The 55,822-nt window shown below is 66.6% G+C and carries 54 protein-coding genes and 1 pseudogene (2 of these 55 only partly in view); 22 read left to right on the top strand and 33 right to left on the bottom strand.

Annotated elements, in window-relative coordinates:
• Positions 1-65 carry the 5' portion of a transcription regulator VimR gene (gene vimR / locus CL52_RS02020; RefSeq protein WP_043218117.1) on the bottom strand. 859 nt of this gene lie to the left of the window's left edge, so 65 of the gene's 924 nt are visible here — the first part of the coding sequence; its start codon is at positions 63-65; its stop codon lies beyond the left edge, outside the window.
• A gap of 102 nt (positions 66-167) precedes the next feature.
• Between vimR and CL52_RS02015 the strand changes: the two genes are divergently transcribed.
• Positions 168-1,181 (top strand): zinc-binding alcohol dehydrogenase family protein, encoded by a 1,014-nt coding sequence (locus CL52_RS02015; protein ID WP_023444567.1) that lies wholly within the window; start codon positions 168-170, stop codon positions 1,179-1,181.
• A 1-nt stretch (position 1,182) separates the two neighbouring features.
• Here the strand turns inward: CL52_RS02015 and CL52_RS02010 are convergent, their stop codons facing one another.
• Both CL52_RS02010 and CL52_RS02005 read right to left on the bottom strand, forming a co-directional pair.
• On the bottom strand, positions 1,183-2,406 hold the full coding sequence (locus tag CL52_RS02010; RefSeq protein WP_023444566.1) for a CaiB/BaiF CoA transferase family protein: 1,224 nt from the start codon (positions 2,404-2,406) through the stop codon (positions 1,183-1,185).
• Positions 2,407-2,537: 131 nt separating this feature from the next.
• A complete protein-coding gene (locus CL52_RS02005) occupies positions 2,538-3,719 on the bottom strand; it encodes an acyl-CoA dehydrogenase (RefSeq protein ID WP_043218113.1) in 1,182 nt (393 codons plus the stop codon).
• A 173-nt stretch (positions 3,720-3,892) separates the two neighbouring features.
• Here CL52_RS02005 and CL52_RS02000 point away from each other — a divergent pair, with 173 nt between their 5' ends.
• On the top strand, positions 3,893-4,795 hold the full coding sequence (locus tag CL52_RS02000; protein ID WP_043218111.1) for a LysR family transcriptional regulator: 903 nt from the start codon (positions 3,893-3,895) through the stop codon (positions 4,793-4,795).
• 141 nt (positions 4,796-4,936) lie between these two features.
• Here the strand turns inward: CL52_RS02000 and CL52_RS01995 are convergent, their stop codons facing one another.
• From CL52_RS01995 to glcD, 10 genes are all read right to left on the bottom strand, one after another.
• Entirely contained in the window at positions 4,937-5,311 is a 375-nt protein-coding gene (locus tag CL52_RS01995) for an SCP2 sterol-binding domain-containing protein (RefSeq protein WP_043218108.1), read from the bottom strand.
• A 140-nt stretch (positions 5,312-5,451) separates the two neighbouring features.
• Positions 5,452-5,724 (bottom strand): HU family DNA-binding protein, encoded by a 273-nt coding sequence (locus CL52_RS01990; protein WP_043218106.1) that lies wholly within the window; start codon positions 5,722-5,724, stop codon positions 5,452-5,454.
• Between the two features lie 149 nt (positions 5,725-5,873).
• Positions 5,874-7,058, bottom strand: a complete 1,185-nt coding sequence (locus CL52_RS01985) for an NAD(P)/FAD-dependent oxidoreductase (RefSeq protein ID WP_043218105.1) — start codon at positions 7,056-7,058, stop codon at positions 5,874-5,876.
• Positions 7,059-7,089: 31 nt separating this feature from the next.
• Positions 7,090-7,257, bottom strand: coding sequence for a rubredoxin (locus CL52_RS01980; RefSeq protein ID WP_043218103.1), 168 nt, complete (start codon positions 7,255-7,257; stop codon positions 7,090-7,092).
• Between the two features lie 116 nt (positions 7,258-7,373).
• Positions 7,374-9,077: an L-lactate permease gene (locus CL52_RS01975; protein ID WP_043218102.1), complete on the bottom strand. Its 1,704-nt coding sequence runs from the start codon at positions 9,075-9,077 to the stop codon at positions 7,374-7,376.
• A 231-nt stretch (positions 9,078-9,308) separates the two neighbouring features.
• On the bottom strand, positions 9,309-11,492 hold the full coding sequence (locus tag CL52_RS01970) for a malate synthase G (protein WP_043218101.1): 2,184 nt from the start codon (positions 11,490-11,492) through the stop codon (positions 9,309-9,311).
• 20 nt (positions 11,493-11,512) lie between these two features.
• A complete protein-coding gene (locus tag CL52_RS01965) occupies positions 11,513-11,917 on the bottom strand; it encodes a heme-binding protein (RefSeq protein ID WP_043218100.1) in 405 nt (134 codons plus the stop codon).
• Between the two features lie 142 nt (positions 11,918-12,059).
• Positions 12,060-13,277 (bottom strand): glycolate oxidase subunit GlcF, encoded by a 1,218-nt coding sequence (gene glcF, locus CL52_RS01960; RefSeq protein ID WP_043218099.1) that lies wholly within the window; start codon positions 13,275-13,277, stop codon positions 12,060-12,062.
• Positions 13,278-13,461: 184 nt separating this feature from the next.
• On the bottom strand, positions 13,462-14,520 hold the full coding sequence (gene glcE / locus CL52_RS01955) for a glycolate oxidase subunit GlcE (RefSeq protein WP_043218097.1): 1,059 nt from the start codon (positions 14,518-14,520) through the stop codon (positions 13,462-13,464).
• Positions 14,520-16,019: a glycolate oxidase subunit GlcD gene (gene glcD / locus CL52_RS01950; RefSeq protein WP_043218096.1), complete on the bottom strand. Its 1,500-nt coding sequence runs from the start codon at positions 16,017-16,019 to the stop codon at positions 14,520-14,522. The genes glcE and glcD overlap by 1 nt, the downstream gene beginning before the upstream one ends.
• A 235-nt stretch (positions 16,020-16,254) precedes the next feature.
• Here glcD and glcC point away from each other — a divergent pair, with 235 nt between their 5' ends.
• Positions 16,255-17,028 carry a transcriptional regulator GlcC gene (gene glcC / locus CL52_RS01945; RefSeq protein ID WP_043218095.1) on the top strand — a complete coding sequence of 258 codons (774 nt, stop codon included), beginning with the start codon at positions 16,255-16,257 and terminating at the stop codon, positions 17,026-17,028.
• Between the two features lie 77 nt (positions 17,029-17,105).
• On the opposite strand, the gene CL52_RS01940 is transcribed toward glcC, so the two are convergent.
• Entirely contained in the window at positions 17,106-18,056 is a 951-nt protein-coding gene (locus CL52_RS01940) for a sensor domain-containing diguanylate cyclase (protein WP_369804578.1), read from the bottom strand.
• A gap of 132 nt (positions 18,057-18,188) precedes the next feature.
• On the opposite strand from CL52_RS01940, the gene CL52_RS01935 reads away from it, so the two are divergent.
• The 5 genes from CL52_RS01935 to CL52_RS01915 all read left to right on the top strand — a co-directional run bounded on the left by CL52_RS01935 (position 18,189) and on the right by CL52_RS01915 (position 23,302).
• On the top strand, positions 18,189-18,728 hold the full coding sequence (locus tag CL52_RS01935) for a chorismate--pyruvate lyase family protein (protein WP_043218094.1): 540 nt from the start codon (positions 18,189-18,191) through the stop codon (positions 18,726-18,728).
• A gap of 46 nt (positions 18,729-18,774) precedes the next feature.
• Complete coding sequence (gene ubiA, locus CL52_RS01930; protein WP_043218093.1) at positions 18,775-19,665, top strand: 4-hydroxybenzoate octaprenyltransferase; 891 nt, start codon at positions 18,775-18,777, stop codon at positions 19,663-19,665.
• A gap of 121 nt (positions 19,666-19,786) precedes the next feature.
• Positions 19,787-20,476, top strand: a complete 690-nt coding sequence (gene phoB, locus CL52_RS01925; RefSeq protein ID WP_043222862.1) for a phosphate regulon transcriptional regulator PhoB — start codon at positions 19,787-19,789, stop codon at positions 20,474-20,476.
• 86 nt (positions 20,477-20,562) lie between these two features.
• Entirely contained in the window at positions 20,563-21,864 is a 1,302-nt protein-coding gene (gene phoR / locus CL52_RS01920; protein WP_043218091.1) for a phosphate regulon sensor histidine kinase PhoR, read from the top strand.
• A gap of 97 nt (positions 21,865-21,961) precedes the next feature.
• Entirely contained in the window at positions 21,962-23,302 is a 1,341-nt protein-coding gene (locus CL52_RS01915) for a hemolysin family protein (protein ID WP_043218090.1), read from the top strand.
• Positions 23,303-23,345: 43 nt separating this feature from the next.
• On the opposite strand, the gene CL52_RS01910 is transcribed toward CL52_RS01915, so the two are convergent.
• Both CL52_RS01910 and CL52_RS01905 read right to left on the bottom strand, forming a co-directional pair.
• Positions 23,346-24,242 (bottom strand): peptidoglycan DD-metalloendopeptidase family protein, encoded by an 897-nt coding sequence (locus CL52_RS01910; RefSeq protein ID WP_043218088.1) that lies wholly within the window; start codon positions 24,240-24,242, stop codon positions 23,346-23,348.
• A gap of 130 nt (positions 24,243-24,372) precedes the next feature.
• Entirely contained in the window at positions 24,373-25,278 is a 906-nt protein-coding gene (locus CL52_RS01905) for a response regulator (protein WP_043218086.1), read from the bottom strand.
• 144 nt (positions 25,279-25,422) lie between these two features.
• Here CL52_RS01905 and CL52_RS01900 point away from each other — a divergent pair, with 144 nt between their 5' ends.
• Positions 25,423-26,205: a universal stress protein gene (locus CL52_RS01900; protein ID WP_043222860.1), complete on the top strand. Its 783-nt coding sequence runs from the start codon at positions 25,423-25,425 to the stop codon at positions 26,203-26,205.
• Here CL52_RS01900 and CL52_RS01895 read toward each other — a convergent pair.
• Positions 26,202-26,969 (bottom strand): ParA family protein, encoded by a 768-nt coding sequence (locus CL52_RS01895; RefSeq protein WP_043218085.1) that lies wholly within the window; start codon positions 26,967-26,969, stop codon positions 26,202-26,204. The two genes, CL52_RS01900 and CL52_RS01895, sit on opposite strands and share 4 nt — an antisense overlap.
• Before the next feature lie 404 nt (positions 26,970-27,373).
• Between CL52_RS01895 and CL52_RS01890 the strand changes: the two genes are divergently transcribed.
• The 5 genes from CL52_RS01890 to CL52_RS01870 are packed head-to-tail and all read left to right on the top strand — an operon-like array spanning position 27,374 to position 31,955.
• A complete protein-coding gene (locus CL52_RS01890) occupies positions 27,374-28,582 on the top strand; it encodes an ABC transporter substrate-binding protein (RefSeq protein ID WP_043218083.1) in 1,209 nt (402 codons plus the stop codon).
• Positions 28,583-28,584: 2 nt separating this feature from the next.
• Positions 28,585-29,382 (top strand): ABC transporter ATP-binding protein, encoded by a 798-nt coding sequence (locus CL52_RS01885; RefSeq protein ID WP_043218080.1) that lies wholly within the window; start codon positions 28,585-28,587, stop codon positions 29,380-29,382.
• Entirely contained in the window at positions 29,375-30,079 is a 705-nt protein-coding gene (locus CL52_RS01880; RefSeq protein WP_043218078.1) for an ABC transporter ATP-binding protein, read from the top strand. The genes CL52_RS01885 and CL52_RS01880 overlap by 8 nt, the downstream gene beginning before the upstream one ends.
• Positions 30,079-30,966, top strand: coding sequence for a branched-chain amino acid ABC transporter permease (locus CL52_RS01875; protein ID WP_043218077.1), 888 nt, complete (start codon positions 30,079-30,081; stop codon positions 30,964-30,966). The genes CL52_RS01880 and CL52_RS01875 overlap by 1 nt, the downstream gene beginning before the upstream one ends.
• Positions 30,966-31,955, top strand: coding sequence for a branched-chain amino acid ABC transporter permease (locus CL52_RS01870; protein WP_043218075.1), 990 nt, complete (start codon positions 30,966-30,968; stop codon positions 31,953-31,955). The genes CL52_RS01875 and CL52_RS01870 overlap by 1 nt, the downstream gene beginning before the upstream one ends.
• An 18-nt stretch (positions 31,956-31,973) precedes the next feature.
• Here CL52_RS01870 and CL52_RS01865 read toward each other — a convergent pair whose 3' ends face one another.
• The 3 genes from CL52_RS01865 to CL52_RS01855 all read right to left on the bottom strand — a co-directional run bounded on the left by CL52_RS01865 (position 31,974) and on the right by CL52_RS01855 (position 34,437).
• Positions 31,974-32,768, bottom strand: a complete 795-nt coding sequence (locus tag CL52_RS01865) for a thymidylate synthase (RefSeq protein WP_043218074.1) — start codon at positions 32,766-32,768, stop codon at positions 31,974-31,976.
• Positions 32,769-32,843: 75 nt separating this feature from the next.
• Positions 32,844-33,644: a prolipoprotein diacylglyceryl transferase gene (gene lgt / locus CL52_RS01860; protein ID WP_043218073.1), complete on the bottom strand. Its 801-nt coding sequence runs from the start codon at positions 33,642-33,644 to the stop codon at positions 32,844-32,846.
• A gap of 10 nt (positions 33,645-33,654) precedes the next feature.
• Positions 33,655-34,437: a sulfite exporter TauE/SafE family protein gene (locus tag CL52_RS01855; RefSeq protein ID WP_043222858.1), complete on the bottom strand. Its 783-nt coding sequence runs from the start codon at positions 34,435-34,437 to the stop codon at positions 33,655-33,657.
• A 128-nt stretch (positions 34,438-34,565) separates the two neighbouring features.
• On the opposite strand from CL52_RS01855, the gene CL52_RS01850 reads away from it, so the two are divergent.
• A complete protein-coding gene (locus tag CL52_RS01850) occupies positions 34,566-35,324 on the top strand; it encodes an NRDE family protein (RefSeq protein WP_043218071.1) in 759 nt (252 codons plus the stop codon).
• Positions 35,325-35,333: 9 nt separating this feature from the next.
• Here CL52_RS01850 and ptsP read toward each other — a convergent pair whose 3' ends face one another.
• A complete protein-coding gene (ptsP, locus tag CL52_RS01845) occupies positions 35,334-37,607 on the bottom strand; it encodes a phosphoenolpyruvate--protein phosphotransferase (protein WP_043218070.1) in 2,274 nt (757 codons plus the stop codon).
• Between the two features lie 22 nt (positions 37,608-37,629).
• Entirely contained in the window at positions 37,630-38,109 is a 480-nt protein-coding gene (locus tag CL52_RS01840; protein ID WP_043218069.1) for an RNA pyrophosphohydrolase, read from the bottom strand.
• A gap of 210 nt (positions 38,110-38,319) precedes the next feature.
• Here CL52_RS01840 and CL52_RS01835 point away from each other — a divergent pair, with 210 nt between their 5' ends.
• Complete coding sequence (locus tag CL52_RS01835) at positions 38,320-38,973, top strand: histidinol-phosphatase (RefSeq protein ID WP_043218068.1); 654 nt, start codon at positions 38,320-38,322, stop codon at positions 38,971-38,973.
• Between the two features lie 12 nt (positions 38,974-38,985).
• Here CL52_RS01835 and CL52_RS01830 read toward each other — a convergent pair whose 3' ends face one another.
• Together CL52_RS01830 and ilvA are read right to left on the bottom strand one after the other, a co-directional pair.
• A complete protein-coding gene (locus CL52_RS01830) occupies positions 38,986-39,426 on the bottom strand; it encodes a DUF2269 family protein (RefSeq protein WP_043218067.1) in 441 nt (146 codons plus the stop codon).
• Positions 39,427-39,446: 20 nt separating this feature from the next.
• Positions 39,447-41,057 carry a threonine ammonia-lyase, biosynthetic gene (gene ilvA, locus CL52_RS01825; protein ID WP_425288331.1) on the bottom strand — a complete coding sequence of 537 codons (1,611 nt, stop codon included), beginning with the start codon at positions 41,055-41,057 and terminating at the stop codon, positions 39,447-39,449.
• 78 nt (positions 41,058-41,135) lie between these two features.
• On the opposite strand from ilvA, the gene rpiA reads away from it, so the two are divergent.
• Both rpiA and CL52_RS01815 read left to right on the top strand, forming a co-directional pair.
• Positions 41,136-41,807, top strand: a complete 672-nt coding sequence (rpiA, locus tag CL52_RS01820; protein WP_043218063.1) for a ribose-5-phosphate isomerase RpiA — start codon at positions 41,136-41,138, stop codon at positions 41,805-41,807.
• A gap of 82 nt (positions 41,808-41,889) precedes the next feature.
• The gene (locus CL52_RS01815) at positions 41,890-42,237 is read left to right on the top strand and encodes a YegP family protein (protein ID WP_043218061.1); all 348 of its coding nucleotides are present in this window, start codon (positions 41,890-41,892) and stop codon (positions 42,235-42,237) included.
• Between the two features lie 312 nt (positions 42,238-42,549).
• Here CL52_RS01815 and CL52_RS01810 read toward each other — a convergent pair whose 3' ends face one another.
• From CL52_RS01810 to CL52_RS01800, 3 genes are all read right to left on the bottom strand, one after another.
• Complete coding sequence (locus CL52_RS01810; RefSeq protein WP_043218059.1) at positions 42,550-43,470, bottom strand: SdiA-regulated domain-containing protein; 921 nt, start codon at positions 43,468-43,470, stop codon at positions 42,550-42,552.
• A gap of 101 nt (positions 43,471-43,571) precedes the next feature.
• Positions 43,572-44,237, bottom strand: a complete 666-nt coding sequence (locus CL52_RS01805) for a fumarylacetoacetate hydrolase family protein (protein WP_043218057.1) — start codon at positions 44,235-44,237, stop codon at positions 43,572-43,574.
• Positions 44,238-44,324: 87 nt separating this feature from the next.
• A complete protein-coding gene (locus tag CL52_RS01800) occupies positions 44,325-45,719 on the bottom strand; it encodes a D-2-hydroxyglutarate dehydrogenase (RefSeq protein WP_043218053.1) in 1,395 nt (464 codons plus the stop codon).
• A 198-nt stretch (positions 45,720-45,917) separates the two neighbouring features.
• Between CL52_RS01800 and serA the strand changes: the two genes are divergently transcribed.
• A complete protein-coding gene (gene serA / locus CL52_RS01795; protein WP_043218051.1) occupies positions 45,918-47,147 on the top strand; it encodes a phosphoglycerate dehydrogenase in 1,230 nt (409 codons plus the stop codon).
• A gap of 57 nt (positions 47,148-47,204) precedes the next feature.
• Here the strand turns inward: serA and CL52_RS01790 are convergent, their stop codons facing one another.
• A complete protein-coding gene (locus tag CL52_RS01790; protein ID WP_043218049.1) occupies positions 47,205-47,522 on the bottom strand; it encodes a hypothetical protein in 318 nt (105 codons plus the stop codon).
• A 62-nt stretch (positions 47,523-47,584) separates the two neighbouring features.
• Complete coding sequence (locus CL52_RS01785) at positions 47,585-49,294, bottom strand: OPT/YSL family transporter (protein WP_043218046.1); 1,710 nt, start codon at positions 49,292-49,294, stop codon at positions 47,585-47,587.
• Between the two features lie 160 nt (positions 49,295-49,454).
• Here CL52_RS01785 and CL52_RS01780 point away from each other — a divergent pair, with 160 nt between their 5' ends.
• From CL52_RS01780 to CL52_RS01770, 3 genes are all read left to right on the top strand, one after another.
• Positions 49,455-50,120: a helix-turn-helix transcriptional regulator gene (locus CL52_RS01780; protein WP_082041963.1), complete on the top strand. Its 666-nt coding sequence runs from the start codon at positions 49,455-49,457 to the stop codon at positions 50,118-50,120.
• 109 nt (positions 50,121-50,229) lie between these two features.
• Positions 50,230-50,697, top strand: a complete 468-nt coding sequence (locus CL52_RS01775; protein WP_043218043.1) for a hypothetical protein — start codon at positions 50,230-50,232, stop codon at positions 50,695-50,697.
• 46 nt (positions 50,698-50,743) lie between these two features.
• On the top strand, positions 50,744-51,100 hold the full coding sequence (locus CL52_RS01770; protein ID WP_224109307.1) for a hypothetical protein: 357 nt from the start codon (positions 50,744-50,746) through the stop codon (positions 51,098-51,100).
• Positions 51,101-51,104: 4 nt separating this feature from the next.
• On the opposite strand, the gene CL52_RS01765 is transcribed toward CL52_RS01770, so the two are convergent.
• From CL52_RS01765 to CL52_RS01750, 4 genes and pseudogenes are all read right to left on the bottom strand, one after another.
• Positions 51,105-52,256 (bottom strand): acyltransferase family protein, encoded by a 1,152-nt coding sequence (locus CL52_RS01765; protein ID WP_043218041.1) that lies wholly within the window; start codon positions 52,254-52,256, stop codon positions 51,105-51,107.
• 173 nt (positions 52,257-52,429) lie between these two features.
• Positions 52,430-54,092, bottom strand: a pseudogene (locus tag CL52_RS01760) (proton-conducting transporter transmembrane domain-containing protein).
• On the bottom strand, positions 54,089-55,585 hold the full coding sequence (locus CL52_RS01755; RefSeq protein ID WP_043218040.1) for a complex I subunit 5 family protein: 1,497 nt from the start codon (positions 55,583-55,585) through the stop codon (positions 54,089-54,091). The pseudogene CL52_RS01760 and the gene CL52_RS01755 overlap by 4 nt, the downstream one beginning before the upstream one ends.
• Positions 55,585-55,822 carry the 3' portion of a proton-conducting transporter transmembrane domain-containing protein gene (locus CL52_RS01750; RefSeq protein ID WP_043218039.1) on the bottom strand. It continues 1,184 nt past the right edge of the window, so only the last 238 of its 1,422 coding nucleotides appear in the window; its start codon lies off the right edge, out of view; it ends in the stop codon at positions 55,585-55,587. Before CL52_RS01750 ends, CL52_RS01755 begins: the two co-directional genes overlap by 1 nt.

The raw sequence follows: 55,822 nt of genomic DNA, 5'->3' as shown, positions 1-55,822 counted from the left end.
GCCGCGGAAAGGCTACCGCTGTCGGCGGTACGGACGAACAGCTGGAGGTCGTCGATTCGCAGCATTTTCAAAATCCTGTTGAAAGAGCCTCGCTTATCGCCCCGTTTTTCCGCCGAGTCAAATAAACGACCATGCCCGCACTCAACCGAACCCAATGGAGCATCAGCATGAAAGCGGTCGCCTATTTCGAATCCCTCGCCATCGACGATCCCCGTGCCCTGCAGGACGTGGAGCTACCAGAGCCGCTGCCCGGCCCGCGAGACCTGCTGGTGGAGGTGCGCGCCATCTCGGTCAACCCGGTAGACACCAAGGTACGCCGCAACACCCAGCCCGAGGCCGGTCAGCCGAAGGTGCTGGGCTGGGACGTCGCCGGCGTGGTGGTCGGGGTGGGCAGCGAAGTCAGCCTGTTCAAGGTCGGCGACGAGGTGTTCTACGCCGGCTCCATCGCCCGCGCGGGCGGCAACAGTGAACGCCATCTGGTGGACGAGCGCATCGTCGGACGCAAGCCGCAGAGCCTGAGCTTCGCCGAGGCCGCCGCGCTGCCGCTGACCGCCATCACCGCCTGGGAGCTGCTGTTCGAACGCCTGCAACTGGTGGAGGGCCATGGCGCCGGGCAGCAGCTGCTGATCGTCGGAGCCGCCGGCGGCGTCGGTTCGATCATGCTGCAGCTGGCCCGTCAGCTCACCGAGGTCAGCGTGATCGCCACCGCCTCACGTCCGGAAACCCAGGCCTGGGCGCGTGAACTCGGCGCGCACCATGTCATCGACCATAGTCAGCCGTTGTACGCCGAGCTGCAGCGCGCCGGTTTCGCCAGCGTCAGCCATGTCGCCAGCCTGACCCAGACCGATCAGCACTTCGATCAGCTGGTCGAGGCGCTGACGCCGCAGGGCCGCCTGGCACTGATCGACGATCCGGCCCAACCGCTGGACGTGATGAAGCTCAAGCGCAAGAGCCTGTCCCTGCACTGGGAACTGATGTTCACCCGCTCACTGTTCGAGACGCCGGACATGGTCGAGCAGCACCACCTGCTGCAGCGCGTCAGCCAGCTGGTCGATCAGGGCGTGCTGCGCACCACCCTCGGCGAGCACTTCGGCACCATCAACGCGGCCAACCTGCGCCGTGCCCATGCCCTGCTGGAAAGCGGCAAGGCCAAGGGCAAGATCGTGCTGGAAGGTTTCTGAGCTAGATGACGCCGGCCGCGCGCAGGCCAGCAATCTGCTCGTCATTCATGCCCAGCAGGCGCTGCAACAGCGCCTCGCTGTGTTCGCCGAGCAGTGGCGGCGGCATGCGGTAATCCACGGGTGAAGCGGACAGCCGCAGCGGGCTGGCCACCTGCGGCACGTGGCCGGCCAGCGGGTGCGGCATCTCGACGTTCAGCCCGCGGTGCTGCACCTGCGGGTCGCTGAACACCTGGGCCAGGTCGTTGATCGGCCCGCAAGGCACGCCGGCCTGCTCCAGCGCACTGACCCATTCGGCCGTAGTGCGGAACACCGTGACCTGACGAATCAGCGGAATCAGTTCGGCGCGATGGGCGACCCGCGCGCGATTGCTGGCGAAGCGCGGATCGTCCGCCCACTCCGGCCGCCCGGCGACCTCGCAGAACTTGCGGAACTGACCGTCATTGCCGACGGTGAGGATGATATCGCCATCGGCGGTGGGGAAATCCTGATAGGGCACGATGTTCGGATGGGCATTGCCCATGCGCCTAGGCGCCACGCCGGTGGTGAGGTAGTTGAGCGCCTGGTTGCCGAGGCAGGCGACCTGCACGTCGAGTAGCGCCGTGTCGATATGCTGGCCCTCGCCGCTGCGTTCGCGATGTGCCAGCGCAGCGAGCACGCCAACGGTGGCGTACAGGCCGGTGAGGATATCGGTCAGCGCCACGCCGACCTTCACCGGCCCGGCGCCCTCCTCCGCATCGCTGCGGCCGGTCAGGCTCATCAGCCCGCCTAGGCCCTGGATCATGAAGTCGTAGCCAGCACGTGTGGCGTAAGGCCCGTCCTGGCCAAAACCGGTGATCGAGCAATAGACCAGCCGCGGATTGATCGCCTTCAGGCTTTCATAATCCAGCCCGTAGGCGGCGAGCCCGCCGACCTTGAAGTTTTCCAGCAGCACATCGCACTGCGTCACCAGCTCGCGGATGATGCGCTGACCCTCGGGCCGGGTGAAGTCGACGGTCAGCGACTGCTTGTTGCGGTTGGCGGTCAGGTAATAAGCCGCCTCCGAGGTGTTCTCGCCGTGCTGATCCTGGAGATAGGGCGGGCCCCAGTGACGGGTGTCGTCGCCAGTGCCGGGGCGCTCGACCTTGATCACCTCGGCGCCGAGATCACCGAGAATCTGCCCGCACCAGGGTCCGGCGAGCACGCGGGACAGGTCGAGCACGCGGATATGGGACAGGGCGCCGGGCATGGAAAACCTCACAGGCTATTGGAAGGTGAAAGCACCCTCGCCCGGTAGGAGAGGGCCTGGGTGAGGGAACCATTAGCAGTGCCAAGCACCCTCACCCCCAGCCCCTCTCCCAGAGGGAGAGGGGAGCAGTTTCAGAAGAACGCCTGAATGCCGGTCTGCGCGCGACCGAGGATCAGCGCGTGCACATCGTGGGTGCCCTCGTAGGTGTTCACCACCTCCAGGTTGACCAGGTGCCGGGCCACGCCGAACTCGTCGCTGATGCCGTTGCCGCCCATCATGTCGCGCGCCATGCGCGCCACGTCCAGCGCCTTGCCGCAGCTGTTGCGCTTCATGATCGAGGTGATTTCCACCGCGGCGCTGCCCTCGTCCTTCATCCGGCCGAGGCGCAGGCAACCTTGCAACGCCAGGGTGATCTCGGTCTGCATGTCAGCCAGCTTCTTCTGGATCAGCTGGTTGGCGGCCAGCGGCCGGCCGAACTGCTGGCGGTCGAGCACGTACTGACGTGCGGTGTGCCAGCAGAACTCGGCGGCACCCAGCGCGCCCCAGCTGATGCCGTAGCGGGCACTGTTCAGGCAGGTGAACGGGCCCTTCAGCCCACGCACGTCGGGGAAGGCGTTCTCTTCCGGGCAGAACACGTTGTCCATGACGATCTCGCCGGTGATCGACGCGCGCAGGCCGACCTTGCCGTGGATCGTCGGGGCGGACAACCCTTCCCAGCCCTTCTCCAGCACGAAGCCGCGGATTTCGCCGGCGTCATCCTTGGCCCAGACCACGAACACATCGGCGATCGGGCTGTTGGTGATCCACATCTTGCTGCCGGACAGGCAATAGCCGCCGTCGACCTTCTTCGCCCGGGTGACCATGCTGCCCGGGTCTGAGCCATGGTTCGGCTCGGTCAGGCCGAAGCAGCCGATGTATTCGCCACTGGCCAGCTTGGGCAGATACTTCTGTCTGGTCGCCTCGTTGCCGAACTCGTAGATCGGCACCATCACCAGCGACGACTGCACGCTCATCATCGAGCGGTAGCCCGAATCGATGCGCTCGACCTCACGGGCGATCAGCCCGTAGCACACGTAATTCAGGCCACTGCCACCGTAAGCCTCAGGAATGGTCGCGCCGAGCAGCCCTGTTTCGCCCATCTCGCGAAAGATCGCCGGATCGGTCTGCTCATGGCGGAAGGCTTCCAGCACCCGCGGTGCCAGCTTGTCAGCGGCAAATTGCGCGGCGCTGTCGCGCACCATGCGCTCTTCTTCGGTCAGCTGCTGATCGAGCAGCAGCGGGTCGATCCAGTTGAAGCTTGCTTTGCCGGCCATTCGGGGCTCCTCTTGTTGTCTTCGGCGCCGCGGTCACGCGGGCGGGATGAGCTGATCCTAGGCGCCGCGACGGCGCGTCGCAAACGAGGATTTCGCACCAAACTGTGCGTTTTTCTCACTCCGAGATAAGCTCTGCGTCCATTAGCAGGCTTATTCCATGAGGTCTTTGCATAATGCGTCGCAAGATTCCCAGCACCGCCGCGCTGATCGCCTTCGAGGCCGCCGCCCGCCACGAGAGCTTCACCCGCGCGGCCGACGAGCTGGCGCTGACCCAGAGTGCCATCTGCCGGCAGATCGGCGGGCTGGAGGAGTTCCTCGGCCTGGCGCTGTTCCGTCGTTCGCGGCGCGGCGTGAAGCTCACCGCCGCCGGGCAGTCCTACGCCCGCCGCATCGCCGCGCAGCTGGACGCGGTGGAGCGCGACACGCTGTCGGTGATGGGCCAGCAGGGCGCGATGAGCATCGAGCTGGCCGTGGTGCCGACCTTCGGCACCCAGTGGCTGGTGCCGCGCCTCAGGCATTTCCAGGCGCTGCATCCGGAGATCACGGTGAACCTGACCAACCGCACCCGGCCCTTTCTCTTTGCCGATACCGAGTTCGATGCTGCCATCTACTTCGGCGATGCCGACTGGTCCGGTACCGAGGCGCACTACCTGATGCCCGAGGACCTGCAGCCGGTCTGCAGCCCCGCCCTGCTGCGCGACGGTCAGCCGTTCACGACCCAGGCCCTGGCCGAACTGCCGCTGCTGCAGCAGACCACCCGCCCCTACGCCTGGCGCCAGTGGTTCGATTCGCTGGGGCTGAAAGTCGCCCGCGACATGACCGGCCCGCGGCTGGAGCTGTTCTCCATGCTGGCGCAGGCGGCCGAGCATGGCATGGGGGTGGCGCTGATCCCGCCGTTTTTGATCCAGCGCGAACTGGCCGAGGGGCGGCTGCTGCTGGCGCATCCGCACGCCTACCGCAGCGAGACGCGGGCGTACTACCTGATGATTCCCGAGCGCAAGGTGGAGTCGGCGGGGCTGGTGGCGTTTCGGGAGTGGTTGAAGGAGGAAACGAGGGTTTGGCGGGAGGCGCCGTAGGGCCATGAGGGGATGGCCAGCCGTAGGGTGGAAAACCGCGCAGCGTTTTCCACCACAGGTAACGTGCAGCCCTGCGTCTGACGAGCCAGGAGCCCAGGACACCCCGAAATGAGGGCACCGGATCGCGGGCTCAGGGCGAAACTACTTCTTCTTTTTCGGCTTCAGATATTTGGTCAGCCCCTGAAACCACATCACCAGCGCCGGATTGCCCTGGATCTGGATGTCCTTGTTCTGAATTCCCTGCATGAACGCCAGCTGCTTGTTCTTCGCCGTCATGGTGGCGAAGCCATAGGCGGCATCCTTGAAGCCGAGGGAGAACGCCGGCTCAGTCGCCGGGCCGCGCTTGCTGGTGACGCGCTGGTCCTTGACCACGAAATGCCGGGCGACCTTGCCGTCCAGGGTGTGCAGCTGAAAGCTCAGGCTCTTGTCACCCAGCTGCTGCTGGAACTCGGGGTTGGTGCGGCTGGCCTTGGCCATCAGGCGGCCAAGCATCCAGAGCAGGAAGCGAAATTTCATCAGGCGTGCATCCGACGGGAGGATTCGATTTGCGCCTCATTGTAGCGGCTCGTCGGCAGCGAAAAAGCGTGGGTAACGAGGAGTCCGAGCGGGACCGGGCAGTCAGATCGCCCGGAGCCCGGAGGCTCCGGGGCAGCCCATCAGTTGATGGCGTCGCGCAGCATCTTTCCCGGCTTGAAGGCCACAGTGTTGCTGGCCTTGATGGTGACCGGCTCGCCGGTCTGCGGGTTCTTGCCGGCGCGGGCTCCGCGGTGGCGTTGGACGAAGGTGCCGAAACCGACCAGGGTGACGCTGTCCTTGCGGTTCAGCGCATTGGTGATTTCGTCCAGAACGGCGTTGAGGACACGGTTGGCCTGATCCTTGGACAGGTCAGCCTTCTCGGCGATGGCGGCGGCAAGTTCCGGTTTACGCATTGGTAGCCTCTGAGACTTTGTTGTTGTTGTGTCTTGGCCGCTCCCGAGGAACGACCCTGAAAGGCGCTGCGACAGCTCTAGCTGGGCAGACTCAGGGAGAATGGCACGCTGCTAGCACTGGCGCCAGTCTTCTACAACTCAAGGCTTAGTCAGCTCGAAGGCTTTAGCGTCAGAGTTTGCGGCAGTTCCGCCAGCACCGGCGGCAGCTGCCGATTGAGCGCGAGCTTGTCCTGCACCGCCGCGCCGGTCAGTGCATAGCCGAGCAGCTTGCCGTCTGCGCCCAGGTACAGCGCCTTGATGTCTGCGCCCTGCCCTTCGACAACCCAGCGCCCTGCAGCGTCGGCCGCCGGTGGCGAGACCACCAGCGGGCAGGCCGGCGTCTTCACCGTGACCGGCATGGGCCCGTAGCTGACCTCCGTCGGCGTGCCCAGCAGCGTGCGGGCCAGGGCGCGCACGCCACTCATCAGCGGCATCACATAGAGCAGGTTGAGCCCGTCGACCTCGGCGCAGTCGCCCAGCGCATAGACGTGCGGCGCGGAGGTGCGCAGCTGGCGGTCGACGGCAATACCGCGCGCGACGGCCAACCCCGCCTGGGCCGCCAGTTCGGTGCGCGGGCGCAGGCCGACGGCGCTGACCACCAGATCGCAATCCAGCCGGCGGCCGTCGGCCAGTTGCGCGCTCAGCGCGTCGCCGTGGCGATCCAGCCGCTCGACCACGGTGCCCAGGTGAAAGCGCGCACCCAGCGCCTCCAGGCCCTGGCGCACCGCCGCGGCCGGCTGCGGCGGCAACAGGCCGGGCATCAGTTGCTCGGCCGGCGCCACCACATCCACCTCGTAGCCGCCCAGGCGCAGATCGTTGGCGAACTCACAGCCGATCAGCCCGGCGCCCATGATCAGCACCCGCTTGCGCCCCTGGGCGGCGGCACGGAAATGGCCGTAGTCGAGCAGGTCGTTGATCGGATGCACGGCATCGGCGGCATCGCCAGCCAGCGGTACCCGCAGCGTCTGCGCGCCCCAGGCAATCACCAGGTCGCGGTAGACGACCGGCTCGTTGCCCAGCCAGATGCGCTGCGCCGCCGGCTCCAGCCGGGTGACCTCGGTATGGGTGCGAATCTCGGCCTTCAGCTGCGCGGCCATCGCACCGGCGCTGGCCATGCCCAGGCTCTCGGCATCCTTGTTCATGGCAAAGCCGGTGGAGAGCATCGGCTTGGAATACGAGCGCCCATCGTCGCGGGTGATCAGCAGCAACGGTATGTCGCCGTCCAGCTTGCGCAGTTCGCGTGCGAGGTTGTAGCCGGCCAGGCCGGTGCCGATGATGACGATGGGTGCAGTCACGAAGTGTCCTCGCTCGGTTGGTAATCGGAAATCAGGAGATGGCGATCATTTCGAAGTCCATCTTGCCGACGCCACAGTCCGGGCATACCCAGTCCTCGGGCACGTCTTCCCAGCGGGTGCCAGGGGCGATGCCGTCGTCCGGCCAGCCTTCGGCCTCGTCGTAGATGAATCCGCAGACCACGCACTGCCACTTTTTCATGTTTCACCTCGCTCGTTGCGTTGCGTTGCGCCGCAGCCTATACCACAAGCGGCCGGCGGCAGAAGTCGACAAACGAAACGGGCGGCCGAAGCCGCCCGTTCCACCCGTTGCTGCGCTTAGCCAGCAGCGACCGTCAGCGGGTCGCCGATGCCCATCACGTAGAACCCGATCAGGCCGATGCTGCCAGCCAGGATGAGGTAGTACAGCGTCGGCAGCATGGTCTTGCGCAGGGTGACCCCCTCGCGACCGAGCAGGCCGACGGTGGCCGAGGCCGCTACCACGTTGTGGATGGCGATCATGTTGCCCGCCGCGGCGCCCACCGACTGCAGCGCCACCATCAGCGCACCGGAGAGGCCGAGCAGCCCCGCGGTGTTGAACTGGAACTGCGACAGCATCAGGTTCGACACGGTGTTGGAACCGGCGATGAAGGCCCCCAGTGCACCGACCGCCGGGGCGAAGAACGGATAGACCGAGCCCACGCTGTTGGCCACCAGCTGCGCCATGGCCACCGGCATGGACACCAGGTCCGAGCCGTTGACGCCCGAGTTGATGAGGATCCGCACCATGGGGATGGTGAAGATCAGCACGAAGCCCGCGCCGAGCAGCGTCTTGCTCGACTCCGACACCGCTGCCACCAGCTCGCCGGCACGCATGCGGTGCAGGAAGAACGTGACGATCACCACCATGCAGAGAATCCCGCCCGGCAGGTACAGCGGCTCGAGGGTACCGGACACGCCGGTCTCACCGAGGATGTCCTTCCAGCCGAAGCTCAGCGACATCAGCGCTGCCTTGACTTCCGGGAACACGCGCGAGATCACCAGGAACACCGCCAGCAGCAGGTAGGGCGCCCAGGCCATCGGCACGGAGATCGGCGTCTTGCCGGCGACATCGTCGAGCTTCATCTCGATCTTGCCCATCCACTCGGCCGGCCATTCGCTCGCCGGAGCGAAGTCCCAGCTTTCCTTCGGCAGCAGGAAGCCGGCCTTGGCCGCCGGCACCACGATGGCCAGGCCGACCAGCGCGCCGATCATCGAGGGGAATTCCGGGCCGAGGAACACGCCGGCAGCGGCATAGGGGATGACGAAGCACAGACCGGTGAACACCGCGAACGGCGCCATCGCCAGGCCTTCGGCCCAGGATTTGTTGCGGCCGAAGAAGCGGGTCATGATGCTGAGCATGATCAGCGGCATGAGAATGCCGCACAGCGCATGGATGATCGCCACCCGCGAGAAGATCAGGTGGAAGAACACATCCCAGTTGCTGCCCAGGGCGATCAGCTGTTCACCGATCCCGGTCTTGTCCAGACCACCGCCCACACCGACCAGGATCGGCGTCCCCACGGCACCGAAGGATACCGGCGTCGACTGCACCATCATCCCCAGCACCACCGCTGCCAGCGCCGGGAAACCCAGCGCTACCAGCAGCGGCGCGGCGACCGCGGCCGGCGTACCGAAGCCCGAGGCGCCCTCGATGAAGCAGCCGAACAGCCAGGCCACGATCAGCGCCTGGACGCGACGATCCGGGCTGATGTTGGAAAAGCCCCGGCGAATCGCGGCGATGCCCCCGGAGTGCTTGAGCGTGTTGAGCAGCAGGATCGCACCGAAGATGATCCAGAGGATCGCCGCGGTGAGAATGAGCCCCTGCAGCGTCGAGGCCAGGACGCGGTTGAACGTCATGTCCCAGGCGAGCAGCCCGATCAGCGCGGTGAGGACGAAAACCAGCGGCATCGCGTACTTGGCCGGCCAACGAAAGCCGATCAGCAGGACACCCGCCAGCACCAACGGCACGAAGGCCAGTATGGACAGTAGTGTTTGACTCATTGTTGGTTCCTGTTTTTGTTGTGAACCGCTTTTTTGTCCGGGCAAGCCCGGTGCCTTGCATGGATACCCGCCCCACCGTGACCCTGCGGCCGACGTCGTGGCGGTCCCCCGGGTGCCTGCCGTACTGCCTGACAGGTCCCCATGCTCGAAAGCCCCGAGCGCCAAGAGGCGTCCGGGGCTCGTGTTTCAGGCGGGCGGGAGCGCACTCCCGCCTTGCCGCTCACCCAGGCCTCAGGCCGGGTTGGCCGCCTTGAAGCGCTGCCGCCACTGGTGCAGCAACGGTTCGGTGTAGCCGGCGGGCTGTTCACGGCCCTTGAACACCAGATCGCTGGCGGCCTGGAAGGCGATGGACTTGGCATAGTCCGGCGCCATCGGGCGGTACAGCGGGTCACCGGCGTTCTGCTCGTCGACCACCTTGGCCATGCGCTCGAGGGTTTCCTGCACCTGCTCGCGGCTGACCACGCCGTGGTGCAGCCAGTTGGCGATGTGCTGGCTGGAGATGCGCAGGGTGGCGCGGTCTTCCATCAGGCCGACGTTGTGGATGTCCGGCACCTTGGAGCAACCGACGCCCTGCTCGACCCAACGCACCACGTAACCGAGGATGCCCTGGCAGTTGTTGTCCAGCTCCTGCTGCTTTTCCTCGGCGCTCCACTTGTCCTCGGCGACCACCGGGATGGTCAGCAGATCATTGAGCAGCTGCTCGCGCTCGGCGGCCAGGTCGACCTTTTCCAGCTCGCTCTGCACCGCCTGCACATCGACCTGGTGGTAGTGCAGCGCATGCAGGGTGGCACCGGTCGGCGACGGCACCCAGGCGGTGTTGGCGCCGGACTTCGGATGGCCGATCTTCTGCTCGAGCATGGCCGCCATCAGGTCCGGCATGGCCCACATGCCCTTGCCGATCTGCGCCTTGCCGCGCAGGCCGCAGGCCAGGCCGACCAGCACGTTGTTGCGCTCGTAGGACTTGATCCACGGCGTGTTCTTCATGTCGCCCTTGCGCAGCACCGGGCCGGCTTCCATGCAGGTGTGCATCTCGTCACCGGTGCGGTCAAGGAAGCCGGTATTGATGAAGGCCACACGGCTCTTGGCCGCGGCGATGCAGGCCTTGAGGTTGGCGCTGGTGCGGCGCTCCTCGTCCATGATGCCCATCTTCAGGGTGAAGCGCGGTACGCCGATCAGGTCCTCGACGCGGCCGAACAGCTCGTCGGCGAAGGCGACTTCCTTCGGGCCATGCATCTTCGGCTTGACGATGTAGAAGCTGCCGGTGCGCGAGTTGCCCTTGCGCTTCAAGTCATGCTTGGCGATCAGGCTGGTGAACACGCCGTCCATGATGCCTTCGGGGATTTCGCGGCCGTCTTCCAGGAGGATCGCCGGGTTGGTCATCAGATGGCCGACGTTACGGATGAACAGCAGCGAGCGGCCGTGCAGCTTCAGCTCGCCGCCGTCCGGCGCGCTGTATTCTCGGTCCGGGTTGAGGCGGCGGACGAAGCTGGAGTTGCCCTTGGCCACTTCCTCGCTGAGGGTGCCCTGCACGATGCCCAGCCAGTTGCGGTAGGCCAATACCTTGTCGTCGGCATCCACCGCGGCGACCGAGTCTTCGCAGTCGAGGATGGTCGACACGGCGGACTCAATCAGCAGGTCCTTCACGCCGGCGGCGTCGGTCTGGCCGATCGGGCTGTTCGGGTCGATCTGGATCTCGATGTGCAGGCCGTTGTTCTTCAGCAGCACGGCCTTCGGCTCGACGGCCTCGCCCTGGAAGCCGACGAATTTCTCCGGCTGCTCGAGGCCGGTGACGCTGCCGTTCTCCAGGGTGACCTTGAGCTGGCCATCCTGCACGCGGTAGGCGGTGGCGTCGGCATGGCTGCCTTCGGCCAGCGGCGCGGCCTGGTCGAGGAAGTTGCGGGCAAAGGCGATGACCTTGGCGCCACGGACTTCGTTGTAGCCCGGGCCCTTCTGCGCGCCGCCCTCTTCGGAGATGGCGTCGGTGCCGTACAGGGCGTCGTACAGCGAGCCCCAGCGGGCGTTGGCCGCGTTCAGCGCATAGCGCGCGTTCATGATCGGCACCACCAGCTGCGGACCGGCCTGGGTGGCGATCTCGCTGTCGACGTTGGCGGTGTCGATCTTGACCTCGCCCGGCACCGGCAGCAGGTAGCCGATGGATTCGAGGAAGGCGCGGTAGGCCGCCATATCCTTGATCGGGCCCGGATTGGCCTTGTGCCAGGCGTCCAGCTCGAGCTGCAGGCGGTCGCGCTCGGCGAGCAGCTCACGGTTCTTCGGCGCCAGGTCATGGACCAGGGCGTCCAGGCCCTGCCAGAAGGCGGCGGCTTCGATACCGGTGCCCGGCAGGACTTCGTCTTCGATGAAACGCTTGAGGTTGGCCGCGACTTGCAGGCGGCCCAGGGTTACACGCTCGGTCATCTGTCGTTCTCCTTGTCTGTTCAGTTGGCCAGGGCGGCGACGCCGGCCTTGGCGATCTGGGCGTCCTGCGCGGCGGTCACGCCGGACACGCCGACCGAGCCGATGACCTGGCCGTCGACCACCACCGGCACGCCGCCTTCCAGCGAGCAGACCACCGGCGCGGAGAGGAAGGCGCTGCGGCCACCGTTGACCATGTCTTCATAACCCTTGGTTTCGCGGCGACCGAGCGCGGCGCTGCGGGCCTTCTCGCTGGCGATGTAGGAGGCGATCGGCGCACAGCCGTCCAGACGCTCCAGCGCCAGCGGGTGGCCGCCGTCGTCGGCGACGACGATGGTCACGGCCCAGCCGTTGGCCTGCGCTTCGGCGCGGGCGGCGGCGAGGATGGTGGCGACTTCGGTCTGGCTCAGTACGGCTTTGCTTTTCATCTCGATTCTCCTGTCTGCGTATTTCGGTTGTTCGGTTGGCGCGCGGCGGGCGGGCCGGAGGGTTCGATTCGGTGGAAATTCGCTTTGCGAGATTTCCACCCTACGGCGTCGTAGGGTGGAAAACGGCGCAGCCTTTCCACCGTCACCCCATCGATTCCTCGACCACTTCGATCCAGTGCTTGACCGGCGTGCGGCCGGCGCCGTCGAGGTGGGTCTGGCAGCCGATGTTGGCGGTGACGATCACCTCCGGCTTGCCGCTCTCCAGCGCGTTGAGCTTGTTGTCGCGCAGCTGGTGGGAAATCTCCGGCTGGGTGATCGAATAGCTGCCCGCCGAGCCGCAGCACAGATGCGCATCCGGCACCGCGGTGAGCTGGAAGCCCAGGCGGGTGAGCACGTCTTCGACCGCGCCGCCGAGCTTCTGTGCGTGCTGCAGGGTGCACGGGCAATGGAAGGCCATGCGCTTGTCGGCGCGCACGTCGAGCTTTTCCAGCTCGGCGCTGCGCAGCACCTCGACCAGGTCCTTGGCCAGCTCGCTGACCCGTGCGGCCTTGGCCGCGTAGGCCGGGTCGTCCTTGAGCAGATGGCCGTATTCCTTGACGAAGGCGCCGCAGCCGCTGGCGGTCTGCACGATGGCTTCGGCACCCGCCTCGATGGCCGGCCACCAGGCGTCGATGTTGCGTCGTGCGCGCTCGAGGCCGGCGTCCTGGGCGTTGAGGTGGTAGTCCACCGCACCGCAACAGCCGGCCTCACGCGCCGGGCTGACGCTGATGCCCAGGCGGTCGAGCACGCGCGCGGCGGCGGCGTTGGTGTTCGGCGAGAGGCTCGGCTGCACGCAGCCCTCGAGCATCAGCACGCAACGCTGGTGCATGACCTGCGGGCGCGGTTTGGCCGGGCGAATCTCGCGCGGCAGGTGGTCCTTCAGCGAGGCCGGCATCAACGGCTTGAGCGCATTGCCGGTACCGAGCAGCGCCTTGAACAGCCCCGGACGCGGGATCACCGTGCGCAGGCCGCCGCGCACCAGGCGCTCGCCCAGCGGGCGCTGGACCTGGCGTTCGATGAAGTCGCGACCGATATCCAGCAGGTTGTGGTATTTCACCCCGGACGGGCAGGTGGTCTCGCAGTTGCGGCAGGTCAGGCAGCGATCCAGGTGCAGCTGGGTGCTCTCGGTCACCTCGCCGCCCTCGAACATCTGCTTCATCAGGTAGATGCGCCCGCGCGGGCCATCCAGCTCGTCACCGAGCAGCTGGTAGGTCGGGCAGGTGGCATTGCAGAAGCCGCAGTGCACGCAGGAGCGCAGGATGCTTTCGGCTTCCTCGGCGCGCGGCAGTTGCTTGGCGGCTTCGCTCAGATTCGTTTGCATGAGGTCGTTCTCAACACGAATGGCTCTTTGCGTTGGCGCTTCGCGCCAACCCTTCGGGACGCGCTCCAGAAGGCGCAATCCATCGTTGTTCGTCGTTCATTTGGAGCTACCAAACTTCTCTCCTCTCGCCTCGTCTTGCGCCTTCTGGCGCAGCGTCGCAGCGGCCAATCGCGCTGAGCACGACCTAGACCTCGGAATACATGCGGCCGGGGTTGAAGATCCCCTGCGGGTCCAGCGCGGCCTTGAGCTGGCGGTGGTAGCGCAACAGCGGCGCCGACAGCGGCTGGAACGGCTCGGCGGCACCGGCGGTGAAACAGGTGGCATGCCCACCGACTTCCGCCGCGATGGCGCGGATGCTTGCGGCGTCGGCATCGGACTTCAGCCAGCGCTGGGCGCCGGCCCAGTCGACCAGCTGCTCGCCCGGCAAGGCCACGGCCGGCGTGTTGTTCGGCAGCGACAGGCGCCACAGCGGGCGCGAGTCGGCAAAGAAGGCCAGGCGCTGCTCGCGCAGGTCATTCCAGTAGCCGGGGTCGAGGTCCTCGCCACCGATGCGTTCGCGCGCGGCGTTGACCGACCCTTCGCCACCTTCCAGGCGCAGGTAAAGGGCCTTGCCGTCATGGCTGGCGGCGCTGATCGGTACCGGCTGCTGGCCCCATTCGGCGAGCTTGAGCAGGGCGCGCTCGAGGTCGATCTCCAGGCGCAGGCTGGTGCACTGGCGCGGCTTGGGCAGGACCTTGAGCGAGACTTCGGTGAGCACGCCGAGGCAACCGAAGCTGCCGGCCATCAGGCGCGACAGGTCGTAGCCGGCGACGTTCTTCATCACCTCGCCACCGAAGCGCAGGTGCTTGCCCTGGCCGGTGATGATGCGCGAGCCGAGCACGAAGTCGCGCACCGAACCGCTCCACGGCCGCCGTGGGCCGGACAGCCCGGCGGCGATCATGCCGCCAACGGTGGCGCCTTCGCCGAAGTGCGGCGGCTCGCAGGGCAGCATCTGCCCGGCTTCGTCCAGGGTGGCCTCGAGTTCGGCCAGCGGTGTGCCGGCACGCACGCTCACCACCAGTTCGGTGGGGTCGTAGCTGACGATGCCGCGGTGCTCGCGCACGTCGAGCAGCTGGCCCTCGACCGAGCGACCGAGGAATGCCTTGGTCGCGCCACCCTGGATACGCAGCGGGGTCTTGGCGGCGAGCGCCTGGTTGACCTGGTCCAGCAACTGCGCGCTGGCGTCGTTGGCGAATACGGACATCAGAAACGCTCCAGTTCGGGGAAGGGCAGCTGACCGTTGTGGATGTGCATGCGGCCGAATTCGGCGCAACGATGCAGGGTCGGGATGTTCTTGCCGGGGTTGAGCAGGCCGCTCGGGTCGAACGCCGCTTTCACCGCGTGGAACAGGGTCAGCTCGTCGCTGTTGAACTGCGCGCACATCTGGTTGATTTTCTCGCGGCCGACACCGTGCTCGCCGGTGATGCTGCCGCCGACCTCGACGCAGAGTTCGAGGATCTTGCCGCCCAGTTCCTCGGCGCGCTCCAGCTCACCGGGCTGGTTGGCATCGAAGAGGATCAGCGGGTGCATGTTGCCGTCGCCGGCGTGGAACACGTTGGCCACGCGCAGGCCGAACTGCTCGGACAGATCGGAAATGCCCTTGAGCACGCCCGGCAGCTCGCGGCGCGGGATGGTGCCGTCCATGCAGTAGTAGTCCGGCGAAATACGGCCGACCGCCGGGAAGGCATTCTTGCGCCCGGCCCAGAAGCGCACGCGCTCGGCTTCGTCCTTGGCCAGGCGCACTTCGGTGGCGCCGGCCAGCTTGAGCACTTCGCTGACGCGCGCGCAGTCGTCGTGCACGTCGGCTTCCACGCCATCCAGTTCGCAGAGCAGGATCGCTTCGGCATCCACCGGGTAGCCGGCGTGGATGAAGTCCTCGGCGGCGCGGATCGACAGGTTGTCCATCATTTCCAGGCCGCCGGGGATGATGCCGGCGGCGATGATGTCACCCACCGCACGCCCGGCCTTTTCCACCGAGTCGAACGCGGCCAGCAGCACCTTGGCCACCTGCGGCTTGGGCAGCAGCTTGACCGTCACCTCGGTGACGATGCCGAGCATGCCCTCGGAGCCGGTGAACAGCGCCAAGAGGTCGAAGCCCGGTGAATCCAGCGCGTCGGAGCCGAGCGTCATACGTTCGCCTTCGACGGTGAGGATTTCCACCTTGAGCAGGTTGTGCACGGTCAGACCGTATTTCAGGCAGTGCACGCCACCGGCGTTCTCGGCGACGTTGCCGCCGATCGAGCAGGCGATCTGCGACGAGGGGTCCGGCGCGTAGTACAGCTCATGGGGCGCGGCGGCCTGGGAAATCGCCAGGTTGCGCACGCCGGGCTGGACGCGGGCGAAGCGCCCGGCCGGGTCGACCTCGAGAATCTTGTTGAAGCGCGCCATCACCAGCAGGATGCCCTGCTCCAGCGGCAACGCACCGCCGGACAGCCCGGTGCCGGCGCCGCGGGCGACCACCGGCACGCCGCGCTGGTGACAGAGCTTGAGCAGGGTTTCGACCTGCTCGACCCGCTCGGGCAGCACCACCAGCATCGGCGTGGTGCGGTAGGCCGACAGGCCGTCGCATTCGTACGGCTTGAGGTCTTCGCCGCGATGGAGGATTTCCAGGTCCGGCAGCGCGCGCTGCAGCTCGGCCAGCAGGGCGGCCTTGTCGACCTTGGGCAACGCGCCGTCGACGCGTTCGTCGTAGAGGATATTCATGCAGATTCGCCGCTCTCGTACGGTCACCCCAGCACGGCCGCTGCGGTGAGATGCCGCATCTTTAGCCGGCCCGGGCGGCGGCGTCCATGCCAGCGACAACTGGTCCTACCAGTTTTTGTAGTGAGGCCCTGCAAGACACTACGCAAAACCCGCTCCGACCGGCGCCAGTGCACATCTGCAAGCACTGAGGCTAAACTCGCCGGCAACTGGTCCTACCAGCTGTGGAGAGCCCTGCATGCTGAGCGAAAAACACAATGACCGTCGTCAAGTCGCCGACGTGGTGGCCGAGCGCATCGAACGCTTGATCGTCGATGGCGTGCTCAAGGTCGGCCAGGCGCTGCCCTCCGAGCGGCGTCTGTGCGAAAAGCTCGGCATCTCGCGGTCGGCGCTGCGCGAGGGCCTGCGGGTGCTGCGCGGGCGCGGCATCATCGAGACGGCGCAGGGCCGCGGCTCCTTTGTTGCGCAGCTGTCTGACAGCCACGACGCCAGCCCGCTGATGCACCTGTTCAACTCGCAGCCGCGCACGCTTTACGACCTGCTCGAAGTGCGCGCCCTGCTCGAGGGCGAATCGGCACGGCTGGCGGCGCTGCGCGGTACCGAGGCGGATTTCATCCTGCTGCGCCGGCGCTACGAGGAAATGCTCGCCGCGCATGCCGATGGCGAAGGCGCCGACCCGCGTGAACATGCCCGGCTGGACCACGCCTTTCACCTGGCCATCTGCGAGGCCTCGCACAACCCGGTGCTGGTGCACACCCTGCAGTCGCTCACCGACCTGATGCTCAGCACCGTGTTCGCCTCGGTGAACAACCTCTATCACCGGCCGGCCCCCAAGCGGCAGATCGATCGCCAGCATTCGCGGCTCTACCATGCCGTCACCGAGCGCCTGCCGGATCAGGCGCAGCGCGCGGCGCGCGACCACATCCACAGCATTCGCGACAACCTCAAGGAAATCGAGCAGGAGGAGCAGCGACTGGTGCGGGCGACCATGCGGTTGGAGGGTTGGGCGTAAAACCCGGAAGCTGGACGAACGCAGGGGGGCTGTCGATTCTTACACCCAAACCGGGCCCTCGAAAGCTCACCTCAGGGCTAAGCGAGTACCGCCTGGTCGCGGCCCTGATGCTTGGCCTTGTAGAGCAGGCTATCCACCCTTTCGAGAAAGGCCTCGGGCTGGTCGAACGGGCCTGGTACGAGAGTACCGACGCCTAGACTGATCGTCAGCAGCGGTGCGACCTGGGAGTGGGCGTGCTGGATATTTTGTTCGCGAATCAGCTGGCGACAGCGCTCGGCAACCTGGGCAGCAGCCTGCGCATCGGTCTCTGGAAGCAACAGGACGAACTCTTCACCGCCATAACGGGCCAGCAGGTCACGCGGGCGCACGGCGGCACCGCTCAAGGCCTGGCCAACGCTTTTCAGGCAATCGTCGCCACGCACATGGCCATAGTGGTCGTTGTACTGCTTGAAATAGTCGATATCCAGCAGGATCAGGGATAGCGGCAGGCTGTTGCGCTGAGCATTGCTCCACTCCATCTGCAAGCGGTTGTCGAACATGCGCCGGTTGGCCACGCCGGTAAGGCCGTCCTGATAGGAAAGTTCTTCCAGCTGCTTCTGCAGCTGCAACAGCTTTTGCTCGGTCTGCTTGCGCTCACTGATGTCGAACATGAAGCCAACCAGCGCTTCGACCTCGCCCGCGGCATTGCGCAGCACATGCACCACATCGCGGATCCACACATAACGGCCGTCGCGGGTCAGCGCGCGATAGTCGGCCTCGTGGTCGAGCCCTGACTGGGACTGCGCCACACAGAAATTCACCACCCACTCGCGGTCTTCAGGGTGCATGCGCTCTGCCCAGTCATTGGCGCTCAGCCAACTGCCCTGCGGCCAGCCCAGCAGGGTTTCGATCTGCGGGCCGATATAGGCAAACGTCATGGTGGCCCAGTCGATCTTCCAGGGGATGGCTTTGGTCGATTCCAGCAAGGTCTTGTACACCGCACTATCGTTCATCATCGAGCCGTTCATCATCGAGTCGTGCAGGTGCATGGCGGACATTCCGGGCGGGGAATGCGCAGGTTGTAACCAACATCGGCAACCCGCGCAACCGCCGGAGCCATCGCGCTGGCCGGCTTTCTTGTTAGACTCCCCGCCTTCTCGGAACCGCACCCTCTATCGCCTGTGCCTGAACTTCACACATGGCTGACCGCCAACCAACTGCCGACGCCGCTCGACCCGCTGCAGCATGACTGGCTCTACGTCGACAAAGGCTCGCTCACCCGACGCCTCACCGAGCTGGCAGGCGGTGCGTTCAGCGTCACGCCGCTCGTCGAGGGCTGGCAGCTGCTGCGTGACGACGAATGCAGTGCGCTGGGCGTGGCCGGGGGCAGCGAAGGCTGGGTGCGCGAAGTCTACCTGTGCGGGCACGGGCGGCCCTGGGTGTTCGCCCGCAGCGTCGCCGCACGCGCCGCGCTGGAGCGTTCCGACATGGACCTGCAGCGCCTGGGCAGCCGCTCGCTCGGCGAACTGCTGTTCAGCGACCCGGCATTCACCCGCGGCACGCTGCAAGCCTGCCGCTACCCGGCGGCCTGGCTGCCGCCGGAGCATCGCCACCCCGACCTGTGGGCGCGCCGCTCGCGCTTCAGTCGCGAGCCCCTCGGCGTGCTGGTAGCCGAGGTATTCCTGCCCGAACTCTGGCAAGCCGCCGGCATCGCGCCGTGAGCCGCGCTGCCGCGTCTGATTCGTCATCTTCCGCACGGAGCCGCCGATGTATCTGAAACTCCTGCAATCGTGCAATCGCCTTCATCCGCGCGCCTGGGACTTCATCCAGCTGATGCGCTGGGATCGACCGATCGGCATCTACCTGCTGCTCTGGCCGACGCTCACCGCCCTGGTGATCGCCGGCGGTGGCCGACCGAGCGTCGCCAACCTGATCATCTTCACCCTCGGCGTGTTCTTCATGCGCTCGGCCGGCTGCGTGATCAACGACTTCGCCGACCGCAACTTCGATGGCCATGTGCAGCGCACCCGCGAGCGGCCGATGGCCACCGGCCGGGTCAAGCCGCGCGAGGGCTGGGTGCTGTTCGCCGTGCTGGTGACACTGAGCTTCGGCCTGGTGCTGCTGACCAACGCCACCACCGTGTGGCTGTCGTTCGGCGCGCTGGCGGTCGCCTCGCTCTACCCGTTCATGAAGCGCTACACCTACTACCCGCAGGTGGTGCTCGGCGCAGCCTATTCCTGGGGCATCCTGATGTGCTTTACCGCCGAGCGCGGCAGCCTGCCGCCGGAGGCCTGGCTGCTGTTCGTCGCCAACGTGGTGTGGACGGTGGCCTACGACACCTACTACGCGATGGCCGACCGCGAGGACGACCTGAAGATCGGCATCAAGTCCACCGCGATCCTGTTCGGCGATGCCGACCGCGTGGTCGTCCTCACGCTGCAGGGCCTGGCGCTGTTCTGCCTGGCGCTGGCCGGCGCGCGCTTCGAGCTGGGCCTGTTCTTCAATGCCGGGTTGCTGGTCGCGCTCGGCCTGTACCTCTGGGAGTTCCGCCAGACTCGCACACGCGACCGCCAGGCCTGCTTCCACGCCTTCCTGCACAATCACTGGGCCGGGCTGGCCGTGCTGGTCGGCTGCATCCTCGACTACGCCGCCCGCTGAGCGGCCTCCGGCCCTGGCGCAGACGGCCTGTTGACGCCATGCTGGCCGTCTCCAGGCTGTCACATCGCTGCAACAATTGCGTTATCTAATGCCGGGCGACAAGAACGACCGAGGCTTGACCATGAACGGCAAGAGCATACTGATCGTCGACGACGAAGCGCCGATCCGCGAGATGATCGTCGTCGCCCTGGAAATGGCCGGCTACGAGTGCCTGGAGGCGGAGAACACCCAACAGGCGCATGCCCTGATCGTCGATCGCCAGCCCGACCTGATCCTGCTCGACTGGATGCTCCCGGGCACCTCCGGCATCGAACTGGCGCGCCGGCTCAAGCGCGACGAGCTGACCGCCAACACGCCGATCATCATGCTCACCGCCAAGGATGAGGAAGACAACAAGATCCAGGGCCTGGAGGTCGGTGCCGACGACTACATCACCAAGCCCTTCTCGCCGCGCGAGCTGGTCGCCCGTCTGAAGGCCGTCCTGCGGCGCGCCGCGCCCGCCGACAACGAGACGCCGATCGAGATCGGCGGCCTGCTGCTCGATCCGATCAGCCACCGCGTCACCATCGATGGCAAGCCGGCCGAGATGGGCCCGACCGAATACCGCCTGCTGCAGTTCTTCATGACCCACCAGGAGCGTGCCTATACCCGCGGCCAGCTGCTCGACCAGGTCTGGGGCGGCAACGTCTACGTCGAAGAACGCACCGTCGACGTGCACATCCGCCGCCTGCGCAAGGCACTCGGCGAAGCCTACGAAAACCTCGTGCAGACGGTGCGCGGCACCGGCTATCGTTTCTCGACGAAGAACTGAGCCGACATGAGCGAGGCTCTGCGCCAGCGCGAACGCGCAGGACAGCCCGGGCGGCCACACCTGCCACTGGATCGGGAGCACAGGGATTGAACCGCGACTGGCAAGGCGCGCTGGTGCGCAAGCTGCTGCTTCTGCTGGGCGTCTGCCTGCTGCTGGGCCTGGCGACCGGCGAATACGGCTGGGCCCTGGCGCTCGGCGCGCTCGGCTACCTGGCCTGGACGCTTTATCAGGTGCTGCGCCTGCAGCGCTGGCTCAAGAGCAGCGAGCCGGATTCCCCGCCACCGGATGCGGTGGGCCTGTGGGGCGACGTGTTCGACAGCCTCTACCAGATGCAACGCCGCGACCTGCGCCTGCGCGGCCAGCTGCAGGCCGTGATCGACCGCGTGCAGGGTTCGACCGCTGCACTCAAGGATGCGGTGATCATGCTCGACAGCGACGGCAACCTCGAATGGTGGAACCCCGCCGCCGACCACCTGCTCGGCCTGAAGAAGCGCCAGGATAGCGGCCACCCAATCACCAACCTGGTGCGTCATCCGGCGTTCAAGGAGTACTTCGAGAAGGGCCACTACGAGGAGCCGCTGGAGCTGATCTCGCCGATCAACGACCGCATCCGCCTGCAGTTCAACATCACCCGCTACGGCAACAGCGAGCATCTGCTGCTGGTACGCGACATCACCCGGCTGCATCAGCTCGAACAGATGCGCAAGGATTTCGTCGCCAACGTCAGCCACGAACTGCGTACCCCACTGACGGTGATCTCCGGCTATCTGGAGACGCTGCTGGAGAACAGCGACCAGGTCAACCCGCGCTGGCTGCGCGCCCTGCAGCAGATGAACCAGCAGGCCGGACGCATGCAGCACCTGCTCAACGACCTCTTGCTGCTGGCCAAGCTCGAAGCCACCAACCCACCCACCGGAGGCGTGCCGCTGGACATCGCCGCGCTGTTGCAGACCGTGCAGCACGACGCCCAGGCGCTGTCCGGCGAGCGCGGCCATCGCATCAGCCTCGAGGCCGATGCGTCGCTGCGGCTCAAGGGCAGCGAGTCGGAGCTGCGCAGCGCCTTCTCCAACCTGGTGTTCAATGCGGTCAAGTACACGCCCGACGGCGGCGATATTCGCATCCGCTGGTGGCGCAATGAGTACGGCGCGCACCTGAGCGTCGAGGACAACGGCATCGGCGTCGAACAGAAGCATCTGCCACGCCTGACCGAGCGCTTCTACCGGGTCGACTCCAGCCGCGCCAGCAGCACCGGCGGCACCGGCCTCGGCCTGGCCATCGTCAAGCACGTACTGCTGCGCCACCACGGCCGCCTGGATATCAGCAGTACGCCCGGCAAAGGCAGCGTGTTCACCTGCCACTTCCAGCCAGAGCAGGTGGTGACCGACTAGACCGAACGATGGATTCGTCGGCGGCAACGCCCGGCTCGCTTGAAATGCCGCCGGGCTGCCCCCATCCTCACGCGGGTCAACGGCCTTTCCCGAGCTCATGGACCCTTCCCCCGGTTACACCGCCCCCTCGTACTTCGCCGATTTCGGCCTGATTCTCTTTGCCCTGTTCCTGGTACTGCTCAACGGCTTCTTCGTTGCCGCCGAGTTCGCCATGGTCAAGCTGCGCTCCACTCGCGTCGAGGCGATCGCCGATGCGCATGGCTGGCGGGGGCGCATCCTGCGCAAGGTGCACAACCAGCTCGACGCCTACCTGTCGGCCTGCCAGCTGGGCATTACGCTCGCCTCGCTGGGCCTGGGCTGGGTCGGCGAGCCGGCCTTCGCCCATCTGCTCGAGCCGGTGCTGGCCGCCGTCGGCATCGACTCGCCGGCGCTGGTACACGGCATCGCCTTCTTCACCGCGTTTTTCATCATTTCCTACCTGCACATCGTGGTCGGCGAGCTGGCGCCCAAGTCCTGGGCGATCCGCAAGCCCGAGCTGCTGTCGCTGTGGACGGCCGCACCGCTGTACCTGTTCTACTGGCTGATGTACCCGGCGATCTACCTGCTCAATGCCAGCGCCAACGCCATCCTGCGGATCGCCGGCCAGGGCGAGCCCGGGCCGCATCACGAGCATCACTACACGCGTGACGAGCTCAAGCTGATCCTGCACTCGAACCGCGCCATGGACCCGAGCAACCAGCACATCCAGGTACTCGCCTCGGCGGTGGAAATGAGCGAACTGGAGGTCGTCGACTGGGCCAACTCGCGCGAGGACCTGGTGCAGCTCGAGCACGATGCGCCGCTGGCCGACATCCTCGAGCTGGTGCGCCGGCACAAGTACAGCCGCTATCCGGTCTACAACCGCGACCTCGGCGAATACGTCGGCCTGCTGCACATCAAGGACCTGCTACTGGCCCTGGCCGGCGACGAGCGGCTCGCCGAGCATTTCTGCCTGGACGACCTGCTGCGCCCGCTCGACCGGGTGTCCAAGCACATGCCGCTCAATGCCCTGCTCGAGCAGTTCCGCCAGGGCGGCGCGCATTTCGTGCTGGTCGAGGAAGGCGACCACAAGGTGATCGGCTTCCTGTCGATGGAAGACGTGCTCGAAGTGCTCGTCGGCGACATCCAGGACGAACACCGCAAGGCCGAACGCGGCATCCTCGCGTACCAGCCCGGCAAGCTGCTGGTGCGCGGCGACACACCGCTGTTCAAGATCGAGCGGCTGCTCGATGTCGACCTCGACCACATCGAGGCCGAAACCCTTGCCGGGCTGGTCTATGAGAGCCTCAAGCGCGTTCCCGAGGAGAACGAGGAACTGCGCGTCGACGGCTTGCAGATCATCGTCAAGAAGATGCGCGGGCCGAAGATCGTCCTGGCCAAGGTGCTCAAGGCGTCGTAGAAACCACCAGCCCCGGGACGACGATAGTGAAGGGGGGGCTGCGTCACTCGCCGCCCACGGCGAAGTTCGGCAGGCTGTTGACCGGCTGGGCGAAGTCGAAGGGAATCGACTCGATCGCCAGCCCGACGTTGCGCTGCACCACGAAATGCAGGTGCGGCCCGGTGCTGTTGCCCGTATTGCCAGAGCGCGCCAGCCGTTCCCCGGTTGCGACGCGCTGGCCTTCGCGCACCACCACCGAGCCCTGCATCAGGTGCAGGTAGACGCCCATGGTGCCGTCATCGTGCAGCACGCGAACGAAGTTGCCGGCCGGGTTGTTGCCGCGCCCGCTCTGCTCGTTCTCCACCTTCACCACCATGCCGCCGCGCGCGGCAATGATCGGCGTGCCCTCGGGCATGGCGATGTCCACGGCATAGCGGCCCTTGGCGGTGAAATGGCTGTACTGGCCATTGGCGCCCTGCGTCTGGCGGAACGGGCCGCCGCGCCAGGGCAACGGGTACTTGTAGGGCTTGGGCAGCAGGCGCGGGTCACCCAGGGCGTGGCGCAGGCGCGGTGTGTAGCGCAGCGGCTTGGCCGGATCGCGCGGCGCCAGGGTGGCCAGGCGGATCTGGCTGCGCGGCGGCAGGACCCAGCGAATCGGCTTGTCCGGCGCACCGACGGCATTGCTGACGTTGCTCAGGCTCAGCTCGATGTCCACCGGGGCGAACAGATCGTTGCGCACCAGCAGGGTTTCGCCAGCGGCATGCTTGCGCGTCTCGAGCTTCACCTGGTTGTCGAGCCTCTCGACCATGCGGTCGCGAAACAGGAACACACGTGCACCCGGTGCGGCCTGGTCGGAATAGGTCACCACGCCGTTGGCATCGGTGTACTTGTAGATGGTCAGCGCGCTGGCCGGCATCACAGCCAGCGACAGCCCGAGCAGCAGAAGGATACGCCCCAGCATGATGGCAATTCTGGTAGTTGTAGGAGTGTTGGCGGGCACAGCCTAGCAGTGCCCTGCAGCGCGCGGCGAGCGGCCAGCCCCGCGGCTGTGAAACGCATCAAGCACAGGTGGCTCCAGGCGATGGGCGGCGCTAGGCCCCCGGGACGAAATGCCGCTGGGCGGTGCCGCGGGCGATCAGCCGGGACAGGTAGTCCAGCTTCTGCGGGTCGCGGTCGACGAAGCGGAACGATAGCTGCAGCCACTCGCTGTCAGGCTTGGGCTCGAGTGCCGCCACCGCGTGCAGATAGCCGTTGAGCCGCGCCACCTCGGCGCCCTCGCCCTGCTCGAGGTCGAGCACGGCGCTTTCCAGCACCTGCGGCAGGTCGTCGCCTCGACGCACCACCAGCAGCGCCTCCTTCAGACTCAGCGCCTTGATCACGCAGGCCTGGGTGCCGGCGGCCAGGCGCAACTGGCCCTGGCCGCGCCCGCCCGACGCCGCCGCAGGCTTGCTCGCCGCAGGGGCCGCGGCAGGCGGCGCGGCCACCGGCGCCGTCGCCTCCGGCTTGGGCTGGCGCACGACCTCGGCCTTGCCGCCGGTCAGCGCAGCGAGCGAATCGTTGGCGACGCCGCCGGCCAGCGCTCGGGTCGGCGCGCTGGCGGCCAGGGCATCGAGCTTGCCGGCCCGGCCGAGCGCCTTGCGCACCTTGGTCGCCAGCTGCTCGTTGGAGAACGGCTTGCCGATATAGTCCGAGACGCCGGACTGGATCGCCTGCACGACGTTCTCCTTGTCGCCGCGGCTGGTGACCATGATGAAAGGCACGGTCTTGAGCGCGTCCTGCGCACGGCACCAGGTAAGCAGTTCGAGCCCGGACATCTCGGGCATTTCCCAGTCGCAGAGGATCAGGTCGAAACGCTCGCGGCCCAGCAACTGCTGGGCCTTGCGGCCATTGACGGCCTCCTCGATGACGATGCCGGGGAACTGACTGCGCAGGCCCTTCTTGATCAGGTCGCGGATGAAAGGCGCATCATCCACCACCAGTACGCTGACTTTGCTCATCGGTCCCTCCCCTAGCCGTTGCGGCAAGCATATCGGCAAAGCATGCCGAGACTGAAGCGCGACGACCTGCCGGACGCCGCGACGCAGACAGCCATTCGCGGTCGCGGCATACTCTGCCCTTTTTCGAGCGCAGCCGAGGCCCGCATGGTCAAGCACATTCTGGTCGCCCACGATCTCAGTCCGGACGCCGATCTGGCACTGCGCCGCGCCGCACAGCTGGCTCGCCAGTGCAACGCGCAGCTGAGCCTGGCGCATGTCTGCGAGGCCGACGAGCAGGCCGCCGGTGAGCAGCTGCAGGCACAACTGGACCAGCTGGGCCTGGACGATGTACGCCTATGGCTGCGCCCCGGGCCTACCGTCGAAGGGCTGCTGGCGCTGGCCGGCGGCATCGAGGCCGACCTGCTGGTACTCGGCCGCCACCATCGCCAGTCACCGCAAGGCTTCGCCGGCACCACACTGGAACGCATCCTGCTGGCCACCCCGATTCCGCTGTTGCTGGTGACGCATCCGGCAATCGAGCCCTACCGCCAGGCCCTGGCTGCGCTGGATTATTCGCGCTGCGCCAACCGGGCCCTGCACGCCGCCTGGCAGCTATTGCCGCCCGAGGCGAAGCTGCATGCGCTGAACATCGAGGAAGTCGCGGAGATTCACGGGGCCGATCCGGCGGCGCTGGCGCTGCAGGTCGAGCTGTTCGGCCAGCTGATCGACGATACGCGCACAGCGCTCGGGGCCGACGAGGGGCGGCTCAGCTACAGCCTGCATCAGGGCGAACGGCTCAACTGCCTGGATGCGGCGATCAGCGAGCTGCAGCCGCAACTGCTGGCGCTCGGCGGGCACAGCCGCAGCGAGCTGAGCCACGCGCTGCTCGGCAGCCTGACCCGGCACTTCTTCGATAACCCGCCATGCGATGTGCTGGTCGCCCGCTAGGCGTCGAGCAAGTCGTGCAGTTCGACGAACTGGCGACTCAGCTTGTGTCGCGCATCGAGGTGCACCAGCGGCAGGCAGGCCTGGTGCGACTCGCGCATCTTCACCGAACTCATCAGGTACACCGGTAGCACCGGCAGGCCCTCGGCAACCAGCGCCTCGATCATCTGCTGCGGCAAGCCGGCGCGCGGCTGGAACTGGTTGACCACGATGCCCTCCACCGCCAGCGCCGGGTTGTGGTCGTCGCGTACTTCCTCGATTTCCGCCAGCAGGCCATAGAGCGCCTGCCGGGAGAAGGCATCGCAGTCGAAGGGAATCAGGCAACGGTCGGCGGCAATCAGCGCCGACACCGTATAGAAATTCAGCGCGGGCGGGGTATCCAGGTAGATCCGCTCGTAGTCCTCGGCCAACGCCTCGAGCAGTTTGCGCAGCTTGTTGATCTTGTGCTTGGCCTCCAGCTTCGGCTGCAGGTCGGCCAGTGCCGGGCTGGCAGTGATCAGGTCGAGGTTGGCAAAGGGGGTCGGGCTGATCGGCGGCCGCGCCTTGCGCGCACTCGCCCCGCCTTCGAGCACCTGGACGAAGAACTCGGCGATGCCCAGCGGAATGTCGTCACCCAGCTTGCCGCTGAGGTAATGACTCGAGTTGGCCTGCGCATCGAGGTCGATCAGCAGCGTGCGGTAACCCTGTGCGGCACTGATCGCGGCGAGGTTGCAGGCGATGCTGGATTTGCCGACGCCACCTTTCTGATTGAACACCACCCTGCGCATGTCTCGTCTCCCTGATCTGATCGCCCGAGTCTATACGGCAAACGCGACATCTACCTGACAGCGCGGCGATTTGCCGAGCCTGGCGACGCCGGGCCGCGCCCGGCACGCGGTTGCGTACCGCCAAAGCCCTGCTACGGTTAGCTCTACCAATAACAATAAAAGGCACACCGAATGCCTCTCCCTCCGGGTACTCGTCGCCCCTGTCTGACGACGAGCCGACACCACCGATCCCGCGCTGCCGGCCTGCCCGCATGGCAGGGCGCCGGCTGCCACTATCCAACATGCAACCTGTTCCGGCCGACCACACGGCCGGCCGCCTGCTTCCGCTTCCCATCCAGCCACCGGCCGGGCGACGCCTCTTGCGACGCGCCCGGCACGGCGGTCCAACGCGCAAGGAGATACGCATGAAGCCAACAGCCATTGCAGCGGCAACCCTCGCCGCGGCACTGACCGTGCCGGTGTCGGCGGCCGAATTTTCCGACGGCAAGGTGAAGATCGGCATTCTCAACGACCAGTCCGGCGTGTACGCCGACTTCGGCGGCAAGTGGTCGTACGAAGCGGCGAAGATGGCCGCCGAAGACTTCGGCGGCAAGGTCAAGGGCGTACCGATCGAGATCGTCACCGCCGACCACCAGAACAAGCCGGACATCGCCTCGAACATCGCGCGTCAGTGGTACGACCGCGAGCAGGTCGACGCGATCATGGAGTTGACCACCTCTTCGGTCGCCCTGGCGGTTCAGGGCATTTCCAAGAGCAAGCAGAAGATCAACCTGGTCACCGGCGCCGCAACCACCGAGCTGACCGGCAAGCAATGCTCGCCCTATGGCTTCCACTGGGCCTACGACACCCACGCGCTGGCGGTCGGTACCGGCGGCGCGCTGGTTTCCCAGGGTGGCGACAGCTGGTATTTCCTCACCGCCGACTATGCCTTTGGCTACTCGCTGGAAGAGCAGACCTCCACCTTCGTCAAATCCAAGGGCGGAGAGGTGCTGGGCTCGGTTCGCCATCCGCTGGCGACCACCGACTACTCATCGTTCCTGCTCCAGGCGCAGGCCTCGGGGGCGAAGGTCATCGGCCTGGCGAATGCCGGCCTGGACACCGCCAACAGCATCAAGCAGGCCGCCGAGTTCGGCATCGTCGCCAGCGGCCAGCGCCTGGCCGCCCTGCTTTTCACCCTCTCGGAAGTGCATGGCCTGGGGCTCGATGCCGCTCAGGGCCTGACCCTCACCGAAAGCTTCTACTGGGATCGCGACGACCAGTCGCGCGAGTTCGGCGAGCGCTTCTTCAAACGCACCGGGCGGATGCCGAACATGATTCAGGCCGGCACCTACTCCGGGGTGATGCAGTACCTCAAGGCGATCGACAAGGTCGGCAGCGACGCGACCGAACCGGTCGCCAAGGCCATGCACGAGATGCCGGTGAACGACGTCTTTGCACGTAACGCCCGGGTCGGCGCCAACGGCCGGCTGATCAGCGACGTCTATCTGATGGAGGTGAAGAAGCCAGAGGAAAGCCAGCGCGACTGGGACTACTACAAGGTGCTGGCGACCGTCCCGGGCGATGAGGCCTACATCCAGCCGGCCGAGAGCGGCTGCGAGCTGGCCGGGAAATGAACATGGCTGTCCGCTCGGAAAGCCCGCGCGAGCCCGAGCCCGCCGAGCAGCACCCGGTGCTGCTCGCGGCGCGCGGCCTGCGCAAGGAGTTCGGCGGTTTCGTCGCGGTCAACAATGTCGATCTGGACGTGCGCCATGCCCAGGTGCATGCCCTGATCGGCCCCAACGGGGCCGGCAAGACCACGGTGTTCAACCTGCTGACCAAGTTTCTGCAGCCCACCGCCGGCAGCATTCGCCTGCTCGAACAGGACATCACCCGCACCGACCCCGCGCGCGTCGCGCGGCTGGGGCTGGTGCGCTCGTTCCAGATCTCGGCGGTATTTCCGCACCTCTCGGTGCTGGACAACGTGCGCGTCGCCCTGCAGCGCCCCAATGGCCTGGCGACCCAGTGCTGGCTGCCGCTGCGCTCGCTGAACCGCCTCAACGACAGGGCCATGCAGCTGCTCGAGGCGGTCGGCCTGGGCGACCGGCGCAACGACCTGGCGGCCGACCTCTCCTACGGGCGCAAGCGCGTGCTGGAGCTGGCGACCACCCTGGCGCTCGAGCCCAAGGTGCTGCTGCTCGACGAGCCCATGGCCGGCATGGGCCACGAGGACGTGCACACGGTCGCCGAGATCATCCGCGAGGTCGCACGTGACCGCGCTGTACTCATGGTCGAGCACAACCTCAAGGTGGTCGCCGACCTCTGTCAGCAGGTGACGGTGCTGCAGCGTGGCGAAATCCTCACCTCGGGCGACTACCGCAGCGTCAGCGAGGACGAACGGGTACGCGAGGCCTACATGGGGACCGACGATGACTGACGCTTTGCTCGAGGTCCGCGACCTCAATGCCTGGTACGGCGAAAGCCACGCCCTGCACGGCATCGACCTCGATGTGCACGAAGGCGAAACCGTGACCCTGCTCGGGCGCAACGGGGTCGGCAAGACCACCGCGCTGCGCTCGATCGTCGGGATCATCCGCACCCGCAGCGGCAGCATCCGCTTCGATGGCAAGGACCTGCTGCGCGTGCCGCTGCATCGCACCGCCCGCTGCGGGATCGGCTATGTGCCCGAGGAACGCGGCATCTTCGCCACGCTGAGCGTCGAGGAAAACCTCACGCTGCCGCCGGTGATCGCCAAGGGCGGAATGAACCTGAAGGAGATTTACCAGCTGTTCCCCAATCTCGAGGAGCGCCGCAAGAGCCCCGGCACCAAGCTGTCCGGCGGCGAGCAGCAGATGCTCGCCATGGCGCGCATCCTGCGCACCGGCGCGCGCCTGCTGCTGCTTGACGAGCCCACCGAGGGCCTCGCCCCGGTGATCGTCCAGCGCATCGGCGAGGTGCTGCAGACCCTCAAGAAACGGGGCATGACGATCCTGCTGGTCGAGCAGAACTTCCGCTTCGCCAGCAAGATCGCGGATCGCTTCTACGTGGTCGACCACGGCAAGGTCATCGATCGCTTCACGGTCGGCGAACTGCCGGGGCGCATGACGATGCTCAACGAAGCGCTGGGGGTCTGATGACGACACTCTTCGATATACCCATTCAGGCCCTGCTCGGCCAACTGCTGATCGGCCTGATCAACGGCTCGTTCTACGCCATGCTCAGCCTCGGGCTGGCGATCATCTTTGGCATGCTGAAGATCATCAACTTCGCCCACGGCGCGCAGTTCATGATCGGCGCCTTCGCCGGCTACCTGCTGCTGGCCACCTTCGGCATCGGCTACTGGCCGGCATTGCTGCTCGCACCGCTGATCGTCGGCCTGGTCAGTGCCGCGATCGAGCGCATCGCGCTGTCGCGGCTGTACAACCTCGACCATCTCTACAGCCTGCTCTTCACCTTTGGCCTGGCGCTCACGCTCGAAGGCGCCTTCCGCTATTTCTACGGCTCCTCCGGCCAGCCGTACGCGGTTCCCAAGGCGCTGGCCGGCGGCTACAACCTGGGTTTCATGTTCCTGCCCAAGTACCGCGCCTGGGTGGTACTGGCTTCGCTGATCATCTGCATCGCCAGCTGGCTGTTGATCGAGAAGACCAAGCTTGGCGCCTACCTGCGCGCCTCGACCGAAAATCCAACGCTGGTGCGCACCTTCGGCATCAACGTGCCGCTGCTCCTGACCTTCACCTACGGCATGGGGGCGGCGCTGGCCGGGCTCGCCGGGATGCTCGCCGCGCCGATCTATCAGGTCAGCCCGTTGATGGGCTCCAACCTGATCATCGTGGTGTTCGCCGTGGTGGTGGTTGGCGGCATGGGCTCGATCCTGGGCGCGATCATCACCGGCTACATGCTCGGCATCCTCGAAGGGCTGACCAAGGTGTTCTACCCCGAGGCCTCCAATATCGTGATTTTCGTGATCATGGCGATCGTGCTGCTGGTGCGCCCGGCCGGCCTGATGGGGAGGGACGCCTGATGAACAGCCAAGCGCGAATCGACGCCGGCGCCAAGCGCCGGGCGCTGCGTCTGGAAACAGTGCTGATCGGCATCGGCGTGCTGCTCCTGGCGCTGGCACCGTTGTATTTCTACCCGATCTTCCTGATGAAGGTGCTGTGCTTCGCGCTGTTCGCCTGCGCCTTCAACCTGCTGCTCGGCTACACCGGAATCCTGTCTTTCGGGCACGCAGCCTTCTTCGGCGGCTCGGCCTATTTCACCGCCCACGCGGTCAAGGAGTGGGGCTTGTCGCCGGAGCTCGGCGTGCTGGTCGGCGTGGCCGGCGCCTCGCTGCTCGGCCTGGTCATCGGCTTTCTGGCGATCCGCCGGCAAGGCATCTATTCGACGATGATCACCCTGGCGCTGTCGCAGATGTTTTTCTTCTTCTGCCTGCAGGCGCCCTTCACCCACGGCGAGGATGGCATCCAGAACGTGCCGCGCGGACGGCTGTTCGGCCTCATCGACCTGAGCCAGCCGCTGTTCATGTACTTCTTCGTGCTGAGCGCCTTTCTCGCCGGCCTTTTCGTGATCTGGCGGGTGATCCATTCGCCCTACGGCATGGTGCTGCGCTCGATCCGCGAGAACGAGAACCGGGCGATCTCGCTCGGCTATTCGGTGGCACGCTACAAGCTCGGCGCGTTCGTCATGTCCGCCGCGCTGGCCGGCCTGGCCGGCGGGCTGAAGGCCCTGGTGTTCCAGTTCGCCACGCTGACCGACGTGAGCTGGCAGATGTCCGGCGAAGTGGTGCTGATGACTCTGCTCGGCGGCATCGGCACGCTGGTCGGGCCAGCCTTCGGCGCCGCGCTGGTGACGACCCTGGGCAACTACTTCGCCACGTCCAACCTGCCGGTGACGCTGGTCACCGGGATCATTTTCATGGTCTGCGTGCTGGTCTTCCGCCGCGGCATGATCGGCGAGCTCTACGCCTCACGCCTGGGCCGCCGACTGGCGCAGCGCCGCGAGGAGGATTAGGCCAGGCGCCGCCGCGGGTCAGACCGCGACCGGCGCCTTGATGTGCGGATGGCTCTGGTAGCCGACCAGCTCGAAATCCTCGAAGCGGAAGGCGAACAGGTCACGTACCTCGGGGTTGAGTTTCATTGTCGGCAACGGCAGCGGCTCGCGCGTCAGCTGCAGGTCGGCCTGCTCCAGATGGTTGGCGTACAGGTGGCAGTCGCCACCGGTCCAGATGAACTCGCCCGGCTCCAGATCGCAGACCTGGGCGATCATCAACGTCAGCAACGCGTAGCTCGCGATGTTGAACGGCACCCCGAGGAAGATGTCCGCCGAGCGCTGATAGAGCTGGCAGCTGAGCTTGCCGTCGGCGACGTAGAACTGGAACAGCGCGTGGCACGGCGGCAGTGCCATCTGATCGACCAGTGCCGGGTTCCAGGCCGAGACGATCAGCCGTCGCGAATCGGGATTGGTGCGAATCATTTCCAGCAGCTTGGCGATCTGGTCGATCGACTCGCCATTGGGCGCCGGCCAGCTGCGCCATTGGTAGCCGTAGACCGGGCCGAGGTCGCCGTTCTCGTCGGCCCATTCGTCCCAGATCGACACGCCGTTTTCCTTCAGGTAGCCGATGTTGGTCTCGCCTTTGAGGAACCACAGCAGCTCGTGGATGATTGAGCGCAGGTGGCATTTCTTCGTCGTGACCAGCGGAAAACCCTCGGCCAGATCGAAGCGCATCTGGTAGCCGAAGACGCTGTAGGTGCCGGTGCCGGTGCGGTCGCTCTTGTAAGTGCCGTGTTCACGCACATGCCGCATCAGGTCGAGGTACTGTTTCATCGCAGGCTCGTGGAATGGAAAAGGGCCAATGGTAAGAGGCCCGGCCGAGCTTGTCGCGTCGGCCGGGCCGGACGGTCAGGCAATCGCCTTCGGCGGATTATGCCGGTAGGCCCAGGCCATCAGGCCCGCGCCGCCGAGGATCATCGGCACGCAGAGCAGCTGCCCCATCGTCAGCCAGCCGAACGCCAGGTAGCCCAGCTGCGGGTCGGGCACCCGGACGAACTCGACGATGAAGCGGAAGATGCCGTAGCAGATCGCGAACAGGCCCGATACCGCCATCGTAGGGCGCGGCTTGCTCGAGTAGATCCAGAGAATCACGAACAACGCCACGCCCTCGAGGGCGAACTGGTACAGCTGCGACGGATGCCGCGCGAGCTGCTGCGGATCGGTCGGAAACACCATGGCCCAGGGCACATCGCTCGCCTTGCCCCAGAGCTCGGCGTTGATGAAGTTGCCGATGCGGCCGGCACCGAGGCCGATCGGCACCAGCGGGGCAATGAAGTCCATCAGCTCGAAGAAGCTCTTGCCATTGCGCCGCGCGAAGATCCAGGTGCACAGCAGCACACCGAGCAGACCGCCGTGAAACGACATGCCACCCTTCCAGATCTGCAGGATCAGGCTCGGATCGTTGAGGTAGGCCGGCAGGTCGTAGAACAGCACGTAGCCGAGGCGACCACCGACGATCACCCCCATCGCCACCCAGAACACCAGGTCGGACAGCTTGTCCTTCGGCCATTCGGGCGCGAAGCGCTGGACCCTGCGCGAGGCCAGCAGCCAGGCGCCACCGATGCCGACGAGGTACATCAGGCCGTACCAGTGGATCTTCAGCGGGCCAAGGGCCACGGCCACGGGGTCGATCTGCGGATAGGGCAGCATCGAAGTCTCCTTAGATCAAGAAATTGGTGCCCACGGTGAGCAACAGCAGGGCGAACAGACGGCGCAGCACCTTGGGCGACAGTCGGTGCGCCAAGCGTGCGCCGAGCCGGGCGAAGAACATGCTGGTCAGGGCGATGCCGACCATCGCCGGCAGATAGACGAAGCCCAGGCTCCATTCCGGCAGCGCGGATTCATGCCAACCGACCACCATGAAGCTCGCCGCACCGGCGACGGCAATCGGCACGCCACAGGCGGCGGACGTCGCCACCGCCTGTTGCATCGGCACGCTGCGCCAACTGAGGAAGGGCACGGTCAGCGAGCCGCCACCGATACCGAAGATCGCCGAAGCCCAGCCGATCACGGCGCCGGCGACCGTCAGCCCCGGCTTGCCCGGCACGCTGCCGGCCGCTTTCGGGCGCAGATCCAGACCCATCTGCACGGCCATGAGAATGGCGAACACGCCGATGATCTTCTGCAGGACCGGCCCCTGCAGCGCAGCAGCGGTGAGGCTGCCGAGGCCGGCGCCAGCAAGGATGCCGAGGGTCATCCAGCCCACCAGCGGCCAGCGAACCGCGCCCTTCTGGTGATGTGCGAGCACCGAGTTGATCGAGGTGAAGACGATGGTTGCCAGCGACGTCCCCACGGCCAGATGGGTGAGCACCTCGGGGGCGACGCCCTGCGCGGTGAAGCTGAATACCAGCACCGGCACGATCACCAACCCGCCGCCGACACCGAACAGCCCGGCCAGCACGCCGGCCAAGGCGCCAAGGGTCAGGTAAAGCACAAACTCCATCGCGGAATCCAACCAGGCGAGCAAAGGCGAAATGGTAGCGGAAAGCCGGTGCGAAGCCGAGTCGTGGTTGCCGAACCGCTCGCCAGCCTGCACTCTGCCGCTCCAGCCTTCCGCAAACAGGGCGAACCATGTGCCTGATCGTTCTAGCCTGGCGCCCCGGGCACCCGCTCCCCCTGGTGGTCGCCGCCAACCGCGACGAGTTTCACGAGCGCCCGAGCCTGGCCCTTGGCCGCTGGGAAGATGCACCAGAGATCATCGCCGGCCGGGATCTGCAAGCCGGCGGCACCTGGATGGGCATCACCGAAACCGGTCGCTTCGCCGCGCTGACCAACATTCGCATCGGCGGGCAGCCTGCCGGCAAGCGCAGCCGTGGCGAGCTGCCGGAAGCCTTCCTGCGCGGCGAGGCGGCCCCGGAGTCGTTTCTGCGCGCGCTTTGCGGGCGCCTGCAGGACTATGCCGGCTTCAACCTGCTGGTGGGCGACCGCGACGAACTCTGGCATCTGAATTCGCATAGCGGCACCGTGCAACGCCTGCCGGGTGGCGTCTACGGGCTCAGCAACGCGGACCTGGACAGCCCGTGGCCGAAGCTCGAGCGCGCCCGCGCGGCCTTCACACACTGCCTGCTGGAGCCGACACCCGAGGCGCTGCTGGAGCTGCTCGCCGACCGGCAGCGCGCCGCCGACAGCGAACTGCCGAGCACGGGGGTTCCGCTGGAATGGGAGCGACTGTTGTCGAGCATCTTTATCGCCAGCCCGGGTTACGGTACGCGGGCGAGCACCGCGCTGTTGCACCACGCCGATGGTCGGCTGGTGGTGGTCGAGCGCAGCTACGCGGCCGACGGCCGCGCCAGCGATACCTGGCTGCAGCTCGAAACGCGCGCAGGGTGAGCGCAGCCGTCAGACCGCGGCGGACGGATTGAGCAGGCGGTTGAGGCCGAGGTTGCGCAGGGTCAGCTGCACGGTGGCATGAATGACCTGCGGGCTGTCGAGCACCATGACCCGGGCGAGCAGATCCTTGGCGGTCTGCATGCTGATCTGGCGCAACAGCCACTTCACCTTCGGCAGGTTGGTGGCGTTCATCGACAGGCTGTCGAAGCCCATCGCCAGCAAGAGAATCGCCGCCGCCGGATCGCCGGCCATCTCGCCGCAGATGCTCACCGGCTTGCCTTCCTCGTGCGCTTCGCTGACCACTCGCTGCAGGGTCTGCAGCACCGCCGGGTGCAGGTAGTCGTAGAGGTCGGCAACACGCGGATTGTTGCGATCAACGGCCAGCATGTACTGGGTCAGGTCGTTGGAGCCGACCGAGATGAAATCGGCCATTCGCGCCATCTCGCGGGTCAGGTAGACCGCCGCCGGCACTTCGATCATCACGCCCACGGGCGGCATCTCGATATCCAGGCCCTCGTCGCGCACCTCGCCCCAGGCGCGGTGAATCAGGTGCAACGCCTCTTCCAGCTCGCGGATCCCGGAGATCATCGGCAGCAAAATGCGCAGGTTGTTCAGCCCCGCGCTGGCCTTGAGCATGGCGCGGGTCTGCAGCAGGAAGATTTCCGGATGATCGAGCGTGACGCGGATGCCGCGCCAGCCGAGGAACGGGTTCTCTTCCTTGATCGGGAAATAAGGCAGGCACTTGTCGCCGCCGATATCCAGGCTGCGCATCGTCACCGGCAGCGGATGAAAAGCCTCCAGCTGCTCGCGGTAGATGGCCATCTGTTCCTTTTCGCTGGGAAAACGCTCCTTGATCATGAAGGGCACTTCGGTGCGATACAGACCGACGCCTTCGGCGCCGCGCTCTTGCGCCCGTACCACATCGGCGAGCAGGCCGGTGTTGACCCAAAGCGGCACACGATGCCCGTCGGTGGTCTCGCAGGGCAGCTCGCGCAGCACGTCGAGGCCCTCGGAGAGCTGACGCTCCTGCTCGGCGAGTACCTCGTACTGCTCACGCAATACCTTGCCGGGGTTGGTGATGATTTCGCCCCGGTAGCCATCGACGATCAGCTCGATGCCATCGAGCTTCGAATAAGGCAGGTCGACCGCACCCATCACCGTTGGAATGCCCATCGCCCGCGCGAGGATGGCGACGTGCGAGTTGCTCGAACCGAGCACCGAGACCATCCCCACGAGCTTGCCTTCGGGCACCTCGCCGAGCATTGCCGGCGACAGTTCCTCGCTCACGAGGATGGTCTTGTCCGGGTAGGTCAGCGTCTGCTGGTGGGCTTCCTGCAGGTAGGAAAGCAGACGCCGGCCGATGTCCTTGACGTCCGAGGCGCGCTCGCGCAGGTAGGCGTCGTCCATCAGCTCGAAACGCCGCACGTGGTCGTTCACGACCTGGCGCAGGGCGCCCTGCGCCCACTGCCCGGTGCGAATGACCTTGATCACCTCACCGCCGAGCGCGGAGTCGTCGAGCATCATCAGATAGACGTCGAACAGCGCACGCTCTTCCTTGCGCATCTGGCTTGCCAGTTTTTCCGACAGCGTGCGCATGTCGCGGCGCACCGACTCGAGGGCATTGTGGAACAGCGCCAGTTCGGCCTCGACGTCCTCGACCTGCTTGTCCGGCACCACCTCGAGATCGGCCGGAGGCAGCACCACCACGGCGGTCCCCACCGCGGCTCCCGGGGCGCCGGGAATACCGCCGAAGCGCGCCTCCTGGATACCCTTGCCCTGGCGGCCGAGGCCGCGGATCGAGCCGGTCGCCTCGGCGTGCGCGATAACCCCGGCGAGCTGCGCGCTCATGGTGACGAGGAAGGCTTCCTCGCCCTCGTCGAACTGCCGCCGTTCTCGCTGCTGGATGACCAGCACGCCCATGACGCGGCGATGGTGGATGATCGGCGCGCCGAGAAAAGAGGCGTAGCGTTCCTCGCCGGTTTCGGCGAAGTAGCGATAGCGGGGGTGCTCGGAGGCATGCTCGAGATTGAGCGGCTCCTCGCGCGTGCCGACCAGGCCGACCAGGCCTTCGCTCGGCGCCATGCTGACCTTGCCGATGGCGCGCTTGTTGAGGCCTTCGGTGGCCATCAGAACGAAGCGTTCGGTTTCCGGATCGAGCAGATAGACCGAGCAGACATGGCTGCCCATGGCCTCCTTGACTCTCAGCACGATGATGCCCAAGGCCGCCTTGAGGTCCTTGGCGGCATTGACTTCCTGGACGATCTTGCGCAGCGTGCCGAGCATGCTCAAAGAGGCTTTCTCCTCTTCAGTCCCGCACCGGCAAGCGCGGGGCCAGTTCTTTGAGTGCGCGACGATAGACCTCGCGCTTGAAGGTGACCACCTGTCCCAGCGGATACCAGTAGCTGACCCAGCGCCAACCGTCGAATTCCGGCTTGCCGGTCAGGTCCATCCTGACCCGGTCTTCGGCGCCGACCAACCGCAGCAGGAACCACTTCTGCTTCTGGCCGATGCACAGCGGCTGGCTGTGCATGCGTACCAGGCGCTGCGGCAGCCGATAACGCAGCCAACCACGGGTACAGGCGAGGATGTCGACATCGTGCTGCTCGAGCCCTACTTCTTCGTTGAGCTCACGGTAGAGCGCTTCTTCGGGTGTCTCGCGAGCGTTGATGCCGCCCTGGGGAAACTGCCAGGCGTCCTGATTGATCCGCCTGGCCCAGAGGACCTGGCCGAAATCATTGGTCAGGATGATACCGACATTCGGCCGAAAACCATCGGAATCGATCACGACTAGCAACCTCGAAAACGCATGTCGCCGCATTGTTCCACAAAACGGCAGCGAGCCGAAAGCGCGGCAAGCGGCCGCTGGAACCAGCCGCCAACACGGCCCTGACCGCCCCTGCCGGACATGGCGAACGGGCCGATACGCCGCTCGCCTACCGACGGCCGAGTTCCGCTATGCTTGGCGCCCTCTGACTGATGACCGAGGTTCCCGACCGTGCGCTTGGCCCTATTCGACCTGGACAATACCCTGCTGGCCGGTGACAGCGATCACGCCTGGGGCGAATTCCTCTGCCAGCGCGGCCTGGTCGATGTCGACACCTACCGCGCGCGCAACGACGCGTTCTATCAGGACTATCTCGACGGCAAGCTGGACGTCCACGCCTACCAGAACTTCTGCCAGGAGATTCTCGGGCGCCGCGAGATGGCCGAACTGCAGCGCTGGCACGACGAGTTCATGCGCGAGCACATCGAACCGCTGGTGCTGGCCAAGGGCGAGGCGCTGCTGCGTCGGCACCTGGAGGCGGGTGACCGGGTAGCCATCGTCACCGCGACCAACCGCTTCATCACCGGCCCGATCGCCGCACGCCTGGGCGTGGAAACGCTCTTGGCCACCGAATGCGAGATGGTCGACGGACGCTACACCGGCCGCCTGACCGACATCCCCTGCTTCCAGGAAGGCAAGGTGCAGCGCATCGAGCGCTGGCTGGCGGAAAACGAGCAGACGCTCGAGGGCAGTTACTTCTACAGCGATTCGCGCAACGACCTGCCGCTGCTCGAGCGGGTCAGCCACCCGGTGGCAGTCGACCCGGATCCGACCCTGCGCCGGATTGCCGAAGAGCGCGGTTGGCAGATCATCTCGCTGCGCTGAGCCACAGCAGGCTCAGGCCGGCTTGGCGCCCATCAGCGCCATGATCGCCAACAGCACGATCAGCACCAGTAGCGCATAGCCACCGGTCATTCCCAGCAAACGGCCTGACGCAGGTGTTTCGCCAAGCGTCTGCCAGGCCTTCAGACGCCCTGCCAGCAAAAGGCCGAGCGGAACCAGCGCCAGAAACAGCAGCGAGCTTGCCAGCAGCCACAGCTGGCCCAGCGGCAAACCGGCCAGATGCGCCAGCCACCAGCCACTGACTGGCAGCGACAGACCAAGCAGCGCGAGCAGCGGCAACGACAACCGCCGGGTACGCTGCAGCTTGCGCTGCAACACGGCCCGATCACCGCCACGCGCGGCCTTCCACAGCATGATCAGGTGAACGATCACACCCAGCACCAGCAAAACCGCGGTGACGGCATGAGTGATTCGCAGCAACAGGTAATGTTCCATTCGCCAGCTCCTGGGGCCGCTCAGCCGAGAAACAGCCGATAGGCCGGGTTGTCGCTCTCATCCCAATAGCGGTAGCCGATCTTGTCGAGCGCCGCCGGCACCAGGTGGCGCTCCTCGGCCGGCACCTGCAACCCGGCGACCACCCGCCCGTCGGCCGCACCGTGATTGCGGTAATGGAACATCGAGATGTTCCAGCGCCCGCCGAGCTTGTTGAGAAAGTTGAACAGCGCACCGGGCCGCTCGGGAAACTCGAAGCGCAGCACCATTTCGTCGCTGACCCCGGCGGCGTGCCCACCGACCATGTGGCGGATATGCAGCTTGGCCAGCTCGTTGTCCGTCAGGTCGAGCACCGGGAAACCCTTTTCGCGCAACCCTTCGACAAGCGCCTCACGGGGGTCGTTTTCCGGATGGGTCTGCACACCGACAAAGATGTGCGCCTCACGGTCGGTGTGGAAGCGGTAGTTGAATTCGGTGATCTGACGCTTGCCGATCGCCTCGCAGAAGGTCTTGAAGCTGCCCGGACGCTCGGGGATGGTCACGGCGATGATCGCTTCACGCTTCTCGCCAAGCTCGGCGCGCTCGGCGACGTGCCGCAAGCGATCGAAATTGATGTTCGCCCCCGAGTCGATACCGACCAGCACCTGGTCGCTGACCCCTTCGCGCTCGGCGTACTTCTTGATACCGGCGACCGCGAGCGCGCCGGCCGGCTCGGTGATCGAGCGGGTGTCGTCGTAGATGTCCTTGATCGCCGCGCAGATCTCGTCGGTGCTGACGGTGATCACCTCGTCGACATAACGCCGGCAGATGTCGAAGGTGTGCTGGCCGATCTGCGCCACGGCCACGCCGTCGGCGAACAGGCCGACCTGCTCGAGCACCACGCGCGCGCCGGCGGCCATCGCAGCCTGCAGGCAGTTCGAATCGTCCGGCTCGACCCCGATCACCCTGGTCTCGGGCCGCAGGTACTTGACGTAGGCAGCAATGCCGGCGATCAGCCCGCCGCCACCGACCGGCACGAAGATGGCGTCGATCGGCCCCTGGTGCTGGCGCAGGATCTCCATCGCCACGGTGCCCTGCCCGGCGATCACATCCGGATCATCGTACGGGTGGATATAGACGTAGCCCTTCTCCTCGACCAGCTTGAGCGAATAGGCCAGCGCGTCGGGAAAGGCATCGCCGTGCAGCACCGCTCGCCCGCCGCGTGCGCGCACACCCTGCACCTTCAACTCGGGCGTGGTGCGCGGCATCACGATGGTCGCCTTGATGCCCAGCTGGCGGGCCGCCAGCGCCACACCCTGGGCGTGATTGCCGGCCGAGGCCGTGACCACGCCGCGCGCCAGCTCATCGGCCGACAGCTGGGCCAGCTTGTTGTAGGCGCCACGAATCTTGAAGGAGAACACCGGCTGCAGGTCTTCGCGCTTGAGCAGGACCTGGTTGCCGAGGCGTTCGGAAAGCTGACGGGCCGGTTGCAGCGGGGTTTCCACGGCGACGTCATAGACGCGCGAGGTAAGGATCTTCTTGACGTACTGTTCGAGCATCGTGGCGGTCTTGGGCGGGTGGGCAGGCGTTCGCGGAAGCGCCGAGTCTACCCCGCGACCGGACCGACGACCACCGACAATCCCGCGGCAGAACACCGGTACAGCGGGTGAGCGACATCGGCCGGTCATGCGCGGCTATAATCCTCGGCCCGTCTCCCGCCCCGGATGTCCACGATGAACCAGGACCAGCTCAAGCAGGCCGTCGCTCAGGCCGCCGTCGACCTTATCGTTCCCCAGCTCACCGACCGCAGCATCGTCGGCGTCGGCACCGGTTCGACGGCGAATTTCTTCATCGACCTGCTGGCGCAGCACAAGGGCTTCTTCGATGGAGCCGTCGCCAGCTCGCAGGCCACCGCCGAGCGACTGAAGCAGCACGGCATCCCGGTCTACGACCTGAACAACGTCGCGGACCTCGAGTTCTACGTCGACGGTGCCGACGAGGCCAACAAGCACCTGGAGCTGATCAAGGGCGGCGGCGCCGCATTGACCCGCGAAAAGATCGTCGCCGCGGTGGCCCGCACCTTCATCTGCATCGCCGACGCCAGCAAGCTGGTCGAACAGCTCGGTGCCTTCCCGCTGCCGGTCGAGGTGATCCCCATGGCGCGCAGCCACGTCGCCCGCGAGCTGGTCAAGCTCGGCGGCGACCCGGTCTATCGCGAGGGGGTGGTGACCGATAACGGCAACGTGATCCTCGACGTGCACAACCTGATGATCGGCTTCGCCCCCGACCTGGAAGCGAAGATCAACAACATTGTCGGCGTGGTGACCAACGGCCTGTTCGCCGCGCGCCCGGCCGACGTCCTGCTGCTCGGCACGCCGAGCGGCGTTCAGACGCTCAAACGCTGAAGGCGGGGCGGCACCCGACGGAACCGGCGGCTACGCTTGTGAGGGCGCTCACCGCGTGACCACCAATCAGGAGGGTATCGCCATGTCCGGCAAGTTCCATCTGAAGAAATCCAGCAACGGGCAGTTCCACTTCAACCTGCTGGCGAGCAACGGCCAGATCATCCTGTCCAGCGAGCAGTACAAGGCCCACGCCTCGGCGCTGGGCGGAATCGAATCGGTACGCAAGAACGCTACGCGTGACGGCGCGTTCGAAATCAAGACCGGCGCGGGCGGCAAGCACTACTTCGTGCTCAAGGCCAGCAACGGACAGGTCATCGGCCAGAGCCAGATGTATGCCAGCGAGCGCAGTGCCGAACAGGGCTGCGACTCGGTGCGCCGACACGCACCCGACGCGCCCCTGCAGGACGAGAGCGCTGCCCTCGCCTCCTGACAACACAGGAGGCCTGGCGCCCAACCTCGGCGGCAGAACACCGGGGCAGACTTGCCTCGCCGAGCCGATGCAGCATGCCGTCTGACGTCACTGCCAGGCCTCCTGGGCTTCAACCATGGCGACCGGCACGCAGGTGTCTGTCGCCACGCTTGAACGCCAGCACCAGGCGCGGCGCCAGACAGATGCCCGCTGTGCTCGCCGTAGCGCAGGCTGCAACGGCCGGGCCGCGTCGAGGCGGGAAAACGAGGGTCTTGTAGTTCCGCTACGGGTCGCCGTCCTTGGCGCACCGTCTGTATGACAGGCCGGCGCGGATCAGGGCCGTGCCGGCACGGCTGCCTTGCGCTGGAACACGTAGAACCGGTTCGGTTCGCCGACCACATAGATGTTGCCGGCGGCGTCCATCGCCACGCCTTCGGCCTGCTCGATACCCTCCACCAGCCCGTTGAGCCCGCCGAACAGGCTGATGAAGCTGCGCGGCCGGCCCTGCAGGTCGAGCTCGACCAGCAGCCGCGACTCGTCCGACAGCATCAGCACGTGCCCGCTGCGCGGATCGATGGTCACCGAAGACAGGTCGCGGACGATGAGCGGCCGCTCCGGCAGCGCCTGCAAGACCCCGGCGGCGCCATCCTCGCCGGGAAACGGCAGCTCGAACAGCCCCTGCGGATCACGCTCCTTGGCCAACAGCAGGCGCTGGCTGCGCGGGTTCCAGGCCAACCCTTCGAAGCCCTTGTTGCCCGCCTCGGGAAAGCCGAGATCGTAGCTGGGCAGATCGGCCAGATCGAGGCGCTCGACGTCGGGCTCCAGACGGAACACCGCCACCAGCCGGCGACGTTCGTCGACGATGGCCATGCGCCCGTCGCCAAGCGCCTCGACCGCCTCGGGGTCGGCAAAACCGACCAGTTCGATGCTGCGCAGAATCAGCCCGGCCGGGGTGAGCTCGACCAGCTTGGGGTGTTTGCCGGTCACGGTGAACAGCGTGCCGGTCAAGGGGTTCCAGGTCAGCCCGGAGGTTTCATCATCCTCCAGCCCGACCAGGCGCGTTTCCAGCGCCAGCTCGTAGTTCGGCAGCCAGATGCCGGCCGTTCGCTGCTCGAGCGGGACGCTCCGCTCCTGCCAGAGCAGCCGCAGCTGGTCATCCCAGTGCAGGAGTTTTGCAGCGATCAGCAGGGTGACCAGCAGACACGCCACAGCGACCCAGGCGAACAGGCGCCAGGCACGGCGAGAAGAAGGCATGGGTGATTCCATCGACGCAGGGCAAGGGATTACAGCACGCCCGCGCCAACAGCGGAACACCCGGAAAAAGGCGGCCGGACCGACGCCCGGCCGCCGAGCGATCAGAGCACGCGGCTCTCGAAACGCGACAGGCCGACCAGCTCGAGCACCAGCTGGTCGCCCGATTGCAGCGGGCCGACACCAGCCGGCGTACCGGTCAGCACCACATCGCCCGGTTGCAGGCTGAAGTGGCCGGCGATGTGTCGGATCAGCGGCACGATGGTATTGAGCATCTGGCTGCTGTTGCCGTCCTGGCGCACCTCGCCATTGAGCGTCAGGCGAATGCCGATATCGCCCAGGTCTTCGACCGCATCACCTGGCACGAAGGGGGCCAGTACGCAGGCGCCGTCAAAGCTCTTGGCCAGCTCCCAGGGGTGGCCCTTTTCCTTCAGCTTCGCCTGCACCTCGCGCAGCGTCAGATCCAGCGCCGGCGCAAAACCCGAAATCGCGTCGCGGATCTCTTCCTCACCGGGCTGGCGCGACAGCGGCTTGCCGATCAGCACGGCGATCTCCGCTTCGTAGTGCACCGCACCGCGGTCGCGCGGAATGGCAAAGCCACCGGCCAGCGGCACCGCACAGCTGCCCGGCTTGATGAACAGCAGCGGCTCGCTCGGCACCGGGTTGTTCAGCTCCTTGGCATGCTCGGCGTAGTTGCGCCCGATGCAGACCACCTTGCCCAGCGGGTAGTGGATCGGCGTGCCGTCGGTGTACTGATGCTTGTAGTTCATGGCAGTCCTCAGCCGTGGGGCGGCAGCGCTTGCTGCCACCAGTCGCTGTCGGGGATGGAAAGCGCAAGGCGCCTTCCACCTGACGGATCAGAGAGAAAAGATCTTGCCCGGGTTCATGATGCCGTTCGGGTCGAACGCCGCCTTGACCGCCTTCATGTAGGCGATCTCGGCCGGCGAACGGCTGTACTCGAGGTAGTCGCGCTTGGTCATGCCGACGCCGTGCTCGGCGCTGATCGAGCCGTTGTACTTCTGCACCGTCTCGAACACCCACTTGTTCACTGCGGCGCACTTGTCGAAGAACTCTTCCTTCGACAGCGCCTCGGGCTTGAGGATGTTCAGGTGCAGGTTGCCGTCGCCGATATGGCCGTACCAGAGCACCTCGAAGTCCGGGTAATTGCGGGTGACGATGGCGTCGATGTCGGCGAGGAAGGCCGGCACCCTGGAGACGGTCACCGAGATGTCGTTCTTGTACGGCGTGTAGTGGGCGATGGTCTCGGAGATGAACTCGCGCAGCTTCCACAGGTTCTGCAGCTGCTGGTCGCTCTGGCTCATCACCCCGTCGATCACCCAGCCTTCGTTGACGCAGTGCTCGAAGGTCGCCAGCGCCTGCTCGGCGCGCTCCTCGGTGGTGGCCTCGAACTCCAGCAGCGCGTAGAACGGTGCGCGCGTCTCGAACGGTGCCGGCACATCGCCGCGGGCGAGGATCTTGTCCAGGCACTTGTCGGAGAAGAACTCGAAGGCGGTCAGGTCCATCTTGTCCTGGAAGGCGTGCAGCACCGGCATGATCGAATCGAAGTCCGGCGTGCCCAGCACCATCGCGGTGAGGTTGGTCGGCTGGCGCTCCAGGCGCATGGTCGCCTCGACGACGAAGCCCAGGGTGCCCTCGGCGCCGATGAACAGCTGGCGCAGGTCGTAGCCGGTGGCGTTCTTGATCAGGTCCTTGTTCAGCTCGAGCAGGTCGCCCTTGCCGGTGACGACCTTCAGGCCGGCGACCCAGTTGCGGGTCATGCCGTAGCGGATCACTTTGATGCCGCCGGCGTTGGTGCCGATGTTGCCGCCGATCTGGCTCGAGCCGGCCGAGGCGAAGTCCACCGGGTAGTACAGGCCCTTGTCCTCGGCGAACTGCTGCAGCTGCGCGGTGACCACACCCGGCTGGCAGACCACGGTGCGGTCGGTGGCGTTGAAGTCGAGGATCTGGTTCATGTAGTCGAAGGCCACCACCACTTCGCCATTGGCTGCGACGGCGGCGGCGGAGAGCCCGGTACGGCCGCCCGAGGGCACCAGTGCGACCTTGTGCTGGTTGGCCCAGCGTACGATGGCCTGCACCTGCTCGATGCTCTTGGGAAAGACGATGGCCGACGGCGCCGGCGCGAATTGCTTGGTCCAGTCCTTGCCGTAGGTATTGAGCGAATCGGCATCGGTCAGCACTTTGCCAGGCTCGACCAGGGTCTTCAGCTCGTCGATCAGGGCGAGATCGGTCATCACGGGAACTCTCATACGATTCATGGTCACCCTGAGTACGCTTCAGCTCAGGAGGTGGGGTGTTTCGAGGGGCTCGTATGCTAGCATACGCACCCTTTTCAAACGTGCCTCGGCAGACTCCCGGCACCGGCGACGCCGGGTCGGTCAGCCTTCGCTGGACACTTCGTCCTCTCTTTCGGCCCTAAGGTTTTAACGCAGATGAGCCAGACCTCTCTCGACAAGAGCAAGATCAAGTTCCTTCTTCTCGAAGGCGTCCACCAGAACGCTGTCGACACCCTCAAGGCGGCCGGCTACTCCAACATCGAGTACCTGAAGACCGCGCTGTCCGGCGACGAGCTGAAGGAAAAGATCGCCGACGCCCATTTCATCGGCATCCGCTCGCGCACCCAGCTCACCGAGGAAGTCTTCGACGCCGCCAAGAAGCTGATCGCCGTCGGCTGCTTCTGCATCGGCACCAACCAGGTCGACCTCAACGCGGCCCGCGAGCGTGGTATCGCGGTGTTCAACGCCCCCTATTCCAACACCCGCTCGGTCGCCGAGCTGGTGCTGGCCGAGGCCATCCTGCTGTTGCGCGGCATCCCGGAGAAGAACGCCTCCTGCCACCGTGGCGGCTGGATCAAGTCGGCGGCCAACTCCTTCGAGATTCGTGGCAAGAAGCTCGGCATCATCGGTTACGGCTCGATCGGCACGCAGCTCTCGGTACTCGCCGAGGCCCTCGGCATGCAGGTCTACTTCTACGACGTGGTGACCAAGCTGCCGCTGGGCAACGCCACCCAGGTCGGCTCGCTGTACGACCTGCTGGGCATGTGCGACATCGTCTCGCTGCACGTGCCGGAACTGCCGTCCACCCAGTGGATGATCGGTGAGAAGGAAATCCGCGCGATGAAGAAGGGCGGCATCCTGATCAACGCCGCGCGCGGCACCGTGGTCGAGCTGGACCATCTGGCCGCCGCGATCAAGGACGAGCACCTGATCGGCGCCGCCATCGACGTGTTCCCGGTCGAGCCCCGCTCCAACGACGAGGAGTTCGAAAGCCCGCTGCGTGGCCTGGATCGCGTGATCCTGACGCCGCACATCGGTGGTTCGACTGCCGAAGCGCAGGCCAACATCGGCCTGGAAGTCGCCGAGAAGCTGGTCAAGTACAGCGACAACGGCACCTCGGTGTCCTCGGTCAACTTCCCGGAAGTCGCCCTGCCGTCGCATCCGGGCAAGCACCGCCTGCTGCACATCCACCAGAACATTCCGGGCGTGATGAGCGAGATCAACAAGGTGTTCGCCGACAACGGCATCAACATCTGCGGCCAGTTCCTGCAGACCAACGAGAAGGTCGGCTACGTCGTCATCGACGTGGACAAGGAATACTCCTACCTCGCCCTGGAAAAGCTGCAGCACGTCAACGGCACCATCCGCAGTCGCGTGCTGTTCTGATCGGCCCGCGGTGAGGCAAGAAGGGAGGCCCAGGCCTCCCTTTTTCATGCCCGCCGCTCAGTAGGCGCCGCGCGCACCGCCTTCGCCGCCCGTGCCGCTGGTACCCGGGGCGGCCGGTGGCTGGCCGTCAGCCCCCTTGTCGACTTGCGGAGTCGATCCGTCGCCGCCGGTCCCGCCGGTATCGGTCGCCGCACCGCCCTGGGTCGAGCCCTGCGCCGCACTGCCGAAGCCCTTGCCACTCATGTCGTTGCCACGCGCCTCGGGCTGCTCGGACTGCGCCGCCGCCGGTTCGGCCGTCTGCCCGTGCTCGGCGGCCGAAACCACGGCCGGCAGGCACAGCGATAGGCTCAAGGCGGCAATCTTGCTCCAGTTCATGATCGTTTCCTCGCTGGGGTGACGGAGGTTAGAGGGCGGCCGCCGTCCGGAGGTTGCATCGCTCAGCGCAGCATCTGCCAGAGTGACGCCGCGATCCCGGCGATGCTCTCGCCGGCGACGAGTCCGGCCGCGGCGACGATCACGAAGCGTTCGGCCAGCTGCCGCGAGCGCACGGCGAGCAGCCAGGCGAGCAGCGCACCCAGGCTCATCATCAGCGACACCGAGGCCGGGATCACGAATGCCAGCCCGAGCGCCGCCGAGCTCGGCAGCCAGCGCAACCGCGCCGGCGGCAGCAGCGCCTCGAGCACGCCCAGCGGCAGCCCCACCAGCGCCCCGGCCAGCATCGCCAGGCGCGTCTCGCCGGCGAGCGCATCCGGCCCGCCGCCGAGCGCTTCGGCCACCGCCTTCCAGGTCGCTACCGCCGGGGCCGGCCACTCGGGGGTGATCAACATGCTCTGCGGCGAGGGAATCAGCAACTCGTAGACCAGCACCCCGACCAGGCTGCCGAGCGCGATGCCCAGGCATTGCGCCACCGCCTGGCGCCCGGGCGAGGCACCGATCACATGGCCGACCTTGAAGTCGTTGAGCAGGTCCGTGCATTGCCCGGCGGCGCCCCCAGCGGTGTTGGCGCTCATCAGGTTGACCGTCAACTGCCCGGGCGCCAGTACGCCGAAGCCGAGCTGCGACAGCTGGCCCATGGCGCCGATCGGCGGGATGCCGGTAGCCCCCACGACCCGGGCAGCGACGATCGCCAAGAGCAGCGCCAGGGGAATCGACAGCGCCGCCAGCCAGGGATCGATGCCGAACAGCGTCGTCTGCAACGCCACCACCAGCAGCGTCGCCAGCGCCAGGCCGAGCAGCGGCAGCGCCGCGAATTTCGGGCCCGCCGCCCGGCCGACCCGGCGCTGGCGCAGCAGCCGCACGCCGAGCCCGGCGAGCGTCGCCGTCACCATCAGGCTCACACCGGGCCAGAGCAGCCACTCCACCAGCGCGGCGAACTGCGGCCCGCGGGCGTCCGCGGCCAGCAGCACCCGTCCACTGTCGAGCAGCCAGGGCGCGGCCACACCCCAGGCCAACAGCGCGCCGAACAGCAGCGACAGACCGATGCGCAGGCCGACGATGCCACCGAAGCCAAGCAGCAGCAGCGAAGGCTCGAGCTGGAACGTCAGGCGTTCCAGCGACACCGACGGCGCCCAGCGCGGCAAGGCCCACCAGAGCACGTCCGAGAGCTTGAGCAAGGCAGCGGTACTCGCCGCCGCCGCCAGCACCCGCAACCGCCGCCCGGCCTCCGCACCGTGGCTGTAGATCTGCTCGAGCGTCGCCAGGGTCGCCATGCCTTCGGGAAAACGCAGACCGGCGCCAACGATCAACGATGGCCGGAGATACCAGGCCACCCAGACGCCGAGAAAACTGACCGAAAACACCCAGGCGACCAGGGGCCAGGTCGGCAACTGCTCGCCGGTCAGCAGGCTGTAGGCGGGAATGGGCGCGACCAGGCCGGCCGAGGCGATCGAGGCGCAGGCCGAAGCCGTGGTCTGGTTGATGTTGCTTTCATGCAGCGTCCACGGTGGCCGGCCGAACCAGGCTGCCGCGCTCTGCCAGAGGGTGTAGCCGACCAGCAGGGCGATGATCGACATGTTGAACGACCAGCCGATCTTCAACCCGGAATAGAGATTGGAGGGCACCAGCACGGCCCCCAGCAGCAGCCCGGTCGCCAGGGCCCGGAGGCTGAGTTCGCGGCGCTTGGTCGTCGCGGCCTGAAATTCGAGCATTCGCTAACCCTAGCGCATTTGCCGACGGCGCGAAGCAATCGCCTCGAATTGGCGGCATATTCGCGGCTTTTCCACTCGCGGCATGAACTTCGACGTCAGGGGCTGGTCGGTTAGTGACTTTTGCCACCTTTCACTTGCAGCCCGACTCTAGGTACCGGACATGGATGCGGATCTTACCCGGGGCGAAACCTCTGCCAGCGGCAGAGTCACCCTTCTGACCCACAACGAACTGCTGGGGCGCTTCTTTCGCCACTTTCTCGACGAACAGGCCCACCTCAAGGTGGCACTGGCCAGCCTGTCGCCGCCGGAGAACGGCCTCGACGGCGACCTGATCCTGGTCGATGCCGGGCACAGCGAAACCGGCGAACTGTCCTCGCTGATCGAACAGATCGACGGCAAGACGCCGCTGGCCCTGGTCAACATCGTGCCGGACCAGGCCATGGCGCTGGTCGATCGTCACCCCTGGATACGCGGCGTGTTCTACACCCAGGCCACGCCCGAACACCTGCTCAGTGGCATCCGCACCCTGCTGGCCGGCGGCGACTGGCTGCCGCGCATGCTCATGGAGCGGCTGCTCGGCCAGTTGCGGCGGATGCGCCAGCTGGCCGAGAGCAAGGCCACGCTGACACTGCGCGAACGGGAGATCCTCAGCCTCGCCGGCAAAGGCCTGTCCAACGCGGAAATCGCCGAACGCCTGTGCCTGAGCCCGCACACCATCAAGAGCCATATCCACAATCTGCTGCGCAAGATCGGCGCCTCCAACCGCGCCGAGGCGGCCTACCTGCTGCGCAGCCGGCTCGACTGGACCGAGTCGTGCGAGGCCTGAGCCGGTACGGCTTAAGCCTCGCATTTGCGCGTTTTTCCATCCTCGGATGGATATCCAGCCCAGCGGGCAGCGCGAAGAATCGGCTGGTCGATTCTTCGAGGAGCGTGCCATGACGCCTCCCCTCTGTGCCGCTGCGCTCGGCCTGGCCGCCCTGCTCGCCGGGCCCGCCACGCTGCAGGCCGCCGACCTGCTGGACAACGCCGACCTCTACGGCGCAGCGACCGGCGCCGCCGCGCAGGATCCGCTGAACCGCAGCGCCTGGGTGCTGCAGCAGGGCAGTGACAACCAGGCCCTGCTCGACCAGCGCGGCCAGCTGCTGCGCGGCCGCATCCTGCAGAACGGTGCCGCCCAGGAAGCGCTGATCCTGCAGCAGGGCAGCGGGCTGGAGGCGCTGATCCGCCAGTCCGGTTACGGCAACAACGCCGCCATCGTCCAGCTCGGCAACGACAATGCGGCCAGCATCGAGCAGGTTGGCGACTACAACAACGCACGCCTGGAGCAGCAGGGCGACGGCCTCAGCGGCGCGATCATCCAGCACGGCTCGGGGATGGACATCCAACTCATCCAGCGGCGTTGAACCCGGCAGGACGCCGCCTACGCAGGAAGCCGAACGGATGCTCGCCATGACACTCGCCTCGATACTGCTCGCCAGCGCCGCGGATGGCGTACAGGCAGCGCTCAGCCTCTCCGCCGCCGGCGAGGATGGGATACAGACTCAACTGTGCTTTACCGGCCACGGCCAGCAGGTGCGCTATCGCCTGCAGCTGACCTCGACCGGCGCCGCCGGCACCAGTCGCAGCGGCCAGGGCGGCACGCTGGTGGCCGCGAGCGAACCGCTCTGCCCGGTGCGCAATCGCCTCGGTGCTGGAGCCGGGGTTCGGTTGCAGGCCGAGCTGCGCTGGTGGGTCGATGGCCGCGAACAGCCTCCGATCCGCCGGCAGTGGCCGCCGGCGGAGGCGCCGGAAAGCCACGCCGGCTGAGCCGCTAGACCCGCGACAGGTGCCGCGGCTGGCTCTGGCTCAGGCGCCGGCCGAGCGCCATGCCCTTGAGTTCGATGCAGTGGTAGGTGAACGTCGAGACCATCAGCACCGCGCCCAGCAAGGCCACGGTCAGCAGCACATCGATCAGGCGATCGCCGGAGGTGATGTAGCGCATGATCTGGTGGCTCTGCGGGTTCTCCAGAATCACCGTGAACTCGGCGCCGAGCAGCCGCGACAGCACGATCGCCACGCTGGTGAAGACGAACAGCACCGCGGCATGGGTCAGGTAGATCGAGAACGACAGCTCGCCGAGGCGCTTGAACAGCCGCATCCGCAGCAGCCGCGAGATCACCCCGCGCTCGAAGGCGAAGACCAGGATCACGGCGCAGAACAGCAGGCTGGCGAGCAGCCCCTTGTGCGGTAGTTCGGCGGTCAGCACCCGGTAGACCAGCAGCACACCGAGCAGCTCCAGCGCATCGAACAGGGGGCCGTCGTCCAGCCGCATCACCGCCTCGCGGATTCGCTCGTAGAGCCGGTACAGCAGCACGCCGGCAAAGAAACAGGTGCCGCCACGGCGGATGAACGCCAGCATCGGCTCCGGCTCGACGAACAGCAACGCAGCGCTCACCAGCGATACCGCGGCGAACAGCTGCAGGCTGCGGCGCGGCATCAGCAGCAGCGTCAGGCCGAACACCAGATACAGGTAGTACTCGATGCTGATGCTCCATGCCGGCGTGTTGAACGACAGGCTTTCGCTCCAGGGCAGCCAGGACTGCATGAGCAGCGCATTGGGCAGGATTTCGCCGGGTGCGGTCTTGCCACTGAAGGCCGGGTCGTTGAACGAGAAGCCGTGATGCTGGGCGACCAGCTTGGCGCACTCGAGCAGGATGAACACGGCGAGCATCACCAGGTGCAGGGGCAGCAGGCGGAATGTCCGGCTGATCACGAAACGGCGCAGCACGTCCGGGCTGAACGGCCGGTTGCCGTAGGCGTGGCAGAGCACGAAGCCACTGAGCACGAAAAAGAACTCGACGAACAGGTCCGCGTTGCGAAAGAACCCGAGCTCGGAAAAGCTCAGCAGGATCTGCGCGTGGAACAACACCACGGCCAAGGCACAGAGGCCGCGAAAACTATCCAGCACATCGAAGCGTTGCACTGCTACCTCCTTGTCTGCGCGCCTGCCAGCAGGCATGGGGAAAGTCGGAGCGCGATCGGTCGCGCACCAAAAAATAGGAGCGGAGCGCTCGCTGAAAAGTTTCGAAACATCTGTGGGCAGGCAGCGCTTTTGCGTGCTCGATCAAGTTGGGCAAGGGGGCGCCGTGCCCGGTCTCACCAGAGCCAGCCGAGCCAGAGCAGCAGCGCCAGCAGCCAGGCACTGAAAGCCAGCACACCGCGATCGAGCCAGCGGTTCCAGAGCCGCTCGCGACGGCGCCAGGCGCTGCGATCGGGCTGCCAGTTCGGCTCCGGCAGGGGTGGGCGGCGCAGCAGCCGGGTCAGCCACAGCGACGCCACCAGCGCCGGGTTCGGCAGCTGCCTCAGGCGCCGCGGAACCTTCCAGCCCTGCTGCAATGCGAGGGCGGCCAGGCCCAGCGCTGCCAGCAACGGCCAGAGTGCCGCCCAGACAGCGCCGGGATAGAGCCCGGCAAGCAGCGGTTCGCGCAGCGGCGACCAGACCCACGGCAATACCAGCGGCGCGAGGCTCAGCAGCGCCCAGGGCAACCATTGCGATGGCCGCGGCGCCGGTCGGCGCATCGCCCGCTGCTCGCCACGCAGCAGCCACAGGGCGCGCAGCAGCAACAGCGCGGTGGCCACGCTGGCCAGCGCCAACAGCACGCCCCAGGCGGCAAGCGGGCTGGCGTGCCAGGCATCCTTGAGCAAGTACTTCACCGCCGCTCCGCTGGTCAGCGGCGCGCCCATGATTGCCAGCACCGGTAACCAGAGCACGAGCCAGGTGCCGCGCGTGAGGCGACTGTCGTGCGCCAGCCCGGCGGCGAGAAACAGCGCCCCCTTGGCCAGGCCGTGATGCACGCCGAACAGCACCAGCAGGGTCAGCAACGCCGCAGACGGCGCCCCGGCGCCCCAGGCCAGCGCCAGGATCATCAGCAGCCAGCCCATCTGGCTCACCGATGACCAGGCCAGCACCGCCTTGGGCTTGCTGGCACACAGCCCCAGCGCGGCGGCATAGAAGGCGCCGAACAGCCCGGCCAGCAGCATGGGCGTGCTCCAGGCCGCGAGCGTCGGATCGGCCGCCGGCAGGCATCGCCAGAGACCCAGCACCCCGGCCTTGAGCATCGCCCCGGAAAGCACCGCACTGGCCGGTGCCGGCGCCTCGGGGTGGGCCAGCGGCAGCCAGACATGCAGCGGCCAGAAACCCGCCTTCAGGCCCAGGCCGACCAGCAGCAGGCCCAGGCTGAGCGAGTCGATCGGCTGGGCCTGCCAGCTGGCGAAGTCGAACGCCTGCCCGGTCGCGTGGCTACGCAGCAGCAGCCCGGCGAGCAGCAACATCTCGCCGCACAGCGCCAGCTGCAGGTACAAGCGCGCGGCGCGGCGCGGCGCGGCGCGGGCGCGGCCCGGCGTGGTGGGCGATCAACCCGTAGGCAGCCAGGCTCATGGCGCTGAAGCCCAGGTAGAAGCTGAGCGCGTCGGTAGCAACGATCAGCAGCAGGTTGCCGGCCAACGCCAGCTGCCAGAACACCCAGAAGCGCAGCCGCTTCGCATCGCCTGCCAGGCTGCCAACCGCCGACCAGGCGGCGGCCGCCCAGAGCACTGCGGAAAAGCCCAGCCAGGCGCGCGTCAGCAGGTCATCGCCGCCCCAGCGCACGCCTTCCCACAGCCAGGGCAGTTCCAGCGCCGGCGCCGGCTGCAGGGCTGCCAGCAGACCCGGCAGGCAGGTCAGCGGCAGCAGCGGCAGGAGGCGCTCGCGCAGCCACGGCAGCAGGGCTGCGGCAAGCAGCGGTGCGAGCGGCACCAGCAGCCAGAGCCAGGCGTTCACAGGACGAACTCCCGCTCGACGATCAGCTGACTCCAGCCCAGCGGGCTCAACGCGGTGGCCGCCAGCAGGCCGACCAGCAACGACAGCAGCGCGGTGAACATTGGGGGCAACAGGAGCATCCAGTGGGTTTCCAGGCGCCGTTCGGCCCAGCGGTTCTCGTGCCAGTCCGCCGGCGTGGCGAACCAGCCGCGCCAGAGCAGCGGCAGAAAGTACGCCGCATTGAGCAAGGCGGAACCGAGCAGCACCAGGACGACCCAGTCCTGGCCGACCTCCAGCGCGCCCAAGCCCAGCGTCCACTTGCTGATGAACCCGGCGATCGGCGGAATGCCGATCATGCCCAGCGCGCCAACCGAAAAGGCGGTCATGGTCCAGGGCATGCGCCGGCCGACACCGTCCATTTCGCGGACGCGGTGAATGCCGAGGGTCTCGGCGAAATTGCCGGCGCAGTAGAACAGCGTGACCTTCATCAGCCCCTGGTGCACCAGGTGCACCAGCCCGCCCACCGCGGCGATCGGCCCGAGCAGGGCGACGCCCAGGGTGATGTAGGACACCTGGCTGATCGTCGAGTAGGCCAGGCGCTTCTTCAGCTCCTGTTGCTGCAGCGCGCGCAACGAGCCGAACAGGATGGTCGCTGCCGCCAGCCAGAGCAGCGGCCGAGTCAGTTCCAGTTCGAGCAGCGCCTCGGCGCCGTATACGTCGTAGACCACGCGGACGATGCCAAAGGCGCCGGCCTTGACCACCGCCACCGCGTGCAACAGCGCGCTGACCGGCGCCGGCGCGACCATCGCCTGGGGCAGCCAGCCGTGCAGCGGAATCAGCGCCGCCTTGACCCCCAGCCCGGCGATCAGCAGCACAAAGGCCACGCGCAGTGCCAGTTCATGTTCGTCGACCTGGCCGAGCAGGTAGCCGGCCGCCTGGAAGTCCGGCGTGCCCGCCAGCCCGTGCAGCAGGGCCACGCCCATCAGCACCAGCGCCCCGCCGCCCAGCGTATAGGCGAGGTAGACCCGGCCGGCGGCCAGCGAATCGGGCGTGCCGCGGTGCACCACCAGCGGAAAGGTCGCCAGCGTCAGCAGTTCGTAGAACAGCAGAAAGCTGACCAGGTTGCCGGCCAGGGCGATGCCCACGGTGGCGCTGACGCAGAGGCTGAAATAGCCGAAGAAGCGCGAGCGCAGCGGTGAGCGCTCCAGGTAGCCGATGGCGTACAGCGTAGTCGCCGCCCAGAGCAGCGAAGACAGCGCGACGAACAGCAGCGACAGCGCGTCGGCCTGCAGCACCAGCGGCGCCCCTGGCAACAGCGGCACGCTGAAACGGAACTCCAGCCCCTGGCTGACGCCGTAGAGCAACCAGCCCACCAGCACCAGCTTGACGGTCACGCCGAGCAGGTTGAGCGTCACCCGCAGGCGCTGCTGCTCCTCGCGCAGGGCGAAGATGACCAGCCCGGGCAGCAGCGAGCTGAGTACGATCGCCAGCGGCAGCCAGGTCTGCGGATTCATCAGCCCAGCCCTCCGAGCCAGCGCAGCAGCGGTTCGCTGACCAGCGCCAGGCACCAGACCAGCAGCGCCGGCAGCAGCGCCAGCCATTGCGCCGGGCGATCGGCACGCAGGCTCGGCGGGTTCGGCCGGGCGCGGTCGAAGCCATGGCTGACCACGCGCATCACATAGGCAGCCGAGAGCAGCGTGCCGAGCAGGATGCCGAAGGCCCAGGGCCACAGCCGCGGCTCGGCCAGCAGC

This window comes from Stutzerimonas balearica DSM 6083 (genome assembly GCF_000818015.1).
GTDB lineage: Bacteria > Pseudomonadota > Gammaproteobacteria > Pseudomonadales > Pseudomonadaceae > Stutzerimonas > Stutzerimonas balearica.
This window is presented reverse-complemented; position numbering and strand designations above follow the sequence as displayed.

Bases quoted from the DNA above. Each gene is read 5' to 3' on its own strand.
- CL52_RS02015 (WP_023444567.1), top strand. From the start codon at position 168: ATGAAAGCGGTCGCCTATTTCGAATCCCTCGCCATCGACGATCCCCGT.
- CL52_RS02010 (WP_023444566.1), bottom strand. From the start codon at position 2,406: ATGCCCGGCGCCCTGTCCCATATCCGCGTGCTCGACCTGTCCCGCGTG.
- CL52_RS02005 (WP_043218113.1), bottom strand. From the start codon at position 3,719: ATGGCCGGCAAAGCAAGCTTCAACTGGATCGACCCGCTGCTGCTCGAT.
- CL52_RS02000 (WP_043218111.1), top strand. From the start codon at position 3,893: ATGCGTCGCAAGATTCCCAGCACCGCCGCGCTGATCGCCTTCGAGGCC.
- CL52_RS01995 (WP_043218108.1), bottom strand. From the start codon at position 5,311: ATGAAATTTCGCTTCCTGCTCTGGATGCTTGGCCGCCTGATGGCCAAG.
- CL52_RS01990 (WP_043218106.1), bottom strand. From the start codon at position 5,724: ATGCGTAAACCGGAACTTGCCGCCGCCATCGCCGAGAAGGCTGACCTG.
- CL52_RS01980 (WP_043218103.1), bottom strand. From the start codon at position 7,257: ATGAAAAAGTGGCAGTGCGTGGTCTGCGGATTCATCTACGACGAGGCC.
- CL52_RS01975 (WP_043218102.1), bottom strand. From the start codon at position 9,077: ATGAGTCAAACACTACTGTCCATACTGGCCTTCGTGCCGTTGGTGCTG.
- CL52_RS01970 (WP_043218101.1), bottom strand. From the start codon at position 11,492: ATGACCGAGCGTGTAACCCTGGGCCGCCTGCAAGTCGCGGCCAACCTC.
- CL52_RS01965 (WP_043218100.1), bottom strand. From the start codon at position 11,917: ATGAAAAGCAAAGCCGTACTGAGCCAGACCGAAGTCGCCACCATCCTC.
- glcF (WP_043218099.1), bottom strand. From the start codon at position 13,277: ATGCAAACGAATCTGAGCGAAGCCGCCAAGCAACTGCCGCGCGCCGAG.
- glcE (WP_043218097.1), bottom strand. From the start codon at position 14,520: ATGTCCGTATTCGCCAACGACGCCAGCGCGCAGTTGCTGGACCAGGTC.
- glcD (WP_043218096.1), bottom strand. From the start codon at position 16,019: ATGAATATCCTCTACGACGAACGCGTCGACGGCGCGTTGCCCAAGGTC.
- glcC (WP_043218095.1), top strand. From the start codon at position 16,255: ATGCTGAGCGAAAAACACAATGACCGTCGTCAAGTCGCCGACGTGGTG.
- CL52_RS01940 (WP_369804578.1), bottom strand. From the start codon at position 18,056: ATGCACCTGCACGACTCGATGATGAACGGCTCGATGATGAACGATAGT.
- ubiA (WP_043218093.1), top strand. From the start codon at position 18,775: ATGTATCTGAAACTCCTGCAATCGTGCAATCGCCTTCATCCGCGCGCC.
- phoB (WP_043222862.1), top strand. From the start codon at position 19,787: ATGAACGGCAAGAGCATACTGATCGTCGACGACGAAGCGCCGATCCGC.
- CL52_RS01915 (WP_043218090.1), top strand. From the start codon at position 21,962: ATGGACCCTTCCCCCGGTTACACCGCCCCCTCGTACTTCGCCGATTTC.
- CL52_RS01910 (WP_043218088.1), bottom strand. From the start codon at position 24,242: ATGCTGGGGCGTATCCTTCTGCTGCTCGGGCTGTCGCTGGCTGTGATG.
- CL52_RS01905 (WP_043218086.1), bottom strand. From the start codon at position 25,278: ATGAGCAAAGTCAGCGTACTGGTGGTGGATGATGCGCCTTTCATCCGC.
- CL52_RS01900 (WP_043222860.1), top strand. From the start codon at position 25,423: ATGGTCAAGCACATTCTGGTCGCCCACGATCTCAGTCCGGACGCCGAT.
- CL52_RS01895 (WP_043218085.1), bottom strand. From the start codon at position 26,969: ATGCGCAGGGTGGTGTTCAATCAGAAAGGTGGCGTCGGCAAATCCAGC.
- CL52_RS01890 (WP_043218083.1), top strand. From the start codon at position 27,374: ATGAAGCCAACAGCCATTGCAGCGGCAACCCTCGCCGCGGCACTGACC.
- CL52_RS01885 (WP_043218080.1), top strand. From the start codon at position 28,585: ATGGCTGTCCGCTCGGAAAGCCCGCGCGAGCCCGAGCCCGCCGAGCAG.
- CL52_RS01880 (WP_043218078.1), top strand. From the start codon at position 29,375: ATGACTGACGCTTTGCTCGAGGTCCGCGACCTCAATGCCTGGTACGGC.
- CL52_RS01875 (WP_043218077.1), top strand. From the start codon at position 30,079: ATGACGACACTCTTCGATATACCCATTCAGGCCCTGCTCGGCCAACTG.
- CL52_RS01870 (WP_043218075.1), top strand. From the start codon at position 30,966: ATGAACAGCCAAGCGCGAATCGACGCCGGCGCCAAGCGCCGGGCGCTG.
- CL52_RS01865 (WP_043218074.1), bottom strand. From the start codon at position 32,768: ATGAAACAGTACCTCGACCTGATGCGGCATGTGCGTGAACACGGCACT.
- lgt (WP_043218073.1), bottom strand. From the start codon at position 33,644: ATGCTGCCCTATCCGCAGATCGACCCCGTGGCCGTGGCCCTTGGCCCG.
- CL52_RS01855 (WP_043222858.1), bottom strand. From the start codon at position 34,437: ATGGAGTTTGTGCTTTACCTGACCCTTGGCGCCTTGGCCGGCGTGCTG.
- CL52_RS01850 (WP_043218071.1), top strand. From the start codon at position 34,566: ATGTGCCTGATCGTTCTAGCCTGGCGCCCCGGGCACCCGCTCCCCCTG.
- ptsP (WP_043218070.1), bottom strand. From the start codon at position 37,607: ATGCTCGGCACGCTGCGCAAGATCGTCCAGGAAGTCAATGCCGCCAAG.
- CL52_RS01830 (WP_043218067.1), bottom strand. From the start codon at position 39,426: ATGGAACATTACCTGTTGCTGCGAATCACTCATGCCGTCACCGCGGTT.
- rpiA (WP_043218063.1), top strand. From the start codon at position 41,136: ATGAACCAGGACCAGCTCAAGCAGGCCGTCGCTCAGGCCGCCGTCGAC.
- CL52_RS01815 (WP_043218061.1), top strand. From the start codon at position 41,890: ATGTCCGGCAAGTTCCATCTGAAGAAATCCAGCAACGGGCAGTTCCAC.
- CL52_RS01810 (WP_043218059.1), bottom strand. From the start codon at position 43,470: ATGCCTTCTTCTCGCCGTGCCTGGCGCCTGTTCGCCTGGGTCGCTGTG.
- CL52_RS01805 (WP_043218057.1), bottom strand. From the start codon at position 44,237: ATGAACTACAAGCATCAGTACACCGACGGCACGCCGATCCACTACCCG.
- CL52_RS01800 (WP_043218053.1), bottom strand. From the start codon at position 45,719: ATGACCGATCTCGCCCTGATCGACGAGCTGAAGACCCTGGTCGAGCCT.
- serA (WP_043218051.1), top strand. From the start codon at position 45,918: ATGAGCCAGACCTCTCTCGACAAGAGCAAGATCAAGTTCCTTCTTCTC.
- CL52_RS01790 (WP_043218049.1), bottom strand. From the start codon at position 47,522: ATGAACTGGAGCAAGATTGCCGCCTTGAGCCTATCGCTGTGCCTGCCG.
- CL52_RS01785 (WP_043218046.1), bottom strand. From the start codon at position 49,294: ATGCTCGAATTTCAGGCCGCGACGACCAAGCGCCGCGAACTCAGCCTC.
- CL52_RS01780 (WP_082041963.1), top strand. From the start codon at position 49,455: ATGGATGCGGATCTTACCCGGGGCGAAACCTCTGCCAGCGGCAGAGTC.
- CL52_RS01775 (WP_043218043.1), top strand. From the start codon at position 50,230: ATGACGCCTCCCCTCTGTGCCGCTGCGCTCGGCCTGGCCGCCCTGCTC.
- CL52_RS01770 (WP_224109307.1), top strand. From the start codon at position 50,744: ATGACACTCGCCTCGATACTGCTCGCCAGCGCCGCGGATGGCGTACAG.
- CL52_RS01755 (WP_043218040.1), bottom strand. From the start codon at position 55,585: ATGAATCCGCAGACCTGGCTGCCGCTGGCGATCGTACTCAGCTCGCTG.